We start from the raw sequence: 55668 nt of genomic DNA, 5'->3' as shown, positions 1-55668 counted from the left end.
GGCCGGTGCTGGTCGAACGCGGCCCGCCCACCGACGCCGAGCACGTCGAAGGCGAGCCCGTTCGGCAGCCCGAACCCGGTGCGCGTCACGGAGAAGCTGCCGACGAGCCCGGACTCGAACCGGGCGGTGAAGGACGCGGTGTCCTCGTTCTCGACCTCGCCGAACTCGTCCGAGACAGGCGCCGCGTTGTGTCCGACGACCGCGCCCAGCGGCAGCGCACGCTTGGTGATCTGCGTCGACAGTACGGCACCGGACACCGAGGCGATCGGGCCGGCGATGTACTCGGCGGCGTCGATGATGTGCGAGCCGATGTCCCCCAGCGCACCGGACCCGGCTCCGCCCCTGAACCGCCAGCTCAGCGGGCCGTTCGGGTCGGTCGCGTAGTCGCACCAGTAGCGTCCGCTGAACAGGCTGAGGTCACCCAGTTCTCCGCGCAGCACATGGTCGCGGATGGCGGCGATGCCGGGCGCACGGCGGAAGGTGTACCCGACCGCAGTCACCACCTCGGCGGAGCGCTCCAACGCGGCCATGGCACGGGCGTCTTCGAGCGACCCGGCCAGCGGCTTCTCGCACAGCACGTGCTTCCCGGCGGCGACCAGCGCCTCGGCGATCGGCCGGTGCAGAGCATTGCCGACGACGATGCTGACCGCGTCGATGGTCGGGTCCTCCACCACGGCCTCCCAGCTCGGAAGTGCCTTCTCGAAGCCGTAACGCCGGGCGGCGTCCTCGCCGAGCGCCACGTTGGCATCGGCTATCGCGGCCAGCCGTACCGGCGGCAGACCGGCGCCGAAGACGGTGTTGACGTTGCGGTACCCGGCGGCATGACTGCGGCCGGCCATACCGGCTCCGATCACAGCGACGGAGAGCGGCTTGGGTATGGTCATGGAGCTGTCCTTCGAAAAGTCGTGGTGGGGGGAATGTCAGTTGGAGGTGGGGAAGGTGAAACCGGCGGCGACCTGCTGCTTGGGCTGGGGCCAGCGGGTGGTGACGACCTTGGGGCGCGTGTAGAAGCGGATGCCCTCGGGGCCGTGGATGGGGTGGTCGCCGATGAGGGAGTCCTTCCAGCCGCCGAAGGAGTAGTAGGCCATCGGGACCGGGACGGGGACGTTGATGCCGATCATTCCGACCTTGACCCGGCGCTGGAAGCGGCGGGCGGCTTCGCCGGAGGCGGTGAAGACGGCGGTGCCGTTGCCGTAGGGGTTGGCGTTGATGATGTCGATGGCCTCGTCGAGCGTGTCGACCCGCACGATCGCGAGGACCGGGCCGAACAGCTCTTCCTTGTAGGCGTCCATCTGGGTGGTGACGTGGTCGAGGAGGGAGGGGCCGGTGAAGAAGCCGTCCTCGTGACCGTCGATCTTGAGCCCGCGCCCGTCCACGACGACAGTGGCGCCCTGTGCCGCCGCTGTCCCGACCGCGTTCTCCACTCGCTCCTGGGCGGCCTTGGTCACCAGCGGGCCCATCTCGGTGCCGGGCACGTCACCGGGGCCGACCTTGACCTCACGGGCCTTGCGCTGAAGCACCTCGACGAGCCCGTCCGCGGCCTCGCCGACGGCGACCGCCACGGAGACGGCCATGCAGCGCTCGCCGGCCGAACCGTAGGCACCGGCGGTGATGTGGTTGGCGGCGAACTCCAGGTCGGCGTCGGGCAGGACGACGGCGTGGTTCTTGGCGCCGCCGAGGGCCTGGACCCGCTTGCCGTGCGAAGTGGCCTGCTCGTGGACGTACTTGGCGATGGGAGTGGAGCCGACGAAGGAGACGGCCTCGATGCCCGGGTGGATCAGGATCGCGTCGACGGCCGGCTTGCCCCCGTGGACGACGTTGAAGACACCGTCCGGCAACCCGGCTCTGCGGTACAGCTCGGCGACGAAGTTGGCGGCCGAGGGGTCACGCTCGGACGGCTTGAGGACGAAGGTGTTGCCGGTCGCGATGGCGACGGGATGCATCCACAGGGGCACCATCGCCGGGAAGTTGAACGGGGTGATGCCGGCGACGACACCGAGCGGCTCACGGAAGTCGTGCACGTCCACGCCGCGCGAGACCTGGTCGGAGAAGGAGCCCTTCAGTACGTCACCGAGGCCGCAGGCGAACTCGACGACCTCACGGCCGCGCACGATCTCGCCGCGGGCGTCGTCGACGGTCTTGCCGTGCTCGGCGCAAATGATCCGGCCCAGCTCCTCCTCGTGCTCGACGAGGAGCTGACGGAAGGCGAACATCACCTGGGTGCGCTGGGTGAGGGAGGACTCGGACCAGGTCTCGAACGCGGCGGAGGCGGCCCGGACGGCGGCGTCAACCTCCGCGTAGCCGCCGAGGACGACCCGAGCCTGTTCCTGGCCGATGGCCGGGTTGAACACCGCCTGGGTGTCCGTGCCGGAGACGGGTGCGCCGTTGATCCAGTGGGGAATGGTGTTCACGGAAGCGGTGTCCTTAGAGGTAGTGACGCTGGTTGTGCTTGTGGGCGGCGTACGTCTCGTACGCGGAGCGGGTGGACTCCAGGGCGGAGACCTCGCCGACCGGGACGTCCCACCAGCCGTGGCCGGGCGGGTTGGGGCCGTAGAGATCGGTCTCGACGTGCACGACGGTCGTCCGGGTGGCCGCCTTCGCCTTCTCCATTGCCGCGCGGAACTCGTCGACCGAGGTGGCGTGCAGGACGTCCGCGCCCAGTGAGGAGGCGTTGGCGGCGAGGTCGACCGGCAGGACATCCCCGTCGAGGTGGCCCGAATTGCCGTTCCGGTAGCGGTACTTGGTGCCGAAGCGCTGCGAGCCGAGCGATTCCGACAGCGCCCCGATCGAGGCGAAGCCGTGGTTCTGGACCAGGACGATGATGACCTTCAGACCCTCGGAGACCATGGTGACGATCTCCTGAGCCATCATCAGATAGGAGCCGTCACCGACCAGGACGACGACCTCACGCGAGGGGTCGGCCATCTTCGCGCCGACGCCGGCGGCCACCTCGTAGCCCATGCAGGAGTAGGCGTACTCGACGTGGTAGGCCTTCGGATCCCGCGCCCGCCACAGCTGCTGCAGATCGCCCGGCATGGATCCGGCCGCGTTGATGACCACCGCGCGGTCGTCCAGGACGTCGTTGAGGGCGCCGAGGATCTCCGTCTGGGCGGGGAGCGGACCATGGCCCACGGTGAAGCACCCCTCCTCGATCTCCCGTGTACGGGCGATGAGTTCACGGATCCTCGCGCGGTACGAAGGCTCCACCTCCCAGCCGTCGAGCGCCTCGGCCAGTGCCTCGATGCCGAGGCGGGCGTCCGCGACCAGCGGCTCGGCGGAGTGCTTGACGGCGTCCAGGCGGGCCACGTTGAGGTTGACGAACGTGACCTCCGGGTTACCGAAGACGGTGTGGCTGGCGGTGGTGAAGTCGGAGTACCGGGTGCCGATGCCCAGCACCACGTCCGCGTCCTTCGCGAGCGCGTTCGCCGCGTACGACCCCGTGGAGCCAATGCCGCCGACCGCGTACGGGTGGTCCCACGGCACCGCGCCCTTGCCGGCGTGGGTGTCGGCGACCGGGATGCCGGTGGTCTCCGAGAAGGCGCGCAGCGCGGTCTCGGCGCCGGAGTACACGACCCCGCCGCCCGCCACGATCAGTGGCCTCCTCGCGCCCCGCAGCAGTGCGTAGGCACGCTCGACGGCGGCCGGTTCGGGCACCGGGCGGCCCACGTGCCACACCCGGCGCCGGAAGAAGGACACTGGCCAGTCATAGGCCTCGGCCTGCACGTCCTGGGGCAGGGCGAGGGTGACGGCGCCGGTCTCCACCGGGTCGGTCAGCACCCGCATCGCCGCGAGGGCGGCCGGGATCAGCTGCTCGGGACGGGAGACGCGGTCGAAGTACTTCGAGACGGCCCTAAAGGCGTCGTTGACGGTGACGTCCCCGCCGCGTGTGTCCTCCAGCTGCTGGAGCACCGGGTCGGCGGCCCGCGTGGCGAACATGTCGGACGGCAGCAGCAGCACCGGAAGCCGGTTGGTGGTGGCCAGCGCCGCGCCCGTGATCATGTTCGTCGAGCCGGGGCCGGTCGAGGCGGTGCAGGCGAAGGTCGCCAGCCGGTCGCGCATCTTGGCGTAGGCGACCGAGGCGTGCACCATGCCCTGCTCGTTACGGGCCAAGTAGTAAGGGAGATCGGCCTCTTGGGTGACCGCGGCCTGCAGCAGGGCCTGCCCGACGCCGGCCACGTTGCCGTGTCCGAAGATGCCCCACATCCCGGGGATCAGCCTCTGTTCCTGCCCGTCGCGCTCGCTGTACTGGTTGGCGAGGAAGCGCACCAGCGCCTGTGCGGTGGTCAGCCGTACGGTGTTCATGAGGTCGCTCCGAAGGGCAGCCGGTCGTCGACGTCCTGCGCGTCCCACGTCGAGCGCACCCAGCCGTGCGCGGGGTCGTCGCAGATCAGCCAGGCGCGGTCCTGCCCGGGACCGGCCATGACGTTGAGGTAGTAGAGGTCGTAGCCGGGCGCGGCGACGGACGGCCCGTGCCAGCCGTGCGGGATCAGCACGGTGTCGCCGGAGCGGACCTCGGCGAGCACGTCGATGGGCCGGTCCTCGGTGCCGTACACCCGCTGGTAGCCGAACCCGTTCTCGCCGCCGGCGACCTGGAAGTAGTAGATCTCCTCCAGCTCCGACTCGGCTCCCGGCCGGTTCTCGTCGTGCTTGTGCGGCGGGTACGACGACCAGTTGCCGCCCGGGGTGAGCACCTCGCACACCAGCAGCTGCTCGGCGTCGAAGGTGCCCGGCAGGCAGTAGTTGTTGACCTGGCGCGAGCACGCCCCGGCCCCGCGCAGCTCCACGGGGACGTTCTCCTTGGCCCCGTACCGGGCGGAGAGTGAGCTCCGCCCGGTACGGGCGCTGGGCAGCGCGAACGTCCCGCCGTGCGCGCTGCTGATGAGGGCCTCCGACTCGCGGGGGAGGTAGGCGAAGTCGGTGACCGAGGCGAACACGCTTGTTCTGCCTTCGAGTTGGAAGGCCGTGCCGTCGGTGGTGACGGTGCACGAGCCCGTCAGCGGCAGGACCAGGAACTCGCAGTCCGAGGTGGACAAGGCGTGTGCCTCGCCCGGCCCCAGGGTCAGGATCCTGAGGCCGGAGTGTCCCCAGCCCGCCGACTCCGGCGTGACCAGGACGTCGTAGGGGCCGTCGGACGAAGTCCCGGCCGGCAGGTGGTACTTGCTGCTCACAGCAGGCTCACCGCCTTGTCCACCGCACCGGCCACATCGCCGCCCGCCGGGTAGAGCAGGGAGCGCCCCACGACCAGCCCCTGCGCGGTCGGCTGCCTGAGCGCCTTGCCCCAGGACGCGAAGGCCGCCTCGGCGTCCTTCACTTCGCCGCCCAGCAGCAGTGCCGGCAGGGTGGAGGCGGCCAGGACCCGCTCCATTCCCTCGACGACCGGCAGCTTCAGCCAGGTGTACGCGCTGCGTCGGCCCAGCCCTGAGGCGATGGCGACCGACTTGATGACCGCGTCCGTGGAGAGGTCGTTGCGGATCTTCCCGTCCTGCCAGACGGAGAGGAACGGCTCGACCATCGCGATGAGCTGACGGTCGTTGAGCTCGTTGATCGCGTTGGCCGTGTCCGCCAGGACGGAGGGAGTGGCCGGATCGCCCAGCGCGATCCGGGTGAGCGTCTTGCCGCCGTCGAAGCCCATCGAGGCGATCGTCTCGGCGTCGTAGCCGGTGAAGCGGTCGTCGATCTCGAACACCGAGCCCGCCAGCCCTGCCCGGTTCATCGAACCGAACACGCTCTTGCCGTCCAGGACGCCGAGCAGGAGCAGGTCCTCGAGGATGTCGGCCGTGGCCAACACGCCTGTCACCCCGGGGCGTTCGAGCGCTGTGCACAGCCGGTCCAGCAGCTCGAAACGGTCCGCCATGGCGTTGGGGTCGCCGCCGACGCGGGTGGCTCCGCGCGCGGGGTGGTCGGCGGCGATGATCATCGCCTTGCCGTGTTCGCCGAACAGCGAGGTGGCCTTCACCCGGCGGGCGGCGGCCGTCGCCACGGCATCGGGATCGTTCACCCGGGCGGACACGATCCGTCTCACGTTCTCGGACAGCACGAGGTCACGCCTTTCGTTCAGTGGCGACGGAGGCACAGGACGCTTCCTGGAGTTTCTGTTCGACTTCGGCTTCGGTGGGCATCGCTTCGGAGCAGGCCAGCCGGCCCGCGACGATCGCGCCGGCGGCGTTGGCGAAGGACACCGTGCGCCGTGTGTCCCACCGGGACAGCAGGCCGTGGCAGAGCGCCCCGCCGAACGCGTCCCCGGCGCCCAGGCCGTTGACCACGTCCACCGGTACGGGCGGTATCTCGGCGGTGGTACCGTCGCGGTCCATGGCCAGCACGCCCCGGGGCCCCTGCTTGACGACGGCCAGTTCGGCGCCGGCTGCGAGCAGTGCCTTCGCGGCGGCGTACGGCTCGCGTTCGCCGGTGGCGACCTCGCACTCCTCGAGATTGCCGACCGCCACCGTGGTGTGCCGCAGCGCTTCGGCGTACCAGCTGCGCGCCTGGGACGCGTCCGTCCAGAACATCGGCCGCCAGTCCAGGTCGAACACCGTCGTGCCCGCCTTGGCTCGGTGCTCCAGTGCGGCCAGCGTCGCCGCCCGGCTGGGCTCCTCGCTCAGCCCGGTGCCGGTGATCCAGAAGACCGCCGCCTCCCGCACCGCCTCCAGGTCCAGCTCCTCCGGCTGGATGTCCAGGTCAGGAGCCTTCGGCAGCCGGTAGAAGTACAGCGGGAAGTCGTCCGGCGGGAAGATCTCGCAGAACGTCACCGGTGTCGGCGCCACGTCCGACGTACCGACGAAGCGGGGATCGACGCCGTATCCGCGCAACGCCGCGCGCACGAACTCCCCGAACGGGTCACGCCCGGTCTTGGTGATCACGGCCGCCGTACGCCCGTAGCGGGCGGCGGCGACCGCGACATTGGTCGGACTGCCGCCCAGGTACTTGCCGAAAGAGGTGACCTCGGCCAGCCCCACCCCGGTCTGAAGCGGATACACATCCACTCCCACCCGGCCCATGGTCAACACTTCGAACGGCATTGCTGGTTTCCTTCCCCATCCTGCTTTAGAGCGCTTTAAAGAGAGGTCGAACAAACCCGCTCAGGCGTCGGCCTGGAGTTGGGCGAGTTCGGCTTCGAGATCGGCCATGGCTTCGCCGCCGGCCATGAGGTCGGTGATTTCCTCGCGGGTGCGTTCACCCTTGCGGAAGTCGTCGGCCTTCTGGCCGCGGATGAGGACGGCGAAGTGGTCGCCGACCATCATGGCGTGACGGACGTTGTGGGTGACGAGGATGACGGCGACACCCTTGGCGCGGGCCTGCATGATGATCCGCAGGACGTGGGCGGCTTCCTTGACGCCGAGGGCGGCGGTGGGTTCGTCGAGGATGAGGACGTTGGCGCCGAAGTAGACGGCCCGGGCGATGGCGAGGGCCTGGCGCTCACCGCCGGACAGGGCGCCGACGAGGCGGTTGCCGTCGGTGACGCGGGTGATGCCGAGGGACTGCATCTCGCGAACGGCGATCTCGCCGGCCAGCTTCTTGTCGAAGAGCTTGAACGGGCCGAAGCCCTTGGTGGGTTCGGCGCCGACGAAGAAGCAGCGGCCGACGCCCATGAGCGGGAAGGTGCCACCGAACTGGTGGACGGTGGCGATGCCCTGGGTGCTGGCGTCGCGGGGGCTGTCGAACTCGACGCGTTCGCCGTTGATCTCGATGGTGCCGCTGGTGGGCTTGTGGAAGCCGGAGAGGATCTTGATGAGGGTGGACTTGCCGGCGCCGTTGTCGCCGAGCAGGCAGAGGACCTTGCCGGCTTCCACTTCGAGGGATATGTCCTGGAGGGCGTTGGTGCCGAGGAAGGACTTGCTGACGTCGGTGAGCCGGAGCAGGGGTGTGGTCGTCATGGGGGTCAGGCCTTCTTCGCGGAACGGGGCTTGTAGGACAGGGCCAGGCGGCGGAAGGTGTTGTTCATCAGCACGGCGGTGAGGATGAGGACGCCGAGGATGAGGCTGGCCCAGTCGGAGTTCCAGCCGGTGTAGTAGATGCCCTGGTTGACGATGGCGAAGGTCAGCGTGCCCAGCGCGATGCCGACCACGGAGCCGTAGCCGCCGGTGAGGAGCACGCCGCCGATGACGACGGCGATGATGGAGTTGAAGACGAAGGACTGCCCGTTGGCGACCTGGGCGCCGTTGTAGAGGATGGTCTGGATCACGCCGACCAGTGCGGCGCCGAAGCCGCTGGCCATGTACAGCGCGATCTTCACCTTCGTCACCGGAATGCCGGTGGCGCGGGCGCTCTCCTTGTCGCCGCCGATCGCGAAGATCCAGTTGCCGTACGGCATCATCTGGAGCACCACCGAGACCAGCACCGCGATGCCGATCCACCAGAAGATCGCCACCTCGAACTGCCCGCCGATCAGCTGCCCGAACACCGACTTGGAGAACGGGTCGGGGCTGATCGCCACACTCGTGGTGCCGGTCGCGACGCGGGACAGGCCCAGGGTCAGACCCGCGATGCCGGCCATCGTCGCCAGCGTGACGACCAGGGACGGGACGTTGGTGCTGGTGACGATGATGCCATTGAGCAGGCCGACCAGCAGGCCGAGGCCGAGGGCCAGGACGATGCCGACGATCATCGGCGCGCCCCAGTGGCCGGAGACGATCGCCAGGGTCATCGAGGAGCCGGCGAGGACCGAGCCCACGGAGACGTCGAGTTCGCCGGCGATCATCAGCAGTCCGACGGGGATGGCGATGATGCCGAGCTCGGCGGCGATGTTCAGCCAGCTCGCCGCGCCCGCCGCGGCCAGGAACTTCTCACCGCCGAAGATCGCGAAGAAGACGAAGACACTGATCGTTCCGATGAGTGCGCCCGCCTCCGGGCGGTGCCGCAGCTGGCCCAGGGGGCTTTCGGTGCGCTTGGGTGCGGGGACGTCGGGTGCCGACCCGGCCGTCGTCTCGGCCGTGCGGGCGGCCGTGTCGGGAAGAGAGGAAGTCATCGGTCTGGTGTCACCTTCGTGAATCTCGGATGGGGTTGTGAGCGGGGGCCTCGGGCACCGGGTCCGTGCCGGGTGCTCGGCGGTGTGGACCCGGCGCCCGAGGCGCTCAGCGGACGCCGGCCGCGGTACCTGCGATGGCTGCGGCGACGTTGTCGGAGGTGACCAGGAGCGGTCCGGTCAGAAGGGGGTTCTGGGGCGGGATCACGCCGTAGGAGAGGTACTGGTTGGCTATGGAGACGGCGTAGAAGCCCTGCAGGTAGGGCTGTTGGTCGATGGCGAACAGCTGCTTGCCGGCCTTGACCCGGTTGAGCTGGCTCGTCGACAGGTCGAAGGTGCCGAGCTTGACCTTGTCGCCCACCTTGGCCTGGTCGATCGCGGAGGCGGCGCTGTCCGCGTCCTGGACGCCGATGGTGACCAGGGCGTCGACGCTGCTGTCCTTGAGCAGCGCGCCCTTGATGGCCTGGGTGACGGCGGAGGGGTTGCCGAAGTTCGAGGAGGGCAGCGGCAGTTGCTTGGAGCTGGCGCCCTTGCTCTTGGCGCCGTCGGCGATGCCCTTGCACCGGGCCTCCGAATTGGCCGCGCCCGGCACGGTGTTGACGCACAGGATGTTCTTGGCGCCGGACTCGGCGAACTTCACGCCGCCGGCCTTGCCGGCCTCGTAGTCGTCGGAGCCGATGTACTTGAGGCCGCCGGTACGCTGCGCCGCCTCGACGCCGCCCGAGTTGTAGACGAAGACCTTGACGCCCTTGGCCACGGCCTGCTTGATCGCCGCGTCCTGGCTGTCCGGGACCCAGTCAGGGACGACGATCGCCGAGGGGTTCTGGGAGAGCGCGGTCTGGGTCAACTTGGCGGCATCGGGGCCGAGGTTGTCGTAGTTCTGAGGGCCGAGGAAGGTGACCGAGCCGCCGCCGGCCTTGACCAGCTTCGCTGCGTCCTCACCACCGCGCTTGACGGCGGACCAGAACGGGTCGTCGGCCTTGCCGCCGATCACGTAGATGGAGACCTTGCCGTTGCTCTTTGCGCCCGAGTCCGCACCGGCCGCGGCAGACGCTGTCGCGTTGCCCGCGTCGTCGCCGGTCGCCTTGCCGCTGGCGCAGGCGGTCAGTGCGGAGGCGGCAAGGGTGAACAGGCCGACCGTGGCCAGCAGTCTGCGGGGAAGACGGCGGCCGTGAGGCCGGCGGGTAGGAGTGCGTTCCATGTGCTGCGGTGCTCCTTCGTGGCGATCGGCGCGGGGAGGACGAGGCGCCGGGGACGATCGGGCGGCGGTTCTGCGGGATGTCGGTGCGGCCGGGAACCGGTGCCGCCGCGGCTCTGGCGGTGCCGATCGTGATGCGGGGTCGCGGTGCGCGATCGGAGAAAAGCGGGCGTGGACGGGCGGGATACGGACGTCCGGAATTCCGCGAAGGAATTCCCGGGGAGACGGACCGTATTGCCGTTCGAGCCTGGCCCCTCTGCGGGGTTTTTCCTCAGGTCAAGGACGGTGGCAGATGGGTGTGGACGAGGCTTGCCGGGCGGCGGAGGCCTCACGCTCAAGGATCTTTTAAACCGCTTTAAGCGATGGCCAGAGCATGCTTGCGTTTCGGGGATGTGTCAAGGGCTTGACGCGCGGCCTTCAACTCCCGATATCTTTCCGTGACCCCTCGAATGATGTAACGGCCACGTATATCGGCGTGCGGAGAGACGGGTGCGGCGGACCCGGGTGTGGCAGACCTGGGTCAGCGCGGCTCGGAAGTGGTGCCGCGCGCGATCAGGCTGGGGGTGAGGACGATCTCCCGAGGGGCGGTACGGCCGTCGTCCAGGCGTTCGACGGCGGCTGCGACGGCCTGACGTGCCTGTTCCTCGGCGTTCTGGCTCACCGTGGTGAGGTCGAAGGAGGCGAGCCGGGAGAGGGTGTCGTCGTCGTAGCCGGCGACGGAGATCTTGCCCGGGACGTCGACTCCGGCCCGCCGGAAGGCGGTGAGCATGCCGATGGCGCACTGGTCGTTGTAGGCGACGACGGCGGTCGGCAGGTCGCCGCTTTCCAGGAGGTGGCGGGCCGCCTGCTCGCCGGCGTGTTCCGTGCTTCCGCCGCGCAGGACACTGATGTGGGCGTCGAGGGAGTTGCGGCGCATGGCGGAGCGGTAACCGCGGCGGCGGTCAGTGACGATGACGCCCTTGCCGCCGTCGACGTAGGCGATGGAGCGGTGACCGAGCTCCACCAGATGGTCGACGATCTGGCCGACCCCGGCGTCGTCCGCGGTGCGCACGACGTCCAGGCCTGCCTTGATGATCCGGCGGCCCAGGGAGATGACCGGGGCACGGCGGGCGAGTTCGGCGAGTTCCGCGTCGGCGGACTCCGAGCCGAGCAGGATGAGCGCCTCGCACCGGAAGGCCAGGAGCGTCTCGATCGCGGTGCTCTCGGTCCGGGTCCGGGTCCGGGTGCTCAGGACGAGGTCGTACCCGATCTCCTCGGCTGCCGTGTGCAGATGCTCGACGAGTTCCGCGTGGAACGGACTGTGGATGTCGATCACCACGCCGAGGAGCCTGCTGCGGCGACTGGCCAGTGCGCTGGCGGTGCGGTCCGGGCGATAGCCGAGGTCGGCCGCGGCCTTCAGGACGCGCTGGCGGGTGCGCTCGCTGGGTCCGGGGACACCGCGCAGCACCAGAGAGACCGAGGCGGTGGAGAGACCCACCCGCGCGGCGACGTCCTCCAGTCTGGGACGAGGGGATGCGCCGTTGCCGCCGGCGGGGCCGGCGGTCTCGAAGTCGCCCACGTCACCTCCTGATGGGTTTGGGGTCATACCCTTGACGCATGCCAGTGGCGCTGTTGATGGTAGCAGTGTTTAAAGCGTTTTAATTGGTGGAACGGTGACGTAGCCGCACACGCCACGACCACAGCGCACCGGGCGCCTGAAGGCGAGGCCCATATGCCCACGGCAGGCCACTGTCGCCGTTCAGCGGCCACGAACCGGAACGGGCTGTGAGCCGCGACGGCCGCCCTGACGCCCCCGATCCTCGCCTCTCCGCCCCGCACAGTGAGGTGCAAGCACCATGAACCACTTCCCCGCACGTTGCCTCCGCAGAGTGGCACCGGCCGTGGCCGCGGCAGCTCTGGTGCTTGCTGGCTGCTCCAGCGCATCCGGCGGCAAGAAGGCAGAGCAGTCCGCCGCCCAGGCTTCGGCCGGGAAGGCCGACACGCCCCGTATGACGGTGGCGATGGTCACCCATGCGCCGTCCGGTGACACTTTCTGGGACACCGTCCGCAAAGGCGCCGAGGCCGCGGCCGCCAAGGACAACATCAAGCTGATCTACTCCAACGACGAGACGGCGTCCGATCAGGCCGCCCTGATGCAGAACGCGATCGACCAGAAAGTCGACGGCATCGCGGTCACTCTGGCCAAGCCGGACGCGATGAAGGGTGTGGTCGCTAAGGCGGAGCGGGCCGGCATCCCGGTAGTCGGCTTCAACGCAGGGCTGTCGGCCTGGAAGGAACAAGGCCTGCTGGAGTTCTTCGGTCAGGACGAGTCGGTCTCCGGCCAGGCCCTGGGGACCCGCCTGAACAGCGCCGGCGCCGGGCACGCCCTGTGTGTCATCCAGGCCCAGGGCGACGTGAATCTCGAACAGCGTTGCGCGGGCGTGAAGAAGACCTTCCGCGGCAGGACGGACATCCTCTACGTCAACGGCACCGACATGCCTTCGGTGAAATCCACCATCGAGGCGAAGCTCGCCCAGGACCGCTCCATCGACTACGTCGTCACGCTGGGGGCCCCTTTCGCGCTGACGGCGGTGCAGTCGGTCTCCGAGTCAGGCAGCAAGGCCAAAGTCGCCACGTTCGACCTCAACAAGGAACTGGTGGCGGCCGTCGAGAAGGGGGCCATCCAATTCGCCGTGGACCAGCAGCCTTACCTACAGGGTTACTTGGCGGTCGACTCGCTGTGGCTGTACAAGACCAACGGCAACTACATGGGCGGCGGCGAGGAGCCGGTCCTGACCGGTCCTGCCTTCGTCGACAAGGCCAACATCCACTCCGTCGCTTCCTTCGCGGCCAAAGGTACGCGCTGAGTGCGGTGTGCCCGTGACGGGCGAGCTTTGTCTGCGATCCGTGTCGGCGCTGGCAGGCGCGGACAGGCTCAGGCTCAGGCTCCAAGGGGCAGAAGGTCGCGGATGTTCAAGCTGCCGGCTTGGAACTTGTCCGCGTTGACTGCGTCGGCGAGGCGGATCGCCAGGGCGGTGAGGATGTCCAGCAGTGGGCGGCGCCGGCGGTGCGGTTTGGCATAGCGGAGTTCTTCGGGGCTGCCGGTCATCACCCCGGCGCCAGCGTCCAGTGCACGTCGCCTGAATCCGGGCCGATCCGCCACTCTTCCAGAACGCCGTTCGCCGTCAGACGGCTGAGCACGCCGTGGAACCCTTGATCGCGCAGGCCACAATCACGGATGATCCGGTCGCATTCACTCAATCCCTCTCCCGAGAACGGATCGCTGCGCGCCGCGAGATAAACGCCCGACAGTCGCAGCTGCGGCTCTGCCCCACCGATCCGTGCTGGGCACCCGGTGCGCAATGCCCAGTCGGCCGCGCGCCGCCGGTCGGGGCGGGCCGGTGACTGGGCGAGCAGCGTGGCATCGCGAAGCTCCGCAGCAACCCCGACCGCTCCGGGAGCGTTCACCATGCTCGCCCACCGCGCCTGTTCCAACTCGTGGCAGGCCCGCACCGCGTCGATGCGAAGGCTGCGCAGCAGGCCTGCGCGGAGTTCGACGTGCAGGTACGCGTTCATACGAAGGGCGCACTGCAGGGCGAGGAGCCTCGCCCCGGCGGACACGTCCGCGGGCAGGGCCGCGGCCAGGTAGCTGAGGATCTCGCTCACGCGGACACGCTCCCCCGGCCCCCGGCTGGGCCTGGGACTTCGCGGCCGCGTGGAAGGCGGGTGGAAGGGTGCGGCCAGCACGGTGTCGGGCACGACGGCGGCCTGGGCGGTTGCCGCGGCGCAGGCGCCGCAGGTGTCGGCGAGGCGCCAGACACGGCCGCCGCGTTCGCAAGCCAGGAGCAGGCGGATGGGCCCCGCACACCCGCGGTGACGGCGATGCCAACGGCAGCCGCGTTCATGACTGACAGGGCAGGAGTCTGCACCGTCGGATGGTCGGGTGACGATCTTGCCTTCCGATCCGCACCTCGACGCCCTCCGACTGGAGCTCGGGCGTCTGCGGGCTGAGCGCGGGTGGAGCTACGACGAGCTCGCCTCCCGCAGCGGCCTGGGCAGGCGCACTGTGATCGAGATCGAGCAGGGCCGCACCGTCGGCACCCTCAAGACATGGCACGCCCTCGCACACGCCCTGGACACACCGCTCGACGAGCTCTTCGCCACCCTCTGCCACGAGCACGGCCTCCCCGGCACCGACGACAGCTCCGACAGCTGATACGGGCCCGTCCAGCGTCGGCGGCGATTCACTCGATCCGGCAACGCCCCATCGAATACGCGAGCAAGCGTTCGCACTGTTGTCGCCCCGTTCTGCTCTGCCCGGGGGATCATCAGGGTCGCGTACCGCAGGCGGGGCGTGTCGGCTGGCAGGTTCGCCCGCATGTGCTCCTCTCCTTCTCCTTCCGCGCGGCGCTGGGACGGCAGCCGCGCGAGCGCGCCCCAGCGGCGGTCCCTGCGTATCGCCCCCGACAGTGCCAGCCGGTTGCTGCGATGCGGCCAGACCACGTCCTGTCGCGAATGCGGCAATCCGGTCGAGTGTTACCCGGGGGCCGACGACCGGCTGGTGCGGCTCCATCCGCACGAACTGCCGGTGGCCGGGGTGCCGGAGTCCTGCCGCTGGCACGTCAGCCGCGGCATCGCCCATCCCGCGGGCGACGGGAGCAGCTGGTGCCGGCTGGCACACGATCTGCTGTGCCCAGCCCGCCCGGTTCCGACGGCCGCGCCGCAGCTGTCCGGCCTGCGCCGGACTCTCGCCCTGTGCACCCGACGTCTGCTGGACACCGGAGTCCTCGCTCCACCTGCCACACTGGCAGGCGGCCCGCCGCCGGGCGAGGCCGTCTGCCGTCCGGCCCGGCCCGTCGTGCAGCTGCTGTTCGTCCGTTACCTGGCCTCCCGCCCCGTCGATGAGATCCAGTGCGTCGCCCAGACCCGGCGCCGAACCCGCTGTACGGCCGAGGTCCTCGGCCCCGGCGGGTTGCACGGGGTGTGGACCGTGGTACCCGTGACCGTGCACCACGGTCAGCTCGCACTGCCGTCGGATGTCATGGCCGTCTACAGCCTTTCCGCACTGCCGCACCAGGAACAGCTGCGCTGGCGCACCCAACGGTGCCGGGACCATGCCACAGTGTCGACCGCCGGTGACCTAGCCGGCGCGGACTGGGAACCCTTCGACCCGCTCCGCCACCACGAGCACATCCACACCCGCCTGCCCACGCACGGGCGCCGCCCCGGCGGCCACGCACCCCGGCGGGTCTGGTCGTGACGCATCGGCACGCCGTCGAGATCGTCCTGACGCGGCCCGCCACCGTTCGAAAAGTTCACCAGGCCCGCCACCGGGTGACGTTCGCCGCGAACGCAGACCGCACTCGGCTGATGACGTTGCAGCGCGGCAGGAGCGCGGGCCGCGCCCTGCACCGCCTGCGCCGCCGCCTGGACACGGTCCTGCCGATCGACGTGCTGACCACGCACTATCCCGACCGCCAGGGCCATGTGCTCAACGTCGCCCTCAGCCGCCGCGCCGACGCGCAGATCCGCGAGGAGGCGGCCGCGCTTGGCCAGCGCGCCGGGGACGTCCTGGCCGAACGAATCACGGCCTATCTCGCGCACGAGCAACGCCAGCGGCGCCACCGCCTCGAATCGCAGATACCGCGCCTGCTCACCCACCACCCCCTGGAAGAAGTTCTGGCCTGCGCCGCAGGCCGCCTTCTGCAGGTACGTCTGCCACGCTGAGCCCGCCGTCGCCTCCCCGGCCCGACGCAGCCACCCGCTGCGCCTCGTTCCGGCCGTTCCCATCCCACGGAGCCCACGTTGCCCACCCCCACCCACGAACAGGTCCACGCGGCGGACACCTTCCGCGCCGGACGGCACCTAGCACTGCAGGCCGGAGCCGGAACCGGGAAGACCAGTACCCTGCATGCTCGCCGCCGGCACCAAACGCCGGGGACGCTACCTGGCCTTCAACAAGGACATCGCGCAGGACGCCGCGGCCCGCTTCCCGTCCACGGTGCAGTGCCGGACCGCCCACGCCACCGCCTTCGCCGCACTCGGACACCGCTATGCCGACCGACTCAACAGCCCCCGCCAGCCAGCCTGGAAGACCGGACAATCCCTCGGCATCCTCCGCCCCGTACGGATCGCAGACCACGAGATCAGCCCAAGAACCCTGTCCCACAACGTGCTGCGCACCGTCACCCGCTTCTGCCACTCCGCCGACAGCACACTGACCAGCCACCACGTGCCGCGCCTGCGCGGCCTCGACGCCCCCGCCGCCCACCGGCAGTTCGCCGAACTCGTACTCCCCTTCGCCGCCAAAGCCTGGGCAGACCTTCAGCGCCCCGACCACGGCATCGTCCGCTTCGAACACGACCACTACCTCAAGATGTGGGCGCTGACCAGCCCGAAGATCGAGGCCGACTTCCTCTTCCTCGACGAGGCCCAGGACACCAACCCGGTCCTGGAGCAGGTGTTCACCGCACAGCGCGACCATGCCCAGCTCGTCATGGTCGGCGACTCCGCCCAAGCCATCTACGGATGGCGAGGCGCAACCGACGTGATGACCGGCTTCGACGCCGAACAGCTCACCCTCACCCGCTCGTTCCGCTTCGGACCACAGATCGCCGACGAGGCCAACCGCTGGCTCGCGCTCGCTGACGCCCCCATCCGGCTGACGGGCACCACCAGCGTTCCCGCAGAGGTCAGCAGCGTGGACCACCCCGACGCCGTGCTGTGCCGCACCAACATCGGCGCCATGACAGAGGTCATGCGGCTACTCGGCGAAGGACACCGCGTCGCCCTCACCCGGGGCGGCCAGCAGCTGGCCCAACTCGCCTCTGCCGCACGCGACATGAAGGAAGGGCGCCGAACTCATCACCCCGAGCTGGTGCTGTTCGCGTCCTGGGGCGACTTGCAGGACTACGCCGCCTACGATCCGGCCGGCTGCGACCTGCAGCCCTTCGTAGACCTCGTCGACACCCATGGTCCCGACGCCATCCTCGCTGCTGTGTCCGACCTCACCGAGGAAGCACACGCAGACGTCACCGTCTCCACCGCCCACAAAGCCAAAGGCCGCGAATGGCCGGCCGTCAGGATCGGCAACGACTTCCCTCAGCCGAAGGACCCCAACTCCGGCAGGAGCGCGGCCGACCAAGCCCCGGAAGTAAACGGCACGGACGCCCGTCTCGCCTACGTCGCCGTCACTCGTGCCCGCCACCAACTCGACCTCGGCGGCCTGGCATGGAACGCCACCCCTCAGGAGAACTAGAGTGATTGACGCCGCAGACATGGAGGGCCAGCCAGTTCGCCAGCCCGTCCACGACCAGGGCAGCCGAGTGGTGGCCTAGCCAGTCGACTCGGTCATCTCGCAAGCCTTGTGCAGCACACTCAACCTCTCGCTGGTGTCGTCGCAGGTAGAGCTACCTCCAGTTACAGAGAGTCAACGACGGCAACCATGATTTGCCAACCATCCTTCTCATGATTTGCCAACAAGGATTCTCCACCCGCTCCCGACCTGCGCGTCTCAGTCCATGATTTGCCAACTAGAGTTCTCGGTCACAGCATGATCCGACGGGAGACGAGGAAGGTCACCGGGACGGCCGCCAGGGACGCGAGCAGCGGGGCGAAGCGGCTGCTGAAGTGCAGGAGGTCGACGAGGACATAGACGCCCGCCGTCGTGCTGAGGAAATTCGCGGCGTTCGTCAGGGGGAACAGCATGAATTTCCGCAGGGTCGGACGGGTCCGGTAGGTGAATCGCGCATTGAGGAAAAATGAACCGGTCAGGCTGAGCGCGGTCGCGAGGATATGGGCCAGGAGGTAGGGCAAACGGGCGAGCAGGAGCAGATAGGCAGCGTAATACGTGCCCGTGTTGACGACACCGATCACGGCGAAAGTGATCATCTGCCTCGAGACAAGTGCACTGCGCATCAGGGAATGAGGTCCTTCGCCCGGTCCACATTGCTCGCCTTCACCAGGAAGTGCGGGCGTCGTTTGACCTCGTAGTAGATGCGGCCGGTGTACTCCCCGATGACCCCGAGCATGATCATCTGTACTCCGGCGACACCGGTGACGGCGGTGATGATCGTGACATAGCCGGGCGTCTGCACGCCGTTGACGAGCGCCGCGCCCACGATCCACGCGGTGTAGGCGAGGGCGCACAGCAGCAGGCCCATGCCCAGGTAGAGGGCGAGGCGCAGGGGCCTGTTGTTGAAGGAGAGGAGCCCGTCGATGCCGTAGTTGAGCAGGCTGCGCAGGCTCCAGGAGCTGCGGCCGGCCTCGCGCACGGCGTTCTCGTACGCGAAGGTGGTGCTGGGGAACCCCACCCAGGCGAACAGGCCCTTGGAGAAGCGGTTGTACTCGGTGAGCTCCAGGACCGCGTCCACCACGCGGCGGGACATCAGCCGGAAGTCGCCGACGCCGTCGACGAGTTCCACATCGACGAGGCGGTTGATGAGCCGGTAGTAGAGGCGTGCGGTGACGGTGCGGGTCATCCGGTCACCGGTCCTGGTGCGCTTGGCGATGACCTGGTCGTAGCCCTCCTTGCGCAGGTCGACCATGCGTTTGATGAGTTCCGGCGGATGCTGGAGGTCCGCGTCCATGACGATCACGGAGTCCCCCGAGGCGTGGCGCAGGCCGGCCAGGAGGGCGGCCTCCTTGCCGAAGTTGCGGCTGAAGGAGACATAGCGCACCCGCGCGTCCCGGTCGGCCAGCCGCTCCAGCGCGGCGAGCGTGCGGTCGCGGCTGCCGTCGTCGACGTACACGAACTCCATGTCGTGACCGAGCGGAAGGAGCTCCTCCGCCACGTCCTGGACCTGGTCGTGGAAGCGCTCGATGACGTCTTCCTCGTTGTAGCAGGGTGCGACGATCGATATGAGCATGGTTTTTCCCCTGGGGACGCGGTCAGAGAACGCCCGTCATGGGCTCGCGCGGGCGGGTGCGGGTGGTCGGTGGGGTGGGCGTGGTGGAACGGCGTCGGCGTACGGCGGTGAGGGCGCCGAGCAGGATGAGGGTCAGCAGCGAGACGGCCCCGACGGCGGTGCCGAGCCGCAGGCCGGGCGGATGGAACTGGCAGGTGACGCTGGTCGAGGTGCCGTCGAGGGGGACGGCGATCAGGCCGTGGTACTGCTCGGCCGGTACGGCGGTGCCGGCGCCCGCGGCGCAGCGCCAGCCCGCGATGCGGGGAGCCGCGACGACCGCGAGTCCCCTGCTGCCCGCCGGGAGGTCGGCCCGGACGGTGGCGTCGGAGACGGTGACGTGGGTGGCTCCGGTGGCCTTGAGGTGTTCGACTGCCGTGTGCAGCCGGGTGGTGTCCAGGCAGCCGACGGCGCCCCGCGGGATGCGGCCCGGGCGGTCAGGGGTCAGTGCGATGCGCAGCCGGCCGGAGGCCGGGACCGTGCCCAGCGGCGCCATGGCGGCGCGGTTGCGCGGGTACTGGGCGCGGAAGAGCACGGTGTGACCCGCGAGGCTCGCGGTGCCGGAGTAACGCGGGGCCCACAGGTGGACCCGGCTGCCGGCCGGACATGCGGCCGTGATCGTCGGGTGGGTGAGAGCCGTCCCGTAACCGACCCAGTCCTTCTCCCGCAGCGGCTTTCCGTTGTCGTCGCGGACGGCGGTCCGGGGCACGGTGTAGACGCGGGCGCCGAGCAGCAGCTCCTGGTTGCGATACGGCGAGGATCCGAAGGCCGCCCGGTCGGGCCTGCTGCGTACGGTCACCAGAGGCGGCACGTCCTGCCGGGACACCGACAACGGGTCGCCGAGCTGCGGCAGGTAGGCCTGGTGCGGGTCGATCGGCGAGTGCACCCGCGCACCGACGGAGAAGATCGCGTCGGTGACGGGGTTGTCGAGGCTCTGCAGATTGCGGCCCCGCGAGGTCCAGCCGTCGCCGAGGGCGGTGAGGGTGCGGGTAAGGACGTCGGCGGTGAGGCTGCTGTAGTACTGGGCGCCCTGGCCGCCGACCACCAGCGGGTCGTTGGCGACGGTCTGCTCCCGGCCCGGCTCGGTGCGGTACCGCGGCCAGCCGTCGGCCCGCGCGATCGCCTCCGCCTGGGTCTCCTGGCGGGCTCCCCAGGGCGCGTAGTCGTCCATGTGGCCGTAGCGGACCCGGGCGGCGACGGCGGTAGTGGCGGCTGCCTCTCCGAACTGCCCGCCGAACAGCAGCACCAGGGCGAGCCCGGCCAGGGCGGTACGACCCCGGCCGTCGGCGCGGCGCAACAGCAGCAGTCCGCCGGCCGCACCGACGAGGGCGAGCACCAGGATCGGCCAGGCCACCGGCTTCACCAGGTGACTCCGGCTCGCCACGGCGGTGATCAGGGCGAGCAGCGCTCCCGCGGCCCCCAGGGCGCGCCGGTCGGGAAGGCCGTACGACAAGGCGTGCCAGGCGGCCGTCACCACCAGCGCGCACAGCACGAAGGCCTGCCGGTAGGGGCTGCCCTGGGGGGTGGCGAAGGCGTGCCAGACCAGATGGGTCGGCCCCCACTGCAACGACAGCGCGACCGCGAGGACGAGCAGCGTCCATCCGGTGCGCACCCGCCCCGGAACCGCCCGGTGGAAGGGCAGTGCGAGGGCGAGCAGCAGCGCCGTCATGCCCACGTAGACGGCGGGACTGCCGAAGCTGTACGTCGTGGGCAGCAGCCGGGCCAGCAGGTCCTGGGGGCCCACGGGCGCGAACTGCACCGTGCGGCCCGGGTAGGCGTGCCTGGTGCCGAAGTACACGACGGTCACCAGCGGTGCGGCCAGGCCCACGCCGAGGGCGACGGTACCGGCGGCCCGGCCCGCCGCCGCCAGTCGCTGCCGGCGGGAGAGGTCGCGGAGCCACAGCCGGAGCAGCAGCACCAGGCCGGCGCAGAGGGTGGCCATGTACGCGGTGTAGAAGTTGGCGATCCACGCGAGGGCCACGATCAGCACGCCGAGCAGCGGGTGCCGGCGCCTCAGGGTCCACTCGCCGACCAGGCACAGCAGCGGCAGGGCGACGAGGCCGTCGAGCCACATCGGGTTGTAGTCGCCGACCGCCACGCTCCAGCCGCACAGGGCGTACGAGGCCCCGAGCAGCCCCGCGCCCCACCAGCGGCCGGGGCGCAGACTCAGCAGCAGCCAGGCCATGGCCGCGCCCGCGGAGGCGATCTTCAGCACGGTGATCACATACACCGCGAGGTCGATCTCGTCCCGTGGGAACAGGGCGACGAGCAGGGCGAACGGGCTGCTGAGGTAGGTGCCCAGGTCGGGCAGGAAGCTGGAGCCGAAGCCGGACTGCCAGTTGACGAAGAGGCCTCCCTCGGCCCGGCCGTGCAGCAGGTCCCACAGGTGCGTGTGGAAGGGCACGTACTGGTTGCCGAGGTCGTTGACGCTGCGGGTGCGGGGGCCGAAGGGATAGCTGCGGGCCACGGCGTCGGCGGCGCAGAACACGGCGGTGGAGATGACGGCCGCGAGCAGGGCCGCGGCCTTCTTCGGTGAGAAATGACCGCTCGAAACGGCTGTGGACAGGGTCGAGCGATCCATTCCTTGTTTCTCCCCGCAGGTCATCGATTCGACGACTTAGACGGACTCTGTTTCCGTTTGGTTGTGCCGTCCACAAAAAGTGGTGAAGCCAATTCCGAGTACGGGCGAATATTTATGAAATGGTGAACAGCCGGGAAACAGAAGTCTCCCGGCTTGTTATTTGATGGTGAAATTCAGCAAGTGCGGCCTTGCGGGACCCCCTTGCCTTGGAGCGCACTCCAGCCCATACGGTTCTCGTCACGGGCGGTTCGGTCCGCGCCCCACAGGGGCGCGGGGAACCGCGTCAAGATCGACCTCCCCCACGCCTGAAGGGCGCAGGGGGACCCCATCGAACGACTGCTCGGCGAGCAGTCGGGATCGGAAGACCGAAATGAGCGAGAGCACCACCCGTGAAGACCGCTTCGCCCACGGCCTGGAGGTCCTGAAGAGGGTCGACGGCGAGGCCGGCCAGCGGGTCGTCGACTCCCTCGCCGACATCAACCCCGAACTCGGCCACCAGGTCGTCGCCTGGGCCTTCGGCGAGATCTACGACCGCCCGGAACTCGCCCCGCGCGACCGCCAGTTGGTCACCCTGGGCATGCTCACCGCGCTCGGCGGCTGCGAGGCCCAGCTCGACGTGCACGTCAACGCGGCCCTGAACGTGGGTCTCACCCCGGAGCAGATCGTCGAGGCCCTGACCCACTCGGCGGTGTACTGCGGCATGCCGAGGGCGCTGAACGCGACCTTCGCCGCGAAGAAGGTCTTCGCCGAGCGCGGGCTGCTGCCGCTCGGGCAGCAGCCCGCGCAGGGGACCCCGGCCACCTCTGCCTGATCCGCAGGAAGGTGATCGAGTTCGCCGACAAGGAAGGGGCATCAGCACGTCAATGGGCGCGCGCCCGGGCGTAGGGTCGACGCCATGGATGTGCTGCTGCCCTACCTCGTCCTGGCCATCGGTCTGGCCGTCGTGACGGCGGCCTTCACCTGGCTGGCGCGGCGGATCCGGCGCCGTGGCACCGCCGGCGGCGGGCTGGGCGGGGCGCTCGCCGCGTACGAGGAGGCCTTCCGCGCCACCGGTCACGCCGCGCACCACGAGATCCGCGCCCAGTCCGACCGCAAGACGCCCACCGGCTCGCCCGACCCTCTGCGGCCCCGCCGGAAGAGGGACTGAGCATGGACGACTTCTGGCCTGTCGCCGACGTCCTGGCCCACCTCGCCGGACGCTGGCGCGTGCAGCGCACCGTGCGGGACCTCGCGAGCGGCGACGAGGGCCGCTTCGAGGGCACCACCCTCTTCAGCCCGCTCCCCGAGGGCGGGCTGCTGCACGAGGAGTCCGGCACGTTCACCTGGCAGGGTGTGGGGCGCCCCGCGGAACGCACCCTGCGCTTCCTGCCCGGCGGTTCACCGGGTAGCGCGGACGTCCGTTTCGCCGACGGGCGTCCCTTCCACCGTCTGGATCTGACCGCCGGGCACCATGTCGCCGATCATCCCTGCGCGGCGGACCTCTACCGCGGCGAGTTCACCCTCCGGGACGCCGACCACTGGCGGACGGTGTGGCGGGTGGGCGGCCCCGCCAAGGACCTCGTCCTGACCACCGACTACGCCCGCGAGGGCTGAACCGGCACCCCGTCGAAGCGCAGGTTCCACCGCCCGGCGTGCCCCGTCACGGTCGTCGTCGACAAAGGGCGCACATCGATGTTCCAGTACGTCGACGGCGGCGCCTTCAGCGCGTACACCAGAGCGGCGCGGACCACGGACGGCTCGGCCACGGCGACAATGCGGCCGCCGTCCTCGACGGGCCGGGTGTCGAGCCAGTTGCCGACGCGGGCGATGAAGGCCATCAGCGACTCGCCGCCGTGCGGGGTGGCCCGCGGATCGGCGAGCCAGGCGTCCACCGCCTCCGGCTCGCGAGCCATCGCCTCGCCGAGGGTCAGCCCGCGCCAGCGCCCCATGTCGCAGTCCCGCAGGGCGAGTTGGACCAGCGGCGCATAGCCGAGGGCGTCGCCGGTGGCGCGGCTGCGCGGCGTGGGCGAGCAGTAGCGCAGCTCCGCCGCCGCGAGCGGCACCAGATCGCGGGCGACGCGCTGCACCTCGTCCCAGCCGGCCTGGTCCAGCGGACGGTCGTCCTCGAAGCGCTCGGCGAGCAGCGGGGAGCTGCGCGCGGCGGCGACGAAAGTGACCCGAAGTTGCATGCGGCGATGGTGTGCCGGGAAAGTGCGCAGGTCAAGGGGTGTTGGTGAGCATTCACCGACGGTGGCCAAAACCTTACTTCAAAGTCAGGACCTGCCGGACAAGTCACTCGAAAACGAGGGCCATCCAGATGTCCGGCTGGGCCAGCGGCTCGAATCCCAGCCTCGCGTACACCCCGTGCGCGTCGGCGGTGGCAAGCATGATGCGCCGCAGCCCGTACGGCTCCAGGTGATCGCGCACGGCGCCCACCATGGCCGTACCGATGCTCTTGCCGCGCACGGACCGGTCGACGTACACATCGCACAACCAGGCAAAGGTCGCCCGGTCGGTGATAACCCGGGCATAAGCCACCTGCTCCCCCGAAACCACGTCGTAGACCCCGAAGTTCAGCGAGCCGGCCATCGCCCGCTCCTGCTTCTCCCGGGCCCGGCCCTTGGCCCAGTACGCGTCGGTGGCCAGCCACCGGTGCACGCGGTCGACGTCGAGACGGTCGGGGTCGGTGGAGATCTCATAGCCTTCGGGAAGGCTCGGGGTGTCGGTCATGGCGGGAGGCTCGCAGGCCGGGGCCGGAGGCGTCGAGCAGTTTTCGCCCCGGTGCGTCAGAACACCTCGTCACAGGCCACCCGCAGCCGCCGCACCCCCTCCGCGATCTCCCCCACCCCCGCGACCGCCGCAAAGCTCAACCGGAGGTGAGCCGCCGGGGGCTCCGCGCTGAAGTACGGACGACCGGGCGTGAGGGCAACACCCGCCCGCAGCGCAGCCGCCATGAGGGCGGATTCGTCCATGCCCTCGGGCAGCCGCAGCCACAGGTGGTAGCCGCCCGAGGGGATGTGCGGCAGGGACAGTTCGGGCAGCTGCAACCGCAGCGCCGCCGTCATGGCGTCGCGGCGGCTCTTCAACTCCGCGGAGATCGCCCGCAGATGCCGCGGCCAGGCCGGCGAGCCGACGAGTTCGAGCGCCGCCTCCTGGAGCGGCCGGGGGACGAAGAACGTGTCGACGACCTGGATGGCGCGCAGCCGTTCCAGGACCGGCCCGTGGGCGGCCAGCGCGCTCACCCGGAAGCTGGGCGAGGTCGCCTTGGTGAGCGAGCAGACGTGGACGACGACTCCGTCGGGGTCCTCGGCGGCCAGCGGACTCGGCAGGGGCCCCGCGTCCTCGTGCACGAGCCGTCGTACGAAGTCGTCCTCGACGACGAACGCACCGGCCTCGCGGGCGATCCGCAGCACCTCCCCGCGCCGTCCGGGGGCGAGCACGGCACCCGTGGGGTTCTGGAACAGCGGCTGGCAGACGAAGACCCGCGCGCCGGTCGCCCGGAACGCGTCCGCCAGCAGCGCGGGCCGGACCCCGTCCGCGTCCACCGGGACCGGCACCGGCCGCAGGCCCGCCGCCCGCGCGATCGCCAGCATCCCGGGATACGTGGGCGATTCGACGAGCACCGGCGCTCCGGGCGGGGCGAGCGCGCGCAGTGCGGTGGTCAGTGCGGACTGGCCGCCTGCGGCGACGAGGACCCCGGCGGCGGTGACCTGGCCGCCGATGCTCCGCGCGAACCACTCGCGCAGCTCCGGCAGCCCCTCCATCGGCGGCCGCCCCCAGGCGCCGGGGCGACGGCCCGCCCGGGACAGGGCCGCCGCCATCGCCCGCTCGGGCTGCAACGACGGGTGCAGATAGCCGCCGTTGAACTCGACGACCCCGGGCGGCGGGGCGGCAAGGGACACCGTGACCCCGGAGGCGTCCACGGAACGCGGTACGAGGTCGGCGGCGCCGTCCGCGCTGAGGGCGACCTCCTGCCAGGAGGTGTCACCGGAGGGAGCGGCCCCGCCGCGCGGCTCGGCGCGGAAGGCTCCGGCGCCCGGCCGGGTCACCACCAGCCCCTCGGCGGCCAGTTGCCCCAGGGCACGCGAGACGGTCACCGGACTGACCCGGAACCGCTCGACCAGGGACCGGCTCGACGGGAGCTTTCCTCCCGGGGAGTAGCGGTCCAGTTCCCCTCGCAGCTGTTTCACCAGTTCACCGACGCTGCTACGCTCTTGCATGAGAGAACAGAGTAGCGCTACTGCACCCAGCCGGATAGCGGTCGTCGGCGAGAGCCGGCCGACCGGCGCGGACACCCCGGTGACCGCGGCGAGCCGTCGCTCCGGAACCCTCCTGGCCGGCCTCGGCGTGGTCGCCTTCTCCCTCACCTTCCCCGCCACCGCCTGGGGCCTGGAGGGCTTCGGGCCCTGGTCCCTGGTGGCCGTGCGCAGCGTTCTCGCGGCGTTGATCGCGGGGGCCTGTCTGCTGGCCCTGCGTGTGCCGCTGCCCGGCCGCAGGCACCTGGCGGGCCTGGCCGTCGTCGCCGCCGGTGTCGTCGTCGGCTTCCCGCTGCTGACCACACTGGCCCTGCAGACGTCGACCACCGCGCACGCCGCCGTCGTGGTCGGCCTGCTCCCGCTCACCACCGCCCTGTTCTCCGCGCTGCGCATGGGCACCCGCCCCTCCCGCACCTTCTGGACGGCTGCCCTGGTGGGCGCGGCCGCGGTCGTCGCCTTCACGGTGCAGCAGAGCGGCGGCGCGCTGACCACCGCGGACCTGTATCTGTTCGGCGCCCTGCTGGTGTGCGCGGCCGGATACACCGAGGGCGGCCGGCTGGCCCGCGTCATGCCGGGCTGGCAGGTGATCGGCTGGGCGCTGGTGCTGTGCCTTCCGCTGAGCGTGCCGGCCGCCGCGCTGGCGCTGTCGTACGAACCCGTACGGCTGAGTGCGCACAGCGTGGCCGGGCTGCTGTGGGTGGCGGCGGGCTCGCAGTTCCTCGGCCTGGTCGTCTGGTACCGGGGGATGGCGGCGATCGGCATTCCCAAGGCCAGCCAGTTGCAGTTGGCCCAACCCCTGCTCACACTGGTGTGGTCGGTGCTGCTGCTGGGCGAGCACCTGACGGTGGCCGCCCCGCTGACGGCCGCGGCGGTGCTGGTGTGCATCGCCGTCACGCAGCGGGCGCGGGGCTGAGCGGCGCAGCTACGCGCCGGTTCCAACCGTGGCCCCGCGCCGTAGACTCAAGGCCACGGACCGCTGCTCCCGCACCTGGTGAGGAGGCCCTACAGATGCGTGCAACCGTGGGCGACCAGCTTGTCCAGCACGGCAGGGTGGTAGGCCAACACGACAAGGTCGGCGAGATCGTCGAAGTACTGGGCCAGGAGGGGAACCCTCCCTACCGCGTCCGCTTCGAGGACGGGCACACGGGCATCTGCTCGCCGGGCCCGGACACCGAGATCCGCCACAGGGAAATCCAACACTGAGCGATCCGCCGGAGGCGGATCAACGCGGGGGCCTCGCCGGCTGCTGGTAGTGGTCGGCGACCACCCGTGCCATCGCGCCGATCCGGTCCGTCGCCACGTCCTTGGCCGCGAAGAAGATGTGTCCGCGCACCTGCGGATGGTCCTTGGCCAGGGTGAGGTGGCGGGAGAGTTCGGCGACGTCCTGCCAGGGCGCCGCCTGGGCCGGGTCGCCGGCCTTGTACAGGGCCTCCCCCACGTACACCTGCGTCCCGGTGCCGCGCGCGACCTCCGACCACCACGGCAGCAGCTTGGCGTAGTCGGCGGCGGCGAAGCCGATGTTCCAGTAGACCTGCGGGGCGATGTAGTCGATCCAGTTCTCCCGCACCCATGTGCGGGTGTCCGCGTGCAGGTCGTCGTACGTCTGCACGCCCGCCCGGGTGTCGGAGCCGCGGGCGTCGGTGGCGGCGTTGCGCCACACCCCGAACGGGCTGATCCCGAAGCGCGTGCCCGGCCGCACCTGCTTGATCCGCGCGGCGGTCTCGGCCACCAGCTTGTCGATGTTGTTGCGGCGCCAGGCGTCCCGGTCCGGGAAGGACTTGCCGTGCCGGGCGTAGGCCGCGTCGTCGTCGAAGGTCTGGCCGGTCACGGGATACGGGTAGAAGTAGTCGTCGAAGTGGACGCCGTCCACGGGGTACTTCCGCACCGCGTCGAGCATCGCGTTCTGCACGAAGGCTCGGACCTTCGGCAGCCCCGGGTTGTAGTAGAGCTTCCCGCCGTACGGCACCACCCACTCCGGGTGCTTGCGCGCGGGATGGGAGGCGACCAGCTTCGTCACGTCGGTGGTGTTGGCGATGCGGTAGGGATTGAACCAGGCGTGCAGTTCCAGACCGCGGGCGTGGGCCTCCTGCACCGCCGTGCCCAGCGGGTCCCAGCCCGGGTCCTGGCCCTGGGTGCCGGTGAGCACCTGCGACCAGGGCTCGTACGGGGAGGGCCACAGCGCGTCGGCCGTCGGGCGCACCTGGAACATCACGGCGTTGAGGCGGCTGTGCACGGCACGGTCCAGGATGGCGATCAGCTCGGCCCGCTGCTCGGCCGCGGTCAGCCCCGGCTTGGAGGGCCAGTCCCGGTTGGCCACGGTCGCCACCCAGACGCCCCGCATCTCGCGCACGGACCCCCGGCGCCCGGGATCGCCGCCCGCCATCGCCGCACTCGCCGCCACTGCACCGCCCCCCGCCACAAGAGCCGACAGGGCCGTCGCTGCGAACGCCCGCCGCGACAGCCGAGACCTACGGTGCAGCATTCCCCTACCTCCATGCGCCGATGTGCGTGACCGGGGGAGATTCTCGACCCCGGCCGCCTCCCGCGTCAGGCTGCCACGCGGACCCGAACGATCGATCAACGATCGCCGGAGGTAACGTGCAGGTTTGGAGCAGGCACCGAACCACCGGGGCGCTGCCGGATTCGTAGATCAGCGAAGGGGTCGATGTGACGGACTTCCCAACGGGAGACATCTCGCGCGTCGGAGTGGTCGGCTGTGGCCAGATGGGGGCGGGCATCGCCGAGGTGTGTGCCCGGGCCGGACTGGACGTCAAGGTCGCCGAGACCACCGGGGAGGCCCTGGAGATCGGCCGGACCCGGCTGTTCAGCTCCCTGGGCAAGGCGGCCGAGCGGGGCAAGATCACCGAGCAGGAGCGGGACGAGACGCAGGCGCGGCTGAGCTTCACCACCGACCTGGGCGAGTTCGCCGACCGGGATCTGGTGATCGAGGCCGTCGTCGAGAACGAGCAGGTGAAGACGGAGATCTTCCAGGTGCTCGACCAGGTGGTGACCCGCCCGGACGCCATCCTGGCCTCCAACACCTCCTCCATCCCGCTGGTGAAGCTGGCGGTCGCCACGTCCCGCCCGGACCACGTCGTCGGCATCCACTTCTTCAACCCGGCCCCGGTGCAGCAGCTGGTCGAACTGATCCCGGCGCTCACCACCTCCGAGGGCACGCTCGGCCGGGCGCAGCTGTTCGCGGAGAAGGTGCTCGGCAAGCACGCGATCCGCGCCCAGGACCGCTCCGGGTTCGTGGTCAACGCGCTGCTCGTGCCGTATCTGCTGTCCGCCATCCGCATGTTCGAGTCGGGCATCGCGGGCCGCGAGGACATCGACAACGGCATGGAGATGGGCTGCGCCCACCCGATGGGCCCGCTGAAGCTGTCGGACCTGATCGGCCTGGACACCATCGTGTCCATCGCCAACTCCATGTACGCCGAGTACAAGGAGCCGCTGTACGCCGCTCCCCCGCTGCTCCAGCGCATGGTCGACGCGGGCCGGCTCGGCCGGAAGACCGGCTCGGGCTTCTACACCTACGGCTGACGCCGACGGGGGTTTTGCACAGTGCCCGTTCCAGGGTGCTGATGACACAGTGCGACCGATGCGGGCCCGGCACTCTTCGGAGTGCCGGGCTCGTGTCATTCACACACCGTGTGCGCGTCGGGCCCGCATATGCCCGTCGCACACGCTCCCCACGCACCCACCAGGCGAGTTGACTCTCCATGCGCAATGCAAGGGATGTGACGACTACGGAAAGGAGTGGACTCGTGACCGCCGACCCGGAGCATCCCGTGGTCCATGGAGAACTCGCAGAGTTACGCCGCCGCCTCGATGTCGCCTACGCGCGCGTCGAGGGAGGGCTGGCCCTGCTCAACCACCGCACCGAGGAGACACACAAGGAAGTCGACGATCTCAGCGCACGGATCATCGCCCTGGAGCACGCCCGCTGGCCGCTGCCCGCGGTCGCGGCGCTGACGGCAGTGGGCGCGCTCGTCGTGACGATATGGCAAGCCCTGGGCCACTGAGGGACAAGGGCGCGGTGGGGGGGGATCAGGGTCAGGCGTCCTGCCCGAGCCTGAGGTGGTGCAGGAGCAGTAACGCGGCCGCCATGTTGGCGGCCGGGACCTCGCCGCGGGCGACCATGTCGGGGACGAGTTTGAGGGGGACCCATTCCCGGCGGTCCGACTCGAAGTCGTCCACGGGATGTCCGACGTACTCGCCCTCGTCGGCCCAGTAGATGTGATGCCGGGCGTCGGTGAGGCCGTTGGACGGCTCGACGCTCATGAGGTGCTGCAGCGGTCCCGGTCGCCAGCCGGTCTCTTCCTCGAGTTCCCTGGCGGCCGCGACGGCGATGTCCTCGCCGTCCTCGACCACGCCCGCAGCGAGTTCCCACCCCCAGCTGTCGGTGATGAAGCGGTGGCGCCACAGGAGGAGGACTTCATTGGCCTCGTTCACCACCGTGGCCACGGCGACGGGCCGCAGCCGTATCAGAAAGTGGTCCAGGTGCCGCCCGTCCGGCAGTTCCACATCTGCCAGGTTGACGGTGAACCAGCGGTTTGCATACACGGTTTGTTCGTTCTGTTTCGTCCACTGCACGGTTCTGCCACCTTCCGTCGAGTAAGTGGCAATATCGCAGCAGGGACTGTGGGTGTCGGTGCTCAGGAAGCTGCCTACAGCGGTACGCGCAGTGCGCCGTCGATGAGTTCGGCGGCTTCGGCGGTGCCCGCACAGCCGCTACGCACCAGGTACTCGCGTACCGCGCGGAGTCTGTCGCGCAGCCGCTGGGACTCCATTCCGCGGGCCTGTTCGGCCATCTGCACCGCCGTGGCCACCGCTTTGTCGGCGTTGCCCTGGCGCAGTTCGATCGTGCTGAGCATGGCGAGCCGATGGACCCGGCCGCGGTCGTGCGCCGGATTGTCGACCGCCGCCGCGGCGTGCTCCCCCGCGGCCACGAGTTCACCGAGGCTGAGCAGTGCCTCCGCCACCTGGACGTTGACAAGGCCCGGCTGGACATAGCCGGTTTCGTCGGGTTCGTACCCGCGCCGGATGCGTTCGGCGGCCTGCTCGGCACGCCGGATGCACGACAGCGCGGTCGTACTGTCGCCCAGGTGCGCGTACGCCTTGGCCTGCATCGCGTAGAGATCGCAGGCGAGGGCGGGCGTGATGTGCTTGCCGGCGGCGCGCAGCGCGGCCTCCGCGAAGGCGACCGCCTGACGGTACTCCCGCATGAACAGGGCCTGGTTGACCAGCAGCGCGATCACATAGGCGCCAAGTCCCCGGTCCCCGCTGGCCTTCGCCAGCCTGAGCGCCTGGTGGAAGTAGCGCTGGGCGAGCCCGTGTGCGTCGGAGTCGTACGCGCAGATGCCCGCGATGGCCACCAAACCGCCCGTGGCCCGGTGCAGTTGGCGGCCGGTGGCGTCGGTGTAGCTGCCGCGCAGCAGCGGGGCGGCCTCGGCATTGAGGAACCCGACGATCCGGGTGCGGGTCGCTATGCCGCCCGCCTTGCGGTACATCTGCTCGTAGTGGGTGCGGGCCGCGCGCAGCATCTCGATGTCCGAGGCGGTGACCCGGTGCCGGCCGCCGCGCGAGACATCCACGTCCTCGGGCGGGTTCTCCCACTCCCACACGGGCATGACGGCGGGCGTGCCGGTGACCGCGGGGGCGCCCAGGATGTGCGGGCGCTGCTGCTCGTCGGAGCGCCACAGGGCGGTGGCGCGCTCGACGAAGCCGGACAGCGAGGTGCCGTGCGGGGTGGACGGCTCGCCGGGCACCCCGAGGCCGATGTCGTCGAGGGTGACCGGACGGTGCAGCCGTCCCGCGAGCACCTCGCAGATCAGGTCGGGCACCTGACCTCGGGGCCGCTGCCCCTTCAACCACCGTGCGACGGCGGTGTGTTCGTACCGGAGCGCGAGGCCGCGCGCCCGCCCCGCCTGATTGACGTGTGCCGCCAGCCCCGCATGCGAGATCCCTGCCTCGTCCAGGATCGCGTCGAGCAGAGTGTTGGGCTGCATGGGTGCCCCCCGGATCGCTCGGTGTCCGTCAGCGTAGTGCGAACGCCTTCACACGGGGTGTGAACGGAGTGCCCGAATCCGCAGCGTACGCGCACTGTCGCGGAGAGTTTCCAGCCGGTTGACTGAAATGCCTCGCAAGAGGCCGGCCGGGCCGCCGGCTCCCCCTCGTACAGTGCGGCGGCCCGCTTCCGCGCCGTCCGCCCAGCTGCCTGCCCGACACTCCGTGGCGGGGCGGACGGTGCGCCGGCGGCAGCTTGGCGGTGCGGACCAAACGCCGTGGCGTTCAAGGCGCATGGTCGGCTGCGGGTCCGTCGTGGCTTGTCGCGCAGTTCCCCGCGCCCCTTAAAAGCAGCGGGGGGCGTACGGCGTGGCGGCGGTCGTTGCGTAGGACCAGCAGCGCGACGTCGTCGGCGGGTCTTCCCCCTGCGTGGCGCAGCAACCCGCCGAAGACGGCGCGCAGTACCGACTGCGGGGAGACCGGTCCGGCACCCACGGCCTCGGCGAGCGCGGCCGGCAGCGGAAAGAACCGGCCACGTGCGTCACGGGCGTCCTCGACACCGTCCGTGTGCAGGAACAGCGCCTCGCCGGGCAGCAGCCGGCCGCACGGGAGAGCCGGCAGCTCGGCGGGCAACGGGAACGGCCCGAGGGGAGGGAGCGGTTCGGCCCGGGTCAGCAGTTCGGCCCGGGCCGGACCCAGCAGATACGGCCAGGGGTGCCCGCAGTTGAGGACGCGCACCTCGCCGTCCGGCTGGATCTCCAGCAGCAGTACGGTGACGAACTCCTCGGCGACCGGGTTGTCCGGCTCCGCTCCGGCCGACGGGTGCTCCGCGCGCGCCCGTTCCCGCAGATGCCGGGCCAGCGCCCGCTCCAGCCGCCGCAGCACACTCCCGAGTTCGGCCTCGTCGTGGACGGCCTCGCGGAAGCTGCCGAGCACGGCGGCGACCGTACCGATGGCGGCGAGCCCGTGCCCGCGCACATCGCCCATCACGACCCGCACACCGTGCTCGGTGGCGATGACCTCGTACAGATCCCCGCCGATGGCCGCGCAGCGGTCCGCGGACAGCTGGGCCGCGGCGATGTTCAGCCCGTCGATCCGCGGCGGCAGCGGCCGCAGGAGCACATTCTGCGCGGCACCCGCGACCTGCCGGACCTCTCTGAGCTCGCGCAGCAGCACATGCCGGACGTGGAGTACCAGCCCGGTCCCCACCGCGAAGAAGACGGCACTGGTGCCGATGCGCGCCCCCAGCCCGTTCTGCTGGGCGAGCGGACAGGCCAGCTTGTACGTGATCGCCATGGCGCCCCACATCGCGGGCAGCCCCATCGCGAGCACCCGGCGCAACGGCGGCCGCCCCGCCCCGCGCGGAACACCAGCCTTGATGCGGATCATGCCGATTGGCCCCCCCACTCAGGCCCTGAAGCACAGACGGACCGACCCCGAAAGGCCGGTCCGATTCTGTCCACGGCATGGCCCGACAGGGCCAGATCACCCGAGGTTGCCACCCGAACGAGTGACAACCTCCAGGCCACCTGCATTTATGCAGGTAGGGGGGCTGATGCGCCCCAAAGGGCGCGGGGCTGTGTTGGATTTGCGGCTACCGCCGCGTGGGCGCGACAAGCCACAGAAGTCCCGCAGCCGCCAACGAAGCAACAGCTCCCCGCCCCTTGGGCGAACTAGCCCCGAAGCACCGCTCCCGCACGCTCGCCCGCGAGGGCAACCGCCGCGTCCCGAGCCGCAGACGCCTCGTCAACGGTCAGCGTCCGGTCGGGCGCCCGGAACCGCAGCGCGTAGGCCAGCGACTTCTTCCCCTCGCCCAGCTGCTCTGCGTTCTCGTACACGTCGAACAGCCGGATCGCTTCCAGGAGTTCACCCGCCCCGTCCCGCAGCGCGGCTTCGACCTCGGCGTGCGGCACGAACTTGTCCACGACCAGGGCGACATCCTGAGTGGCCACCGGGAACGTGGAGATGCCCGGCGCCTGCGGGGTGTCGTTGCCGACCTGCTCCAGCACATCCAGGTCGATCTCCATCGCACTGGTGCGCTCGGGCAGCCCGAGGGCCTTCACCACGCGCGGGTGCAGCTCACCCGCGTGGCCGACGACCGTCTCCGTGCCGTCGACGACGACCACGAGTTCGGCGCAGCGGCCGGGGTGCCAGGGACCGTACTGCCCCTTGCGGACGATCAGTTCGGCACCGGCTTCGCGCGCGGCGACGCGACCCGCCTCGACCGCGTCGGCCCAGTCCGCCGGACGGCCCTTGCCCCACCAGCCGGCCTGCTCGCGGGCGCCCGCGAGGACGACGGCGATGTGGCGGGGCTGCTCGGGCAGCGCGGCGTTCAGCTCGGCGATCTCCTCGTCGGTGGGACGCCGGTCGACGGGCAGGGCGACGGCGGTCCTCTGCTGCTCGCGCGGGAGGAACACCAGCCCGGTCTCGAACAGCGCGAGGTCGTGCGAGCCCCGGCCGTTGTTGCGCCGCAGGGCACCAAGGAGCCCCGGCAGCAGCGAGGTGCGCAGCGCGGGTTCCTCGTCGCTGAGCGGGTTGGTGAGCTTCACGGCGCGGCGGTTCGGGTCGTCGGCCTCCAGCAGCAGCTGGTCGAAGACCTGCTCGCTGACGAAGGGATAGTTGGGCGCCTCGACATAGCCCGCCCCGGCCAGCGCGCGGCCGACCCGGCGGTGCAGCCGCTGCCGGTGGGTGAGGCCCCGGCCCGAGGGGAGCTTGGGCAGCGTGGAGGGCAGGTTCTCGTAGCCCTCCAGGCGGATGACCTCCTCCGCGATGTCGTTGGCCTCGAGGAGGTCGGGCCGCCAGGACGGCACGGTGACGATCAGCTCGTCCTGCCCGTACACGTCGCAGCCGATCTCCTGCAGCCGCCGTACAACGGTCTCGCGGCCGTAGTCGACGCCCGCCACCTTGTCCGGGTGGTTGGCGGGGACGGTGATGGTGTGGGGGGCCGACGGCGCGATGACCTCGGTGACGCCGGCCTCGGCGGTGCCGCCCGCGAGCAGCACCAGCAGGTCGACCGTGCGCTGTGCGGCGGCGGCCGCGGCCTGCGGGTCGACGCCGCGCTCGAAGCGGCGGGACGCCTCCGAGGACAGCTTGTGGCGGCGGGCCGTGCGTGCGATGGAGACCGCGTTGAAGTGGGCGGCCTCGATCACGACGTCGCTCGTGGACTTCTCGGTGTCGTCGTGGTCGGCGATCTCGGTGTTGGCGCCGCCCATGACACCCGCGAGACCGATGGGGCCGCGGTCGTCGGTGATGACGAGGTCCTCGGCGTCCAGGGTGCGGGTGACTCCGTCGAGCGTGACGAGCTTCTCGCCCTGCTCGGCGCGGCGCACGCCGATGGTGCCCTGGACCAGGGAGCGGTCGTAGGCGTGCAGCGGCTGGCCGAGCTCCATCATCACGTAGTTGGTGACGTCGACGGCGAGGGAGACCGGCCGCATGCCGACCTTCTGCAGCCGGCGCTGCAGCCAGATCGGGGAGCGTGCCTCGGGGCTGAGCCCGGTGACCGTGCGCGCGGTGAAGCGGTCGCAGCCGAGCGGGTCGGAGACCTGGACCGGGTAGCCGAACGCGTTCGGGCCGGGTACGTCGATCAGGGCCGGGTCGCGCAGCGGCAGGCCGTAGGCGATGGCGGTCTCGCGGGCGACGCCACGGATGGACAGGCAGTCGCCGCGGTTGGCGGTGACGGCGATGTCCAGGACCTCGTCGACCAGTTCGAGCAGCTCGATGGCGTCCTTGCCGACCTCGGCCTCGGGCGGCAGCACGATGATGCCCTTGGTGCCGTCGTCGCCCATGCCCAGCTCGTCGCTGGAGCAGATCATGCCGTGGGAGGTCTTGCCGTAGGTCTTGCGCGCGGAGATCGAGAAGCCGCCGGGCAGGGTGGCGCCCGGGAGCACGACGACGACCTTGTCGCCGACGGCGAAGTTGCGGGCGCCGCAGACGATCTCCTGGGGCTCGCCGGTGCCGTTGGCCTGGCCGACGTCGACGGTGCAGAAGCGGATCGGCTTCTTGAACTCCGTCAGCTCCTCGATGGTCAGCACCTTGCCGACGACGAGCGGGCCCTTGAGGTCGGTGCCGAGGTGCTCGACGGTCTCCACCTCGAGCCCGGCGGAGACGAGCTTCTCCTGGACGTCACGGCCGGTTTCCGTCGCCGGCAGGTCGACGTACTCCCGCAGCCAAGAAAGCGGGACCCGCATCAGATCTCCATCCCGAACGGCCGGGTGAACCGGACGTCACCCTCGACCATGTCTCGCATGTCCTCGACGTTGTGGCGGAACATCAGCATCCGCTCGATGCCGAACCCGAAGGCGAAGCCGCTGTACTTCTCCGGGTCGACGCCGCAGGCGGTGAGCACCCGCGGGTTGACCATGCCGCAGCCGCCGAGCTCGATCCAGCCTTCGGAGGAGCAGGTGCGGCAGGGGCGGTCGGGGTTGCCGACGGAGTCGCCGCGGCAGACGTAGCAGACCATGTCCATCTCGGCGGACGGCTCGGTGAAGGGGAAGAAGTTGGGCCGCAGCCGGGTCTTCATGCCCTCGCCGAACAGCGACTGGACCATGTGGTCCAGGGTGCCCTTGAGGTCGGCCATGGTCAGGCCCTCGTCCACGGCGAGCAGCTCGACCTGGTGGAAGACGGGGGTGTGCGTGGCGTCCAGCTCGTCGGTGCGGTACACCCGGCCCGGGCAGATCACGTAGACCGGCAGCTCACGGCTGAGCAGCGAGCGGATCTGGACCGGCGAGGTGTGGGTGCGCAGCACGACACCGGACTCGGTGCCGCCCTTGGGGCCTTCGACGAAGAAGGTGTCGTGCTCACCGCGGGCCGGGTGGTCCGGGCCGATGTTGAGCGCGTCGAAGTTGAACCACTCGGCCTCGATCTCGGGGCCCTCGGCGACCTCGTAGCCCATGGCCACGAAGACGTCCTCGATGCGCTCCGAGAGGGTGGTCAGGGGGTGGCGGGCGCCGGCCGGTACGCGGTCGTACGGCAGCGTGACGTCCACCGACTCCTCGACCAGCACGCGCGCGTCCCGCTCGGCCTCCAGCTCGGCCTGGCGGCCGGCGAGCGCCTTGTTGACGGCGCCGCGGGCCTGGCCGACCAGCTTGCCGGCGGCGGCCTTGGCGTGCGGGGGCAGGGCGCCGATCTCGCGGTTGGCGAGGGCCAGCGGGGAGGTGCCGCCGGTGTGGGCGACCTTGGCCTCCTGGAGCGCGTCGAGGGAGTCCGCGGCTGCGAAGGCGGCGAGCGCCTCGTCCCGCATGCGCTCGATCTCTTCCGGTTTCAAGGCCTCGACCTCTACCGGGTCGTACGACTTATTCGGTGCCGACATCTCTTCCCGTGCTTCCGATTGGCTGGCTGAAGGTCCCCGTCACCGACTCACACAGAGGTCAGAGGGCCGTCCATGGGACACAAAGGTGCCAAAGGCCGAGTCTAACGGGGTGGAGGTGTACGAATGCGCCCGTGGGCCGCTCTCCGGCTCTCAGGTGAGATATGCCGGGGCCGCCACGGGCAACGTAAATCGGAACTCGGCGCCGCCCTGGGAGCCGCGGCCGACCGTGATGGTGCCGCCGTGGGCCTCGACGATGCCCTTGACGATGTAGAGCCCGAGGCCCGTGCCGCCGCGCTTGCTGCCCCGCCAGAAGCGGGTGAAGACGCGGTTCATGGACTCCTCCGGGATGCCGGGCCCCTCGTCGCTCACCGTGAGCGACGTGCCGGTGTCCTCGTCCTCTCGGGGGGACGCCGTGGCCGTGATGTCAATCGTGACGGTTCCCTCGCCGTGCCGCACCGCATTTTCCAGCAGGTTGCTGAGCACCTGGTCGATCTTGTCGGGGTCGGCCCACAGCGAGGGCAGCGGCTGCTCGATGCGGAGCAGGAACCGGTCGGCGGGCTGTCCGGCGGCGACGTACGCCTGGATGTGCCGTCCCACGGCCGCGCCGATGTCGACGGGCTGGCGCCGCACCTCCAGCCGTCCGCTGTCGATCCGCGAGATGTCCAGCAGCTCGGCGATGAGCCGGGTGACCCGGTCGGCGTCGGCGTCGACGGTCTCCAGCATCAGCCGCTTCTGGTCGTCGGTGAACCGTTCCCACTTGGCGAGGAGCGTGGCGGTGAAGCCCTTGACGGAGGTCAGGGGCGACCTGAGTTCATGGGCCACGGTCGCTATCAGCTCCGCGTGGCTGCGCTCGGTGCGGCGGCGGGCCTCGGTGTCGCGCAGCGAGACGACGACACGGCGGACCGGACCGGTGGGTTCACTGCGGACGTACCGGGCCGATACGAGGACCTCCCGTCCACCGGGAAGCAGCAGATTCCGCTCGGGCTGCCGCCGGCGAATGGCGAGCCCGCCGTACGGGTCGGTCAGCTGCCACCAGCGCCGCCCTTCCAGGTCCTCTAACGGCAGCGCCTTCTCCAGCCGCTGCCCGAGGGCGTCCCGGGCGGGGACGGCGGAGATGCGCTCGGCGGCGGCGTTGAAGCAGATGACGTGGCCGTGCTCGTCGGCGACGACGAGGCCGTCGGGCAGTTGGTCGGGGTCGATGCCGAGCTCGGCGAGATCACCGTGCCGGGGCGCGGGTGCGCGCCGCGCGTCCCGTGATCCCCGTGCCCTGCTCGTGCCGACACTCATTCCCCGCAAACCCACCCTTCAGACGGCGCAGGTGGCCCCCGAGCTGGTCACCCTACTAGCTGTCAGTGACGGAACGGCACCCTGTGGAGGCGCGCTGCGCACGGGCCGACGCATACAGACATACGGCGGCCGCGGTGGCGAGGTTCAGGCTCTCGGCCTTCCCGTGGATCGGGACGCGCACCACGGCGTCCGCGAGTGCGCGGGTCTCCTCCGGAAGCCCCCACGCCTCGTTCCCGAACACCCAGGCGGTCGGTCCGCCCATGGTGCCCTTGTCGAGCTCGTCGTCGAGGTCGTCGGTGCCGGCCCCGTCGGCGGCGAGGATCCGCACACCGACCCGCTTGAGCCCCTCGACCGCGTCCTCGACCGGGACGCCGACGGCGACGGGCAGATGGAACAGCGAGCCCACGGAGGCCCGTACGGCCTTGGGGTTGTAGAGGTCGACGGACGCGTCGGTCAGTACGACGGCCTCGGCGCCGGCGGCATCGGCGCACCGCAGCACGGTCCCGGCGTTCCCCGGGTCGCGCACGTTGGCGAGTACGGCCACCAGCTTCGGCTCGGCGGCCAGGATCTCCGCGAAGGGCGTGTCGATGAACCGGCAGATCCCGACGAGCCCCTGTGGCGTGACGGTCGTCGAGATGTCGGCGATCACGTCATCGGCCGCGAGATGCACCTGGGCGCCGGTGGCTCGTGCCTCGCCGATGATGTCGGCGTACCGTTCGGCGGCCTCGACCGTCGCGAACAGCTCGGCCAACGTGTCCCCGTAGGCCGCCGCCTCCCGCACGGCCTGCGGCCCCTCGGCGAGAAACAGCCGCTCCTTGCTCCGGAAGTTCCGCCGGGCGAGCCGCCGGGCGGCCAGGACACGGGGGGAACGGGGAGAGATCAGCTCGGGGCTGGCGGAGGGCATGGGGCTCACTTTCGGAAAACTACACAACAGGACCCGCAAGCCCTCAGGCCTGCGGGTCCCTCATGTCACGTCGGCTCAGAGCCAGGCGTCAGGCCGCCTTGGGGGCGTTGACGTCGGCCGGAAGGGCCTTCTGCGCAACCTCGACCAGCGCGGCGAACGCGGTGGCGTCGTTGACGGCCAGCTCGGCCAGGATCTTGCGGTCGACCTCGACGTTCGCGGCTTTCAGACCCTGGATGAAGCGGTTGTACGTGATGCCGTTGGCGCGGGCAGCGGCGTTGATGCGCTGGATCCACAGCTGGCGGAAGTCACCCTTGCGCTTCTTGCGGTCGTTGTAGTTGTAGACCAGCGAGTGGGTGACCTGCTCCTTGGCCTTGCGGTACAGGCGCGAACGCTGACCGCGGTAGCCGGAGGCCTGCTCGAGGATCGCCCGGCGCTTCTTGTGGGCGTTGACTGCCCGCTTGACGCGTGCCACTTGTTAACTCCTTGTAGCGGGGCCGTGGTTGGACTCACACGGCCCGGAAACGATTGGGTCCCGGTCCAGACGTACGGCGCTCGGCGATCGAACGATCAGGCGCCGCTCACGTCACTTGCCGAGAAGCTTCTTGATCTTCGCGGCGTCGCCCGGGGCCATCTCGGCGTTGCCGGTCAGGCGACGCGTCACGCGGGACGACTTGTGCTCGAGCAGGTGGCGCTTGCCGGCGCGCTCACGGAGCACCTTGCCGGAGCCGGTGACCTTGAAGCGCTTGCTGGCACCGCTGTGCGACTTGTTCTTCGGCATAGCGCCGTTCTCTCCTCGTCGGTGGCGCTCCGGTGCCCGGTCGCGAAACCGGGCACGGTGGAGCGTCGTTCGTGTTTCGGTTACATCCTGGGGACCTGCGTCCCCCGGGATCACGCCTCGGCGGAAGCCTCGGCAGGTGCCTCGGTCTCCACGGCGTTCTCGGTCTCCGCGGCGTTCTGCGACTTGCCGGGGTTGGCCTTCGCTTCTGCCTTGCGGGCTTCCTGCGCCTGGCGGGCCTCGGCCATCGCCTCGGTCTTCTTCTTGTGCGGACCGAGGACCATGATCATGTTTCGGCCGTCCTGCTTCGGGTTCGACTCCACGAAACCGAGGTCCTGGACGTCCTCCGCGAGACGCTGCAGCAGTCGGTAGCCCAGCTCGGGCCGGGACTGCTCGCGACCACGGAACATGATCGTGATCTTGACCTTGTCGCCCTGCTTGAGGAACCGGACGACGTGACCCTTCTTGGTGTCATAGTCGTGCGGGTCGATCTTCGGCCGGAGCTTCATCTCCTTGATGACCGTGTGCGCCTGGTTCTTGCGCGCCTCACGGGCCTTCATGGCCGACTCGTACTTGAACTTCCCGTAGTCCATGAGCTTGCACACGGGCGGACGGGCGTTCGCCGCGACCTCGACCAGGTCCAGGTCGTACTCCTGCGCAAGCTCCAGTGCCTTGGCCAGCGGGACAATGCCCACCTGCTCGCCACTGGGACCGACAAGTCGCACCTCGGGAACGCGAATCCGGTCGTTGATGCGGGGCTCGGCGCTGATGGATCCTCCTCGGTTAGCACCACACGGCGGTCTGGCGGACAGCCGCGTTTGTCTCTTTCGTCAGACCTAACCGCGCCAGAGCATGAAAAATGCCCCGGACGATCACAGGCGGGGCTCCAATGCACTACCGGAGCACCGCCGCGATGACGCGGGGCGCGCTTTCGGGCGACTCCATCGTCCGTACGGAACGATGGTGGCCGCCTGACCGGGGTGACCTGCCGTCCCGGAGGACAGTCAGGTGGGAGATCGGAGCCTCCACTTGTGGGCCGGACACGTGAGCGTCCAGCCGGTCGTCACACAAGGTTAGCAGCAACCCGGGGGTGGTGCTAACCGGCCTGCACCGGGCCCTATCGTGTGGGGCATGAGTGACACCCCTCCTGAGTCTTCCGAGTCCCCCGCCGACTTCGACGCCATGACCCGCGACATCGCCGAGGTCCCCGCCGTCGAGGTGATCGTGACGGTCGCCGTCAACCTGATGAGCGCCGCCGCGGTGAAGCTGGGCCTGACCGAGGAGGGCGACAAGTACAAGGACCTGGACGAGGCCCGCAAGCTGGTGACCGCGCTGGCCGGTCTGCTGGACGCGTCCACGACCGAGATCAGCTCCTTCCACGCGGCGCCGCTGCGCGACGGCCTGAAGTCGCTGCAGCTGGCGTTCCGCGAGGCCTCGCTGGTGCCGGACGAGCCGGGCCAGGGGCCGGGCGAGAAGTACACGGGTCCCGTTTACGGCTAGTCGATCACCGTACGTACAAGGGCTCGCCCGGCGGCGTCGCCCCGGCCGGCAGCAGTGCCAGGTCGAGGCCGCGCACCAGGCGGGCCCTCAGTGTTTCGTCGGCGGCGAGGCGCTCGGCGACGGCACGGGCGGCCTCGGCGGGTGCGGCGGACTCGTCCAGCACGAGGGCGAGGGTGCCGTCGGCCTGGCCGGGCCCGAGGTGGGCGCGCAGCACGGCGGGCTCGGCGGCGACCGCGGTCCGTACCGCCTCCCGTACGGCGGGGTCGGCGAGCGGGTCGTCCGTCGTACGGCCCTCGGCGAGCGCGAGCAGCGCGGAGCCCGTCAGTTCGAAGGGCACGGGTCCGGCCAGGTCCAGTACCACCGTGTCCGCCTTCTCGTGCGCGGCGGCCTGCAGCGCCTGGTGCAGGGGTACGGCGACGGGGCGGGCCGCCGGGTCCCAGCGGGCCAGGGAGTCGGTGGAGGTGAAGGCCGGCAGGGCGGTGCGGGACCCGGCCTTGAGGGTCGGTACGGCCATGTCGCTGGTCTTCTCGCGGCGCAGCCCGTTCTCGTCCTCCTCGACCTCGCCGAGGACGGCCACCACGGGGACGAGCAGCCGGGCGCCCTTGAGTGCCTCCAGGACGGGGCCCACGGCGGTGCGGTCCTCGGCCCATGCGGTGAGCGCGGCGGCCAGCCGGGGGTCGGCGGTGCCGTCGTCGTCGGAGAAGCCGGAGTCGGGAATGTTCTTGTTCGCCACGGTCACCGACCCTATCGGGCGGATATCGGCGGGATGCTGCTGGGCTTGTGCGCTCCCGGAAACCGCTGGTTCACACGGTTCACAGGTTTCTCGGATTTCCCTGACACACATCTAACTTCCGTCTAACGGGGCGCACAGTCGCCGCCTCCAGCATCGCGGGATGGAGTCCCCCAGAGCCCCTCGCAGCCGCCGCGTTCGTCCCTCCGGGACGCGCACCCTGCTCCACACCGCCCTCGCCGTCGTGGCCGTCGTCGGCGCCACGGCCGCCGGGACCGTGTATGTGAAGGCTCACGCGCACTCCGGTGCGAGCCCCGTATCGTCGTCGGGGACGGCGTCGGCCTCCACCTCGGCCACGGCGGACGGGGAGGATGTTGTGGAACCTGTGGCGGAGCCGGCGGTGGACTACGACGCGCTGCTGGCAAAGGCCCTGAAGCCGGTGTCCGTCGAGGACGGCGCGAAGGTGTCGGTGGCGGTGCTCGACCTGGACTCGGGCGAGAGCGCCTCGTACGGGAACGGCGCGTTCGACACGGCGAGCATCGTCAAGGTCGACATCCTGGCGGTGCTGCTGCTCCAGGCGCAGGACGCGGGCAGGCACCTCACGGCGAGCGAGAAGTCGTACGCCACCACGATGATAGAGAACAGCGACAACACCGCCGCGTCCGCGCTGTGGCGGACCATCGGCCAGGCGGAGGGGCTCGACGCCGCGAACAAGCGCCTGGGGCTCACGGACACCGAGGGCGGCGACGGCATGCTGTGGGGGCTGACGCAGACCACGGCGGCCGATCAACTCACGCTGCTGCGGCAGGTGTTCGGGGACGATTCGGAGCTGAGCGAGTCCTCGCGGACGTATCTGCGGGGGCTGATGGGGCAGGTCGAGGCCGACCAGCGCTGGGGCGTGTCGGCGGCGGCCGACGGCTCCGCCTGGGCGCTGAAGAACGGCTGGCTGCCGCGCAGCACGACCGGGCTGTGGGACATCAACAGCATCGGGCGGGTGACGGCCGACGGCCGCGGCCTCCTGGTGGCGGTGCTGTCCAAGGGCAACTCGACGCAGGTGAAGGGGATTTCGCTGGTCGAGTCGGCGGCGAAGGCGGCGGTTTCGGCGCTGGCGGGGGGCGCCGCGTCCGCTTCCGCTTCGCCCTCCGCGTCCGTCCCGGAGTGACGGGCCGGCGGCTCAGAAGCCGTCGAAGCGCGGGCGGCGGCCACGCCACAGGACGACCGCCGCGACGAGCAGGACCCCGCCGAGGCTGCCCGCGAGCGGGGCCGCCCAATCGCTGGTGCCGTCACCGGACTTGGACTCGTCGGGTCCTGGGCCGAAGTACTTCTCGCCGTACGACGCCGCCCGCAGGCTCTTGGGTTCGAGGTGGCCGGCGGCCTTGATCGCGGCGGCCGGGTCGATCAGGCCGAAGCCGCGGGAGTCGTCTCGGCCGCCGGCGGGAGGGTTGCGGGCCGTGTCCTCCAGGAGCTGCTTGATCTGGGCGGGGGTCAGACCCGGGTGGGCGGCCTTGATGAGGGCGACCGCGCCCGAGACGAACGCCGAGGCGGCGCTGGTCCCCCAGCCCTCGTAGTACTTGTGGTCGGGGTCGGCGATGACGATCTTGTCGCCGGGGGCGCTGACGGTGGCGTACCAGCGGCGGGTGGAGAACGAGGCGCGGACGCCGAAGCGGTCGACGGCGGTCGCGGCGATGACACCCGGGTAGGCGGCGGGGTAGGAGACGTGGTCGCCCTTGTCTCCGCCGTTGCCGGCCGAGGCGACGACGGTCACGTTCTTCTTCAGGGCGTACTGGACGGCTTCGTCCTCGGCGGGTTCGGGGTGGGCGGAGGCGGAGTCGTCGCCGAGGGAGAGGTTGATGACGTCGGCGCCGTGGTCGGTGGCCCAGCGGATGCCTTCCGCGAGGGCGTTGCCGCGGGTGGAGCGGGCCTTGCCGCGGGCGGTGTCGCCGTCCTCGAGGATCACCCGCACCGGCAGGATCTTCGCCTCGGGGGCGATGCCCATGACGCCGTCGCCGTCGCCGGGGCCGTGTCCGTGCCCGGCGATGATGCCGGCCATGGCGGTGCCGTGCCGGGCCCATGCCCGGTCCCCCTGCCGGGCCCCGAAGCCGATCATGTCCTTGGCGGGCAGGACGTTGCCGACGAGGTCGGGGTGGTCGGCCTCGACGCCGGTGTCGAGGACGGCGACGGTGATGCCCCTGCCCTTGGTGGTCTGCCAGGCCTGCTGGGTGTGCATGGCGTCGAGGGCCCACTGCTGGGCGCGGATGCCGTCGGCGTGCGCGACGGTGGACGGCACGAGGGCGAGGGCGGCGGCGAGCAGGACGCTCAGGCCTGCGATGCGGCGCGTCACGAGGCGTTCTCCGTGGGCGAGGTGACGTCTTTGCGCAGGGCCCGTTCGATGCGGTCGGCGAGGCCCTGGGCCTCGTTGCCGAGGCCTGCCTGGGCGGGGGCCGCGGTGGCGCCCGCCTGGGTGGCCTGCTCGGCGGGGACCGGGGTGTCGACGCTGCGGCCGTCGGCCCAGCCGGAGACGGCGTAGACGACGACGGGGGCGTCGGTGAGGACGGAGACGGTCCAGGAGGCGCGCTGCTTGCTGCCGAAGCGGGCGGCGGCGGTGTTCTTCGCGGCGTAGGGACGGGGCATGAGGTCGGTGCGGGTGCCGAGGCCCTGGCTCTGGAAGCGTTTGGCGAGGGAGGTCATGGATGCGGCGTCGCCCTCGGTGAAGAGGAGGCCGACGGTGGTGACGAAGCTCTGGGTGGCGTCGGTGTAGGTGGCGCGGAGCAGCCGCTGGCAGCCGACCGGCGCGAGGGCCTTCTGCAGCAGCGGGTCGAACGCGTTCTTGCAGCCGCTGTCCGGTGCGACGGCGATGCGGATCCAGGTCCGGTCGGCGCCGCCGGGTCCGGCGCCCGTGCCCTGCACGGTGCGCGGGAACAGCCCGTCCACGGGCACGCTGTGCCACAGGCTCCCGGCCGCGGCGAACGTGCCCTGCCCGCCGCCGTCCCCGGAGCCGCCGACCAGCCAGCTCCCGGTGACGGCCCCGCCGATGAGACCCAGGCCGAGCACGAAACAGGCGGCGACGGCGACGGTGCGCGAACGCAGCCGCCGCCCGAGCGGCCGCGGGCGGACCCGCTCGTCATACCCCTCGGGCTCCCCGAACGACACCACCGGCCGCCCACCCCCGAGCCCTCCACCGGGCGCCCCCGGAGCACTCCAGGAAAGCGCCGGGTCGGGCGCCGCGCCCCCACCCTCCACCCGACTGCTCGGCAAGGGCGGCATGGGCGGCGACTGCGACACGTGACCGGAGCTCGGGCGCGTTGCGGGCATGGGAGGTGTGGCCCCGCCGGGGGCCGAGCCGGGCCGGGCAGGCGGCACCGACGTGGTCGAGCCGGGCCGGTGGTTCGGCTGGGCAGGGGCAGCGGCCGGGCGGGGCGGCGGCGTGCCCGTGCCCTGGCGGGCTTCCGCCGGCGGCGGGGTGCTGCCGGACGGCTGCGCGGCCGCACCGGGGCGGGAAGTCGGACGGGCAGGTGGCATGGGCCCGGCAGTCGAGCCGGGGCGCCGCGCGGGAGCCGGGCCGGCCGTAACCGGAGGCGTGGTCGCACCGTCGGGGCTCCCCGCCGGACGGGCAGGAGGCACGGAAGCGGCGGCCGGCTCAGCGGGGCGCCGCGGGTCGGCAGACGGCACCCCCGACCGCGCACCCGAACCCGCCGAACCATCCGGACTCGGCGGAACAGCCGAACCAGAACCCGAAGCCGCGCGCGCAGAGGACATCCGGCCGGCAGGCCAATCGGCACGGCGGCGTGGGTCGGCAGACGGCGGTCCCGGTCGCGTGGCCGAGCCGGCGGGAGCGTCCGCCGTGGTCGGGGGGATCGGGCGTAGGCGTGCGGTGGATTCCTGGGCGGTTTCCGCGGGGGTGGTGCCGGGCGGAGGTGTGGGGCGGTGGCTCGGGCGCGGGGGGACGGCGGCGGTGCCCGGTGCGGGCGTGCCGGCCTCGTCGCGGTCTTCCTCGGGGCCGGATGCCGGAGGGGCGTCCGGGAAGCGGGCCGAGGCCGGCGGCGGGGGCGGGGTCTGCGGACTCGACCAGGGCTCGCCCCCCGCGACACCGTCCCCCGTGGGTTCGGGCCCGGCTTCGGTGGTCGACCCCGTGGAGCCGGTGGAGGGGGTGCGGCGGCCGAACGCCTCGAAGCGTTCGGAGCCTCGCCACGGGGACCACGCCCCGCCGGAGGCCCTGGTGGCGTCCTGCGGGCGGCTCTCCGACGGCGACGACCCGACCGTCGGCGGCTCGGACGGGCGCGGCGGAATGGAGGCGTGCTGCGCTTCGGTGCTCATGCGCCCCCCGTTTCCTCGCGCCCGGGCCGTCTACCTGTACGCGGGCCGTCGTCCTTGCGCTCAACCGGTCGACGCCGGGCCAGTCCGTCCCGGGCACGCATACCCGCACGAACGGACCGGCATCCGGATGCATGTGCAACCGCCGCCGATCCGCCGTACGTGCGCGTCACTCTACGGGCTGCCCCTGTCGATACGGGAACCAGTCCGCGAGCACGAGGCATCTGCCCGGAACGTCCCCCTACCCTGCGGTAATCCTGTCTGGCAGGCTTCGTTCATGACTGCGCGCGCCGCCGACCGAGTCCGTTACGACCGGGCCACCGCCCATCTCGACGCCCCTCTCGCCATCGTGGACCTGGACGCCTTCGACGCCAACGCGGACGATCTCGTGCGCCGCGCGGGCGGCAAGCCGATCCGGGTCGCCAGCAAGTCCGTCCGCTGCCGGGCCCTGCTGGAGCGGGTCCTCGCGCGGGACGGGTTCGCGGGCATCATGTCGTTCACCCTCGCCGAGTCCCTGTGGCTGGCGCGCGGCGGCTTCGACGACATCCTGCTCGCCTATCCGTCCGCGGACCGCGCCCGCTTCGCCGAGCTGGCCTCCGACCCGAAGCTGGCCGCCGCCGTGACCGTCATGATCGACGATCCCGCGCAGCTGAGGCTCATCGACGAGGCCCGCGACGGCGGGCGTGAAGTCATCCGGGTCTGCCTGGAGTTGGACACCTCCCTGAAGCTGCTCGGGGGGCGGGTGCGCGTCGGGGCGCGTCGCTCGCCGCTGCACTCGCCCGCCCAGGTCGCCGACATGGCCCGGCTCGTGGCCCGCCGGCCGGGGTTCAAGGTCGTGGGGATCATGGCGTACGAGGGCCATATCGCGGGCGTCGGGGACTCCGTCGCCGGGCGGCCGCTGCGGTCGCGTGCCGTACGGCTCATGCAGGCGACGGCCCGCCGGGAGCTCGCCGAGCGGCGCGGCGAGGTGGTGCGGGCGGTGCGGGCCGTCGTGCCGGATCTGGAGTTCGTCAACGGCGGCGGCACCGGCAGTGTGCAGCACACCGCCGCGGAGGACGCCGTCACCGAGATCGGCGCCGGCTCGGGGCTGTACGTGCCGCGGCTGTTCGACAACTACACCTCGTTCAGCGGGCGTCCGGCGGCCCTGTTCGCCCAGCCCGTCGTACGCCGGCCCGGGGTCGGGGTCGTCACGGTCCTCGGCGGCGGCTACCCCGCCTCGGGTGCGCCCGGCAGCGACCGGCTGCCCGTCCCGCACCTGCCCGAGGGGCTGCGCTACGACCCCCAGGAGGGGCCGGGCGAGGTGCAGACCCCGCTGCTCGGCTCCGCCGCCGACGACCTGCTGATCGGCGACAAGGTGTGGTTCCGGCACGCCAAGGCCGGTGAGCTGTGCGAGCGCTTCGACGTGCTGCATCTGATCGAGGGGGATGCGGTGACGGCGACCGTCCCGACATACCGCGGGGAAGGCCACACCTTCCTGTAGCCGGTGCGCAGTCCCTCGCGTCGGTCAGTACACGGTGTCCGCCTGGTCCGGGACGACGAAGCCGTCGTCCCGCAGGAGGGCGTCCTTGGCGCCGTCGGACGCGTTGTGGGCCCTGGTCGAGCACGGGTACGGGTCCGGCCTGCGCGGCAGGGGTTCGATGAACATGGGGTTGATCAGCCAGCGGCCGTCGGCGTTGTCGTAGGCCCGGCACATCAGTTCCGGCTTGTTGCGGTTGAGGACGAGGTGCGCGCCGGTCGCGTCGCCGACGAAGGTGACATCGGTGTCGGCGTCCCCGGCCGCGAGGACCGGGCGCCGCGGCCACGGCTGCCGCTGCCAGGCCGCGGCGCCCTGGACGCCGTAGATCTCCTGGTTGATCCAGCAGCGTTTGCCGTCGATGTAGGGGATCACCGTGCCCCGGGTCGCGGGGACGTTGCCGCAGCCCTGGTTGCTGGGTGTGATGCGGCCGCGGCGGTCGAGGAGGGAGCGGATGGCGAGGGTGTGGGCGGGGTCGATGCCGATGGCCCGGGACCAGACCTCGGTGATCGGCTCGGAGCCCGCGGAGACGATGTAGACGTCGAATCCGGCCCGTTGGAGGGTGTGGATGAGGTCGCGCTGCTGGTCGTAGTAGCGGACGTAGGCGGGCACGGTGTGGGTGCCGAGGGTGCGGGTGGCGCCGATGGGGGCCGCCAGGGCTTCGGTGCGGGCCCGGCGGGCGTAGGAGGCGAGGTCGGCGGGGGTGCGGCCCGCGAAGAGCTGGGGGATCCAGGCGTACTGCGGGACGGTGCGGCGGTGGTTCCAGGTGCCGGCGAAGGCGGGGGCGCCGCTCGCGGTGGTGGCGTTCTCGCGGATGTCGAGGATCTCGTCCGTGCAGCGGGGGTTGGTCGAGGTGCGCAGGGGTTCGGGGGTGCCGGTGCCGCAGGCCTCGGTCAGGGCGTGGTCGGCGGCGTCGGTGAGCCAGGGGCTGGTGTCCTTCCAGCGGGCCGGGCGCAGGAGCCGGTCGTGTCGGAGGGACCAGGAGAGGGTGGCGTCGGTGACGTCGTTCTTGGTGACGGTGTTGTCCCAGTCGAAGACGGCGACCGGGTGGCCGCCGGCTCCCGAGCAGCTGCCGCGTTCGTCGATCACCTGCTGGAGGCGGGCGCGGTTGTCGCCGTACCAGATGCCGGTCAGGCGGGGGCAGTTCGAGTGCGGGGGGACGGGGGGTGCGGTGGGCGCGGCCGCCAGGGCGGCGGCCGCGGCCAGGGTCCACGCGAGAAGGGGTCGCATACGCGTGGACCGTACCGTTTCGTCCCTACAGGGGCGTGACGTACGCGCCCGCGATTCCGCCGTCCACCAGGAAGTCGGTGGCGTTGACGAAGGAGGAGTCGTCGCTGGCCAGGAAGGCAACGGCGGCGGCGATCTCCTCGGCCTCGGCGAACCGGCCGACCGGGATGTGCACCAGGCGGCGGGCGGCCCGCTCGGGGTCCTTCGCGAACAGTTCCTGGAGGAGCGGGGTGTTGACCGGGCCCGGGCAGAGGGCGTTCACGCGGATGCCCTCCCGGGCGAACTGCACGCCCAGCTCGCGGGACATGGCGAGCACGCCGCCCTTGGAGGCCGTGTACGAGATCTGGGAGGTGGCGGCACCCATCCGCGCCACGAAGGACGCCGTGTTGATGATGGAGCCCTTGCCCTGCTGCCGCATGTAGGGGATGGCGGCCTTGCAGCACAGGTAGACGGAGGTGAGGTTGACCTCCTGGACGCGCTTCCAGGCCTCCAGGCCGGTCTCCAGGATGGAGTCGTCGTCGGGCGGGGAGATGCCCGCGTTGTTGAAGGCGATGTCGACGCTGCCGTAGGTGTCGAAGGCCGTCTTGAAGAGGGCCTCGACCTGCTCGGCGTCGGTGACGTCGACCTTCACGAAGGTCCCGCCGACCTCGTCGGCGGCCGCCTTGCCGCGGGCCTCGTCGACGTCGCCGCAGACGACGTGCGCGCCCTCGGAGGCGAGGCGGCGCGCGGTGGCGAGGCCGATGCCGCTGCCGGCTCCGGTGATGACGGCGGTACGCCCGACCAGGCGTCGGCAAACAGGGGTGTCGGTCACTGTGCGGGGCCTTCCGTGCTGATGAAGACGTTCTTGGTTTCGGTGAAGGCGGCCAGGGCGTCCGGGCCGAGCTCGCGGCCCAGGCCGGACTGCTTGTAGCCGCCGAAGGGGGTCCAGTAGCGGACGCTGGAGTGGGAGTTGACGGAGAGGTTGCCCGCCTTGACCGCCTGGGAGACGCGCAGGGCGCGGCCCAGGTCGCGGGTCCACAGGGAGCCGGCGAGGCCGTACGGGGTGTCGTTGGCGAGGCGGATCGCGTCGGCCTCGTCGGTGAAGGGGAGCAGGACGGCGACGGGACCGAAGATCTCCTCGCGGGCCGCCTCCGAGTCGTGCCGCTCGCCGGTGAGGACGGTCGGCGGGAACCAGAACCCGGGCCCGTCGGGGGCGCTGCCGCGCAGGGCCGGGGCCCCGTCGGGGACGAACGACCGTACGCGGTCCAGCTGTTGACGGCTGATCAGCGGGCCCATCTGGGTCTTCTCGTCGGCCGGGTCGCCCACCACGACGGACGCCAGCGCGTCGGCGAGCAGCTCGCGGACCTCGTCGTGGACGGACTCCTGGACCAGGATCCGGGTGCGGGCGCAGCAGTCCTGGCCGGAGTTGTCCAGGAAGGAGAAGGGGTCGACGGCGGTCTTGAGGTCGGCGTCGGCGAAGACGATGTTGGGGCTCTTGCCGCCGAGTTCGAGGGTGACCGGCTTGACCAGCCGGGCGCAGCGCTCCATGACCTCGCGGCCGGTGCGGGTGGAACCGGTGAACACGATCTTCGCCACGTCGGGGTGGTCGACCAGGGCACGTCCTGCGATGTGGCCGTGGCCCGGGACGACCTGGAAGAGGTGCTCCGGCAGGCCCGCCTCCAGGGCGAGTTCGGCCAGGCGCAGGGCCGTCAGCGGGGTGGTCTCGGCGGGCTTGAGGACGACCGCGTTGCCCGCGGCGAGCGCCGGGAAGGAGCCCCAGGCGGCGATGGGCATCGGGAAGTTCCAGGGGGCGATGACGCCGACCACGCCGAGCGGCTCCTGGAAGGTGACGTCCCAGCCGCCGGTCACGGGGATCTGCTTGCCGAGGAGGCGTTCGGCGCCGCCCGCGGAGTACAGCAGGAGGTCACGGGCGTTGCCGGCCTCCCAGCGGGCGTTGCCGAGGACATGGCCCGCCTCGCGGACCTCCAGCTGGGCCAGCTCCTCGACGTGCGCGTCGACGAGGTCGGCGAAGCGGCGGAGCAGCCGGGCCCGGTCGGCGGGTGCGGCGGCCGCCCAGGTCCGCTGGGCGGCCACCGCGCGGGCGACGGCACGGTCCACCTCGGCCGCGTCGGCGGCGGGGACGGTGGCGACGACCTCCTCGGTGGCGGGGTTCAGGACGACGAGTTCGTGCTCGGCAGACAACAGGGGCCTCACATGCGTTCGAAGGAGCGGCGCAGCTCCCAGTCGGTCACCGCGGCGTCGAAGGCCTCGAGCTCGACGCGCGCCATGTTGCGGTAGTGCGCGACGACCTCGTCGCCGAAGGCGGCCTTGGCGATCGGGCTGTTCTCCCACAGCTCGGCGGCCTCGCGCAGGGTGGTCGGGACGTGCTCGTACTCGGCGGTGTACGCGTTCCCCGGACAGGGCTCGGGAAGCTCCAGCTTCTGCTCGATGCCGTACAGCCCGGCCGCCACCAGCCCGGCGACGGCGAGGTGCGGGTTGACGTCACCGCCGGGCAGCCGGTTCTCGAAGCGCAGCGAGCGGCCGTGGCCGACGACCCGCAGGGCGCAGGTGCGGTTGTCGTGGCCCCAGGCGACGGCGGTCGGGGCGAAGGAGCCCGGCTGGAAGCGCTTGTACGAGTTGATGTTGGGGGCGTAGAGGAGGGAGAAGTCGCGCAGCGCGGCCAGCTGTCCCGCCAGGAAGTACCGCATGACGTCGGACATGCCGTCGGGACCGGCCATGGCATTGTTCCCGGCCGCGTCCGCCAGCGAGAGGTGGATGTGGCAGGAGTTGCCCTCCCGCTCGTTGTACTTGGCCATGAAGGTGATCGACACGCCCTCCTGGGCGGCGATCTCCTTGGTGCCGGTCTTGTAGATCGCGTGCTGGTCGCAGGTGACGAGGGCGTCGTCGTAGCGGAAGGCGATCTCGTGCTGGCCGGGGTTGCACTCGCCCTTGGCGGACTCGACGGTGAGGCCGGCGCCCGCCATCTCGTTGCGGATACGGCGCAGCAGGGGTTCGATGCGTCCCGTCCCCAGCACCGAGTAGTCGATGTTGTACTGGTTGGCCGGCGTCAGCCCTCTGTAGTTGGCGTCCCAGGCCTGCTCGTAGGTGTCCTTGAAGACGATGAACTCCAGCTCGGTGCCGACCTGGGCGGTGAAGCCGTGCTCGGCGAGGCGCTCCAGCTGGCGGCGCAGGATCTGCCGCGGGGCGGCGACCACGGGCGAGCCGTCGTTCCAGGCGAGGTCGGCGATCAGCATGGCCGTACCGGCGTTCCAGGGCACCCGGCGCAGGGTGCGCAGGTCCGGGTGCATGGCGAAGTCGCCGTAGCCCCGCTCCCAGGAGGACATCGCGTATCCGTCGACCGTGTTCATCTCGGTGTCGACGGCGAGGAGGTAGTTGCAGCCCTCGGTGCCGTGGTGGAGGACCTCGTCGAGGAAGAAACGTGCGGCGAACCGCTTGCCCTGGAGCCGACCTTGCATGTCGGGGAAGGCCAGGACGACAGTGTCGATCTCACCGCTCGCGACGAGGGCATGCAGCTCCTCGACGCTGAGCGGGGGTGTGCGGTCTGCCACGGGAAAGCTCCTTCGGCTTCTGCGCTTTTTTCGGCCGGGCCGGAAGCCATAAGGTATTGCGGAGAACCATTGCTTGGGAAGGGGGTGCGGCGGGATGTCGCTGGATCCGGACGGCAGCCTGGAGGACCGGTTGACACCGGTACTGCGGCCGGTGCGGGCGGGCAACGGCTTCGAGGAGGCACTGGAGCAGATCTTGCAGGTCGTACGGCTGGGCCTGGTGCCGGGGGGCGAGCGGCTGCCCGCCGAGCGGGAGCTGGCGGAGCGGCTCGGGATCAGCCGGGTGACCCTGCGCGAGGTGCTGAAGGTGCTGCAGGACCAGGGTCTGGTGGAGTCCCGGCGCGGACGCTACGGCGGCACGTTCGTCCTGCCCCGCGCGGACGCGGGCGGCGAGGACGAGCTGCGGCGCCGGGTCGCCGAGGTCGACATCGAGGACGTCCTGCGTTTCCGTGAGGTCCTGGAGGTCGGGGCGGCGGGGCTGTGCGCGACGCACGGCCTGGGCAAGGAGCAGGCGGACCGGCTGCGCGAGGCGCTGGCCCGCACGGGCGACGCACCGCTCGCCGACTACCGGCGGCTGGACACGATGCTGCATCTGACGCTGGCCGAGCTGTGCGGATCGCCGACGCTGACCGCGCAGTACGCGGCGGTCCGGGCGACGGTGAACGACCTGCTCGACTGCATCCCGCTGCTCGTCCGCAACCTGGAGCACTCGCAGCGGCAGCACGTCGCGCTGGTGGAGGCGGTCCTGGACGGTGACGCGGACGGGGCGCGGGAGATGATGCGGGAGCACTGCTCGGGGACGGCGGCGCTGCTCAGAGGGTTCCTGGCATGAGGGACGGGGGCCCTGGAGGCCTTGCCTTCGAGGGCACCTCTCGACAAAGGTATGAATACAATCCTTTGCGGGACCGGGAGGACGCATGGCGGAGCCGCTGATCGGCATCAGTACGTATCTGGAGGCCGGGGCGCGCTGGGGCGTGTGGGAGCTGGAGGCCGCGCTGCTGCCGGCCGGCTATCCGCGGCTGGTGCAGCGGGCGGGCGGGCTGGCCGTGATGCTGCCGCCGGACGCGCCGGAGCATGCCTGGGCGACCGTCGCACGCCTCGACGGCCTGGTGATCGCGGGCGGCCCGGACGTCGAGCCGGTCCACTACGGCGCGGAGCCCCACCCCCGGACGGGCCCGCCGGCCCGCGCCCGGGACGCCTGGGAACTGGCACTGATCGACGCGGCTCTGGCCGCCCGGATCCCCCTGCTGGGCATCTGCCGGGGCATGCAGCTCCTGAACGTCGCCCTGGGCGGCACACTGGTCCAGCACATCGACGGCCACGCCGAGGTCGTCGGCGTCTTCGGCCACCACCCGGTCAAGCCGGTGCCCGGCACGCGGTACGCCGCCGCCGTGCCCGAGGAGACGTCCGTACCGACCTATCACCATCAGGCCGTCGACCGCCTCGGCACCGGCCTGATCCCCTCGGCCCACGCGGCGGACGGGACGGTGGAGGCGCTGGAGCTGCCGTCCGCAGACGGCTGGGTGCTGGGCGTGCAGTGGCATCCGGAGATGGGCGACGACCTGCGGGTGATGCGGGCGCTGGTGGAGGCGGCTGCTTCGGCTACGAGGCCTTCAGCCGTCTCCTGAGCCAGGCGAGGGCGGCGTCGCCCTGGGCGCGCTGGAAGGCGCGCAGGGTGGGGAGGCCGGGTGGGGCGGGCAGCAGGGAGCGCTCCACGAAGTACCCGGCCAGTGCCGCGAGCGCGGCGGTGACACCGTCCGGATCCGCGTCCCGGCCCAGCGGATGCGCCGTGAACACGTCCTCCGGGTCCGGACCGCCCTGGGCCCGCACGCACGGCAGCATGACCAGCAGGTCGAACCACGGTGCGGCGCGCACCGCGTGCGGCCAGTCGACGAAGACGACGCGGTCGTCGGCGGTGAGCAGCATGTTGTCGGCGCGCAGGTCGGCGTGGGCGAGGGTGTCGCCGCCGACGGCCTGAGGCCAGTCCGCGGCGATGTCGGCGAGGCGGGACAGCCGGGCGAAGGTCCAGGCGTCGAGGCGCCCGCGGACCTCGTGCTCCGGCTGCGCCCGCAGCCGCTGCCAGCCGGAGAAGTCGTCGGCGAGCGCCTCGGCCGCGGGCGGGGCGTCCACGGGGGACGGGGTGAGGGCGCGGCTGAGTTCTCCCACGGCGTCGAGGACGCGCTGCAACTCCCGCTCCCGCCAGGGGACATGGGGCTGCCGGCCGGGGATCTCCTCCAGGACCAGGGCGACCCAGGTGCCGTCGTCGTAGGTGCCGAGGAGGCGGGGAGCGGGGACGGTGTGCGGGAGGGCCGCGGTGTGGCGGGCCTCCGTGCGGTGCAGGGTGGGGCTGTGCGGGTTGGTGTCCGCGCTCACCGCCTTGACGAAGGCGCGGCGGCCGTCGGCGGTTCGGATGCGGGCTGCTGTGCCCGGGGAGAAGCCGCCGGGTTGGGTGACGGCGTGGACGACGGGGGTGCCGCCGAGTACGTCTGCGACGGCGTTGCGCACGGTGGGTGGGAGGGACTCCCAGGGTGTGCGGACGCCTGCGGCGGGCGGGGCTGGGGTGATCATGCGGTTCATGGTGCGGGCCGTCGGTGCCACCGCGCCAAGGGCTCGGGGGTGAGCACCTGGTACTCCCCCAGCGAGCCGTTGGGGACGACGCCGTCGCAGCCGTTCTCGACGAGCCAGGCGCAGTGCTCGGCGTACT

Annotated in this window: 52 protein-coding genes and 3 pseudogenes (1 of these 55 only partly in view); 17 read left to right on the top strand and 38 right to left on the bottom strand. The window is 71.1% G+C overall.

From position 1 onward, the window contains the following. The 10 genes from ACWC1K_RS42835 to ACWC1K_RS42790 form a co-directional block, all read right to left on the bottom strand. A protein-coding gene (locus ACWC1K_RS42835; RefSeq protein ID WP_450838797.1) for a Gfo/Idh/MocA family protein crosses the window boundary here: on the bottom strand, window positions 1–884 show its 5' portion. 310 nt of this gene lie to the left of the window's left edge; 884 of the gene's 1194 nt are visible here — the first part of the coding sequence; its start codon is at window positions 882–884; its stop codon lies beyond the left edge, outside the window. A 36-nt stretch (window positions 885–920) separates the two neighbouring features. Beyond that, complete coding sequence (locus ACWC1K_RS42830; RefSeq protein ID WP_450838795.1) at window positions 921–2411, bottom strand: CoA-acylating methylmalonate-semialdehyde dehydrogenase; 1491 nt, start codon at window positions 2409–2411, stop codon at window positions 921–923. Window positions 2412–2424: 13 nt separating this feature from the next. Further along, window positions 2425–4302 (bottom strand): 3D-(3,5/4)-trihydroxycyclohexane-1,2-dione acylhydrolase (decyclizing), encoded by a 1878-nt coding sequence (gene iolD / locus ACWC1K_RS42825; protein WP_450838793.1) that lies wholly within the window; start codon window positions 4300–4302, stop codon window positions 2425–2427. Next, on the bottom strand, window positions 4299–5168 hold the full coding sequence (gene iolB / locus ACWC1K_RS42820; protein ID WP_450838791.1) for a 5-deoxy-glucuronate isomerase: 870 nt from the start codon (window positions 5166–5168) through the stop codon (window positions 4299–4301). Before iolB ends, iolD begins: the two co-directional genes overlap by 4 nt. Beyond that, window positions 5165–6034 carry a Cgl0159 family (beta/alpha)8-fold protein gene (locus tag ACWC1K_RS42815; RefSeq protein WP_450838816.1) on the bottom strand — a complete coding sequence of 290 codons (870 nt, stop codon included), beginning with the start codon at window positions 6032–6034 and terminating at the stop codon, window positions 5165–5167. Before ACWC1K_RS42815 ends, iolB begins: the two co-directional genes overlap by 4 nt. Window positions 6035–6041: 7 nt before the next feature. Beyond that, on the bottom strand, window positions 6042–7016 hold the full coding sequence (gene iolC, locus ACWC1K_RS42810; RefSeq protein ID WP_450838790.1) for a 5-dehydro-2-deoxygluconokinase: 975 nt from the start codon (window positions 7014–7016) through the stop codon (window positions 6042–6044). A gap of 60 nt (window positions 7017–7076) precedes the next feature. Further along, entirely contained in the window at window positions 7077–7871 is a 795-nt protein-coding gene (locus ACWC1K_RS42805; RefSeq protein WP_141208644.1) for an ATP-binding cassette domain-containing protein, read from the bottom strand. A gap of 5 nt (window positions 7872–7876) precedes the next feature. Beyond that, the gene (locus ACWC1K_RS42800; RefSeq protein ID WP_450838789.1) at window positions 7877–8962 is read right to left on the bottom strand and encodes an ABC transporter permease; all 1086 of its coding nucleotides are present in this window, start codon (window positions 8960–8962) and stop codon (window positions 7877–7879) included. A gap of 106 nt (window positions 8963–9068) precedes the next feature. Next, on the bottom strand, window positions 9069–10160 hold the full coding sequence (locus tag ACWC1K_RS42795; protein WP_450838787.1) for a sugar ABC transporter substrate-binding protein: 1092 nt from the start codon (window positions 10158–10160) through the stop codon (window positions 9069–9071). A gap of 517 nt (window positions 10161–10677) precedes the next feature. Beyond that, a complete protein-coding gene (locus ACWC1K_RS42790; RefSeq protein WP_450838786.1) occupies window positions 10678–11715 on the bottom strand; it encodes a LacI family DNA-binding transcriptional regulator in 1038 nt (345 codons plus the stop codon). 277 nt (window positions 11716–11992) lie between these two features. Between ACWC1K_RS42790 and ACWC1K_RS42785 the strand changes: the two genes are divergently transcribed. Then, complete coding sequence (locus ACWC1K_RS42785) at window positions 11993–13003, top strand: sugar ABC transporter substrate-binding protein (protein ID WP_450838784.1); 1011 nt, start codon at window positions 11993–11995, stop codon at window positions 13001–13003. 74 nt (window positions 13004–13077) lie between these two features. On the opposite strand, the gene ACWC1K_RS42780 is transcribed toward ACWC1K_RS42785, so the two are convergent. Next, complete coding sequence (locus tag ACWC1K_RS42780; protein ID WP_450838782.1) at window positions 13078–13245, bottom strand: hypothetical protein; 168 nt, start codon at window positions 13243–13245, stop codon at window positions 13078–13080. Further along, window positions 13245–13802 carry a hypothetical protein gene (locus tag ACWC1K_RS42775; protein ID WP_450838781.1) on the bottom strand — a complete coding sequence of 186 codons (558 nt, stop codon included), beginning with the start codon at window positions 13800–13802 and terminating at the stop codon, window positions 13245–13247. Before ACWC1K_RS42775 ends, ACWC1K_RS42780 begins: the two co-directional genes overlap by 1 nt. Window positions 13803–14079: 277 nt before the next feature. Here ACWC1K_RS42775 and ACWC1K_RS42770 point away from each other — a divergent pair, with 277 nt between their 5' ends. The 4 genes and pseudogenes from ACWC1K_RS42770 (at window position 14080) to ACWC1K_RS42755 (ending at window position 17394) form a co-directional block, all read left to right on the top strand. Continuing rightward, window positions 14080–14352, top strand: coding sequence for a helix-turn-helix transcriptional regulator (locus ACWC1K_RS42770; protein WP_450838779.1), 273 nt, complete (start codon window positions 14080–14082; stop codon window positions 14350–14352). A gap of 162 nt (window positions 14353–14514) precedes the next feature. Next, window positions 14515–15396 (top strand): DUF6083 domain-containing protein, encoded by an 882-nt coding sequence (locus ACWC1K_RS42765; RefSeq protein WP_450838777.1) that lies wholly within the window; start codon window positions 14515–14517, stop codon window positions 15394–15396. Next, a complete protein-coding gene (locus ACWC1K_RS42760) occupies window positions 15393–15863 on the top strand; it encodes a hypothetical protein (RefSeq protein ID WP_450838776.1) in 471 nt (156 codons plus the stop codon). Before ACWC1K_RS42765 ends, ACWC1K_RS42760 begins: the two co-directional genes overlap by 4 nt. Window positions 15864–15941: 78 nt before the next feature. Next, window positions 15942–17394, top strand: a pseudogene (locus ACWC1K_RS42755) (UvrD-helicase domain-containing protein). Between the two features lie 287 nt (window positions 17395–17681). Here ACWC1K_RS42755 and ACWC1K_RS42750 read toward each other — a convergent pair. The 3 genes from ACWC1K_RS42750 to ACWC1K_RS42740 are packed head-to-tail and all read right to left on the bottom strand — an operon-like array spanning window position 17682 to window position 21620. Beyond that, a complete protein-coding gene (locus ACWC1K_RS42750) occupies window positions 17682–18053 on the bottom strand; it encodes a GtrA family protein (protein WP_450838774.1) in 372 nt (123 codons plus the stop codon). Further along, window positions 18053–19003, bottom strand: coding sequence for a glycosyltransferase family 2 protein (locus tag ACWC1K_RS42745; protein WP_450838773.1), 951 nt, complete (start codon window positions 19001–19003; stop codon window positions 18053–18055). The genes ACWC1K_RS42750 and ACWC1K_RS42745 overlap by 1 nt, the downstream gene beginning before the upstream one ends. A 22-nt stretch (window positions 19004–19025) precedes the next feature. After that, the gene (locus ACWC1K_RS42740; RefSeq protein ID WP_450838771.1) at window positions 19026–21620 is read right to left on the bottom strand and encodes a YfhO family protein; all 2595 of its coding nucleotides are present in this window, start codon (window positions 21618–21620) and stop codon (window positions 19026–19028) included. Between the two features lie 370 nt (window positions 21621–21990). On the opposite strand from ACWC1K_RS42740, the gene ACWC1K_RS42735 reads away from it, so the two are divergent. The 3 genes from ACWC1K_RS42735 to ACWC1K_RS42725 all read left to right on the top strand — a co-directional run bounded on the left by ACWC1K_RS42735 (window position 21991) and on the right by ACWC1K_RS42725 (window position 23213). Then, a complete protein-coding gene (locus ACWC1K_RS42735; protein WP_450838770.1) occupies window positions 21991–22431 on the top strand; it encodes a carboxymuconolactone decarboxylase family protein in 441 nt (146 codons plus the stop codon). 84 nt (window positions 22432–22515) lie between these two features. After that, the gene (locus ACWC1K_RS42730; protein WP_450838768.1) at window positions 22516–22767 is read left to right on the top strand and encodes a hypothetical protein; all 252 of its coding nucleotides are present in this window, start codon (window positions 22516–22518) and stop codon (window positions 22765–22767) included. Window positions 22768–22769: 2 nt separating this feature from the next. Continuing rightward, window positions 22770–23213 (top strand): DUF6314 family protein, encoded by a 444-nt coding sequence (locus ACWC1K_RS42725; protein WP_450838767.1) that lies wholly within the window; start codon window positions 22770–22772, stop codon window positions 23211–23213. Here the strand turns inward: ACWC1K_RS42725 and ACWC1K_RS42720 are convergent. From ACWC1K_RS42720 to ACWC1K_RS42710, 3 genes are all read right to left on the bottom strand, one after another. Further along, window positions 23195–23788, bottom strand: a complete 594-nt coding sequence (locus ACWC1K_RS42720) for a histidine phosphatase family protein (RefSeq protein ID WP_450838765.1) — start codon at window positions 23786–23788, stop codon at window positions 23195–23197. The two genes, ACWC1K_RS42725 and ACWC1K_RS42720, sit on opposite strands and share 19 nt — an antisense overlap. A 103-nt stretch (window positions 23789–23891) precedes the next feature. Continuing rightward, window positions 23892–24329 (bottom strand): GNAT family N-acetyltransferase, encoded by a 438-nt coding sequence (locus tag ACWC1K_RS42715; protein WP_450838764.1) that lies wholly within the window; start codon window positions 24327–24329, stop codon window positions 23892–23894. A gap of 56 nt (window positions 24330–24385) precedes the next feature. Beyond that, entirely contained in the window at window positions 24386–25819 is a 1434-nt protein-coding gene (locus ACWC1K_RS42710; protein ID WP_450838762.1) for an aminotransferase-like domain-containing protein, read from the bottom strand. On the opposite strand from ACWC1K_RS42710, the gene ACWC1K_RS42705 reads away from it, so the two are divergent. Together ACWC1K_RS42705 and ACWC1K_RS42700 are read left to right on the top strand one after the other, a co-directional pair. Further along, on the top strand, window positions 25818–26768 hold the full coding sequence (locus ACWC1K_RS42705) for a DMT family transporter (RefSeq protein WP_450838760.1): 951 nt from the start codon (window positions 25818–25820) through the stop codon (window positions 26766–26768). The genes ACWC1K_RS42710 and ACWC1K_RS42705 overlap by 2 nt on opposite strands. 95 nt (window positions 26769–26863) lie before the next feature. Then, window positions 26864–27058 carry a DUF1918 domain-containing protein gene (locus ACWC1K_RS42700; RefSeq protein WP_099927555.1) on the top strand — a complete coding sequence of 65 codons (195 nt, stop codon included), beginning with the start codon at window positions 26864–26866 and terminating at the stop codon, window positions 27056–27058. A gap of 19 nt (window positions 27059–27077) precedes the next feature. On the opposite strand, the gene ACWC1K_RS42695 is transcribed toward ACWC1K_RS42700, so the two are convergent. Next, window positions 27078–28337 carry a glycoside hydrolase family 10 protein gene (locus ACWC1K_RS42695; RefSeq protein ID WP_450838759.1) on the bottom strand — a complete coding sequence of 420 codons (1260 nt, stop codon included), beginning with the start codon at window positions 28335–28337 and terminating at the stop codon, window positions 27078–27080. Window positions 28338–28522: 185 nt separating this feature from the next. Here ACWC1K_RS42695 and ACWC1K_RS42690 point away from each other — a divergent pair, with 185 nt between their 5' ends. After that, window positions 28523–29398 (top strand): 3-hydroxybutyryl-CoA dehydrogenase, encoded by an 876-nt coding sequence (locus ACWC1K_RS42690; RefSeq protein WP_351466349.1) that lies wholly within the window; start codon window positions 28523–28525, stop codon window positions 29396–29398. A gap of 224 nt (window positions 29399–29622) precedes the next feature. After that, entirely contained in the window at window positions 29623–29880 is a 258-nt protein-coding gene (locus ACWC1K_RS42685) for a hypothetical protein (protein WP_351466346.1), read from the top strand. Window positions 29881–29911: 31 nt separating this feature from the next. On the opposite strand, the gene ACWC1K_RS42680 is transcribed toward ACWC1K_RS42685, so the two are convergent. The 10 genes and pseudogenes from ACWC1K_RS42680 to infC form a co-directional block, all read right to left on the bottom strand. Then, window positions 29912–30451, bottom strand: a complete 540-nt coding sequence (locus tag ACWC1K_RS42680) for an NUDIX hydrolase (RefSeq protein WP_030945812.1) — start codon at window positions 30449–30451, stop codon at window positions 29912–29914. Window positions 30452–30525: 74 nt separating this feature from the next. After that, window positions 30526–31866, bottom strand: coding sequence for a transcriptional regulator (locus ACWC1K_RS42675; protein WP_450838757.1), 1341 nt, complete (start codon window positions 31864–31866; stop codon window positions 30526–30528). A gap of 283 nt (window positions 31867–32149) precedes the next feature. After that, entirely contained in the window at window positions 32150–33253 is a 1104-nt protein-coding gene (locus tag ACWC1K_RS42670) for a PP2C family protein-serine/threonine phosphatase (protein WP_450838755.1), read from the bottom strand. Between the two features lie 284 nt (window positions 33254–33537). Further along, entirely contained in the window at window positions 33538–36051 is a 2514-nt protein-coding gene (pheT, locus tag ACWC1K_RS42665) for a phenylalanine--tRNA ligase subunit beta (RefSeq protein ID WP_450838753.1), read from the bottom strand. Then, a complete protein-coding gene (pheS, locus tag ACWC1K_RS42660) occupies window positions 36051–37172 on the bottom strand; it encodes a phenylalanine--tRNA ligase subunit alpha (RefSeq protein ID WP_450838751.1) in 1122 nt (373 codons plus the stop codon). The genes pheT and pheS overlap by 1 nt, the downstream gene beginning before the upstream one ends. Window positions 37173–37322: 150 nt before the next feature. Continuing rightward, entirely contained in the window at window positions 37323–38459 is a 1137-nt protein-coding gene (locus tag ACWC1K_RS42655) for an ATP-binding protein (RefSeq protein ID WP_450838750.1), read from the bottom strand. A 55-nt stretch (window positions 38460–38514) separates the two neighbouring features. Continuing rightward, window positions 38515–39363, bottom strand: a complete 849-nt coding sequence (locus ACWC1K_RS42650; protein ID WP_450838749.1) for a TrmH family RNA methyltransferase — start codon at window positions 39361–39363, stop codon at window positions 38515–38517. A gap of 88 nt (window positions 39364–39451) precedes the next feature. Next, the gene (gene rplT / locus ACWC1K_RS42645; protein WP_004933571.1) at window positions 39452–39835 is read right to left on the bottom strand and encodes a 50S ribosomal protein L20; all 384 of its coding nucleotides are present in this window, start codon (window positions 39833–39835) and stop codon (window positions 39452–39454) included. Between the two features lie 111 nt (window positions 39836–39946). Then, window positions 39947–40141 carry a 50S ribosomal protein L35 gene (gene rpmI / locus ACWC1K_RS42640; RefSeq protein ID WP_004933563.1) on the bottom strand — a complete coding sequence of 65 codons (195 nt, stop codon included), beginning with the start codon at window positions 40139–40141 and terminating at the stop codon, window positions 39947–39949. A gap of 110 nt (window positions 40142–40251) precedes the next feature. Then, window positions 40252–40933 (bottom strand): annotated as a pseudogene (gene infC / locus ACWC1K_RS42635) (translation initiation factor IF-3). 336 nt (window positions 40934–41269) lie between these two features. On the opposite strand from infC, the gene ACWC1K_RS42630 reads away from it, so the two are divergent. Then, entirely contained in the window at window positions 41270–41638 is a 369-nt protein-coding gene (locus ACWC1K_RS42630) for a DUF1844 domain-containing protein (RefSeq protein WP_351466327.1), read from the top strand. Window positions 41639–41642: 4 nt separating this feature from the next. Here ACWC1K_RS42630 and ACWC1K_RS42625 read toward each other — a convergent pair whose 3' ends face one another. Continuing rightward, window positions 41643–42371, bottom strand: a complete 729-nt coding sequence (locus ACWC1K_RS42625) for an SseB family protein (RefSeq protein ID WP_450838748.1) — start codon at window positions 42369–42371, stop codon at window positions 41643–41645. A 160-nt stretch (window positions 42372–42531) separates the two neighbouring features. Here ACWC1K_RS42625 and ACWC1K_RS42620 point away from each other — a divergent pair, with 160 nt between their 5' ends. After that, window positions 42532–43530 carry a serine hydrolase gene (locus ACWC1K_RS42620; protein ID WP_450838747.1) on the top strand — a complete coding sequence of 333 codons (999 nt, stop codon included), beginning with the start codon at window positions 42532–42534 and terminating at the stop codon, window positions 43528–43530. Between the two features lie 12 nt (window positions 43531–43542). On the opposite strand, the gene mycP is transcribed toward ACWC1K_RS42620, so the two are convergent. Next, entirely contained in the window at window positions 43543–44709 is a 1167-nt protein-coding gene (mycP, locus tag ACWC1K_RS42615) for a type VII secretion-associated serine protease mycosin (RefSeq protein ID WP_450838746.1), read from the bottom strand. Continuing rightward, window positions 44706–45521, bottom strand: a complete 816-nt coding sequence (locus ACWC1K_RS42610; protein WP_450838745.1) for a hypothetical protein — start codon at window positions 45519–45521, stop codon at window positions 44706–44708. Before ACWC1K_RS42610 ends, mycP begins: the two co-directional genes overlap by 4 nt. A gap of 1435 nt (window positions 45522–46956) precedes the next feature. Here ACWC1K_RS42610 and ACWC1K_RS42605 point away from each other — a divergent pair. Continuing rightward, a complete protein-coding gene (locus ACWC1K_RS42605) occupies window positions 46957–48159 on the top strand; it encodes an amino acid deaminase/aldolase (protein ID WP_450838743.1) in 1203 nt (400 codons plus the stop codon). Between the two features lie 24 nt (window positions 48160–48183). Here ACWC1K_RS42605 and ACWC1K_RS42600 read toward each other — a convergent pair whose 3' ends face one another. Genes ACWC1K_RS42600 through ACWC1K_RS42585 form a run of 4 tightly spaced genes read right to left on the bottom strand, consistent with a single transcriptional unit; the run spans window position 48184 to window position 52967 of the window. After that, window positions 48184–49422, bottom strand: coding sequence for a haloacid dehalogenase-like hydrolase (locus ACWC1K_RS42600; protein WP_450838742.1), 1239 nt, complete (start codon window positions 49420–49422; stop codon window positions 48184–48186). Window positions 49423–49447: 25 nt separating this feature from the next. Beyond that, window positions 49448–50230, bottom strand: a complete 783-nt coding sequence (locus ACWC1K_RS42595; RefSeq protein ID WP_030945851.1) for a 3-oxoacyl-ACP reductase — start codon at window positions 50228–50230, stop codon at window positions 49448–49450. After that, window positions 50227–51600 (bottom strand): aldehyde dehydrogenase family protein, encoded by a 1374-nt coding sequence (locus ACWC1K_RS42590; RefSeq protein ID WP_450838740.1) that lies wholly within the window; start codon window positions 51598–51600, stop codon window positions 50227–50229. Before ACWC1K_RS42590 ends, ACWC1K_RS42595 begins: the two co-directional genes overlap by 4 nt. An 8-nt stretch (window positions 51601–51608) precedes the next feature. After that, on the bottom strand, window positions 51609–52967 hold the full coding sequence (locus ACWC1K_RS42585) for a glutamine synthetase family protein (protein ID WP_351466303.1): 1359 nt from the start codon (window positions 52965–52967) through the stop codon (window positions 51609–51611). Between the two features lie 94 nt (window positions 52968–53061). Between ACWC1K_RS42585 and ACWC1K_RS42580 the strand changes: the two genes are divergently transcribed. Both ACWC1K_RS42580 and ACWC1K_RS42575 read left to right on the top strand, forming a co-directional pair. Next, a complete protein-coding gene (locus ACWC1K_RS42580) occupies window positions 53062–53796 on the top strand; it encodes a FadR/GntR family transcriptional regulator (protein WP_450838739.1) in 735 nt (244 codons plus the stop codon). An 85-nt stretch (window positions 53797–53881) separates the two neighbouring features. Next, window positions 53882–54592, top strand: a complete 711-nt coding sequence (locus ACWC1K_RS42575) for a gamma-glutamyl-gamma-aminobutyrate hydrolase family protein (RefSeq protein ID WP_450838738.1) — start codon at window positions 53882–53884, stop codon at window positions 54590–54592. Here the strand turns inward: ACWC1K_RS42575 and ACWC1K_RS42570 are convergent. Both ACWC1K_RS42570 and ACWC1K_RS42565 read right to left on the bottom strand, forming a co-directional pair. Further along, the gene (locus tag ACWC1K_RS42570) at window positions 54567–55532 is read right to left on the bottom strand and encodes an aminoglycoside phosphotransferase family protein (RefSeq protein WP_450838736.1); all 966 of its coding nucleotides are present in this window, start codon (window positions 55530–55532) and stop codon (window positions 54567–54569) included. The two genes, ACWC1K_RS42575 and ACWC1K_RS42570, sit on opposite strands and share 26 nt — an antisense overlap. Window positions 55533–55561: 29 nt before the next feature. Further along, window positions 55562–55668: pseudogene (locus tag ACWC1K_RS42565) on the bottom strand (dihydrodipicolinate synthase family protein); the annotation flags it as partial.

The sequence above is a fragment of the Streptomyces sp. NPDC001492 genome (assembly GCF_053597275.1).
The sequence above is the reverse complement of the archived record's forward strand: the minus strand, read 5'-3'. Positions and strand labels throughout refer to the sequence as shown.

What these genes read in the sequence shown, in the direction of transcription:
- iolD (WP_450838793.1), bottom strand. Translation starts at nt 4,302, where the DNA reads ATGAACACCGTACGGCTGACCACCGCACAGGCGCTGGTGCGCTTCCTC.
- iolC (WP_450838790.1), bottom strand. Translation starts at nt 7,016, where the DNA reads ATGCCGTTCGAAGTGTTGACCATGGGCCGGGTGGGAGTGGATGTGTAT.
- ACWC1K_RS42805 (WP_141208644.1), bottom strand. Translation starts at nt 7,871, where the DNA reads ATGACGACCACACCCCTGCTCCGGCTCACCGACGTCAGCAAGTCCTTC.
- ACWC1K_RS42800 (WP_450838789.1), bottom strand. Translation starts at nt 8,962, where the DNA reads ATGACTTCCTCTCTTCCCGACACGGCCGCCCGCACGGCCGAGACGACG.
- ACWC1K_RS42795 (WP_450838787.1), bottom strand. Translation starts at nt 10,160, where the DNA reads ATGGAACGCACTCCTACCCGCCGGCCTCACGGCCGCCGTCTTCCCCGC.
- ACWC1K_RS42785 (WP_450838784.1), top strand. Translation starts at nt 11,993, where the DNA reads ATGAACCACTTCCCCGCACGTTGCCTCCGCAGAGTGGCACCGGCCGTG.
- ACWC1K_RS42780 (WP_450838782.1), bottom strand. Translation starts at nt 13,245, where the DNA reads ATGACCGGCAGCCCCGAAGAACTCCGCTATGCCAAACCGCACCGCCGG.
- ACWC1K_RS42765 (WP_450838777.1), top strand. Translation starts at nt 14,515, where the DNA reads ATGTGCTCCTCTCCTTCTCCTTCCGCGCGGCGCTGGGACGGCAGCCGC.
- ACWC1K_RS42750 (WP_450838774.1), bottom strand. Translation starts at nt 18,053, where the DNA reads ATGCGCAGTGCACTTGTCTCGAGGCAGATGATCACTTTCGCCGTGATC.
- ACWC1K_RS42745 (WP_450838773.1), bottom strand. Translation starts at nt 19,003, where the DNA reads ATGCTCATATCGATCGTCGCACCCTGCTACAACGAGGAAGACGTCATC.
- ACWC1K_RS42740 (WP_450838771.1), bottom strand. Translation starts at nt 21,620, where the DNA reads ATGGATCGCTCGACCCTGTCCACAGCCGTTTCGAGCGGTCATTTCTCA.
- ACWC1K_RS42735 (WP_450838770.1), top strand. Translation starts at nt 21,991, where the DNA reads ATGAGCGAGAGCACCACCCGTGAAGACCGCTTCGCCCACGGCCTGGAG.
- ACWC1K_RS42730 (WP_450838768.1), top strand. Translation starts at nt 22,516, where the DNA reads ATGGATGTGCTGCTGCCCTACCTCGTCCTGGCCATCGGTCTGGCCGTC.
- ACWC1K_RS42725 (WP_450838767.1), top strand. Translation starts at nt 22,770, where the DNA reads ATGGACGACTTCTGGCCTGTCGCCGACGTCCTGGCCCACCTCGCCGGA.
- ACWC1K_RS42720 (WP_450838765.1), bottom strand. Translation starts at nt 23,788, where the DNA reads ATGCAACTTCGGGTCACTTTCGTCGCCGCCGCGCGCAGCTCCCCGCTG.
- ACWC1K_RS42715 (WP_450838764.1), bottom strand. Translation starts at nt 24,329, where the DNA reads ATGACCGACACCCCGAGCCTTCCCGAAGGCTATGAGATCTCCACCGAC.
- ACWC1K_RS42705 (WP_450838760.1), top strand. Translation starts at nt 25,818, where the DNA reads ATGAGAGAACAGAGTAGCGCTACTGCACCCAGCCGGATAGCGGTCGTC.
- ACWC1K_RS42710 (WP_450838762.1), bottom strand. Translation starts at nt 25,819, where the DNA reads ATGCAAGAGCGTAGCAGCGTCGGTGAACTGGTGAAACAGCTGCGAGGG.
- ACWC1K_RS42700 (WP_099927555.1), top strand. Translation starts at nt 26,864, where the DNA reads ATGCGTGCAACCGTGGGCGACCAGCTTGTCCAGCACGGCAGGGTGGTA.
- ACWC1K_RS42695 (WP_450838759.1), bottom strand. Translation starts at nt 28,337, where the DNA reads ATGCTGCACCGTAGGTCTCGGCTGTCGCGGCGGGCGTTCGCAGCGACG.
- ACWC1K_RS42675 (WP_450838757.1), bottom strand. Translation starts at nt 31,866, where the DNA reads ATGCAGCCCAACACTCTGCTCGACGCGATCCTGGACGAGGCAGGGATC.
- ACWC1K_RS42670 (WP_450838755.1), bottom strand. Translation starts at nt 33,253, where the DNA reads ATGATCCGCATCAAGGCTGGTGTTCCGCGCGGGGCGGGGCGGCCGCCG.
- pheT (WP_450838753.1), bottom strand. Translation starts at nt 36,051, where the DNA reads ATGCGGGTCCCGCTTTCTTGGCTGCGGGAGTACGTCGACCTGCCGGCG.
- pheS (WP_450838751.1), bottom strand. Translation starts at nt 37,172, where the DNA reads ATGTCGGCACCGAATAAGTCGTACGACCCGGTAGAGGTCGAGGCCTTG.
- ACWC1K_RS42655 (WP_450838750.1), bottom strand. Translation starts at nt 38,459, where the DNA reads ATGAGTGTCGGCACGAGCAGGGCACGGGGATCACGGGACGCGCGGCGC.
- ACWC1K_RS42650 (WP_450838749.1), bottom strand. Translation starts at nt 39,363, where the DNA reads ATGCCCTCCGCCAGCCCCGAGCTGATCTCTCCCCGTTCCCCCCGTGTC.
- rpmI (WP_004933563.1), bottom strand. Translation starts at nt 40,141, where the DNA reads ATGCCGAAGAACAAGTCGCACAGCGGTGCCAGCAAGCGCTTCAAGGTC.
- ACWC1K_RS42630 (WP_351466327.1), top strand. Translation starts at nt 41,270, where the DNA reads ATGAGTGACACCCCTCCTGAGTCTTCCGAGTCCCCCGCCGACTTCGAC.
- ACWC1K_RS42620 (WP_450838747.1), top strand. Translation starts at nt 42,532, where the DNA reads ATGGAGTCCCCCAGAGCCCCTCGCAGCCGCCGCGTTCGTCCCTCCGGG.
- ACWC1K_RS42605 (WP_450838743.1), top strand. Translation starts at nt 46,957, where the DNA reads ATGACTGCGCGCGCCGCCGACCGAGTCCGTTACGACCGGGCCACCGCC.
- ACWC1K_RS42600 (WP_450838742.1), bottom strand. Translation starts at nt 49,422, where the DNA reads ATGCGACCCCTTCTCGCGTGGACCCTGGCCGCGGCCGCCGCCCTGGCG.
- ACWC1K_RS42580 (WP_450838739.1), top strand. Translation starts at nt 53,062, where the DNA reads ATGTCGCTGGATCCGGACGGCAGCCTGGAGGACCGGTTGACACCGGTA.
- ACWC1K_RS42575 (WP_450838738.1), top strand. Translation starts at nt 53,882, where the DNA reads ATGGCGGAGCCGCTGATCGGCATCAGTACGTATCTGGAGGCCGGGGCG.
- ACWC1K_RS42570 (WP_450838736.1), bottom strand. Translation starts at nt 55,532, where the DNA reads ATGATCACCCCAGCCCCGCCCGCCGCAGGCGTCCGCACACCCTGGGAG.